The organism is Myxococcales bacterium (assembly GCA_016717005.1).
Lineage (GTDB): Bacteria > Myxococcota_A > Polyangia > Haliangiales > Haliangiaceae > UBA2376.
Genome location: JADJUF010000014.1, coordinates 230,188 through 285,000 on the forward strand (window position 1 = coordinate 230,188; position 54,813 = coordinate 285,000).

The following is a 54,813-nucleotide window of genomic DNA, read 5'->3' on the forward strand; positions in this document are numbered from 1 at the left end:
GGGCGCGATGGACCACCACGACCTCGGCCGCGCGCCGCCGGCGCCCGGTCCCGACGAGCGCTGGCCCGCGCGGGTGCCGCCGCCGCCCGCCGCCCTGGCGGCCCTGGGCCAGGGCCCGCGCGCGCCGCTGCCGTCGTCGTGGGGGCTCGATCGCGTCCGCGCCGCGACCACCGCGGTCGCGATCGACGGCGATCAGCTGTTCCTGCCCAGCCACGGCGAGGCGCTCGTGCGGGCGCTCGGGGCCCGCGGCACCGACGCCCGGCTCGAGGTGATCACCAGCCCGCACGGCCACGACGCGTTCCTGATCGAGTGGGGCCAGCTCGACGCGATCGTGCGGCGCGCGCTCGACGTGGCGCCGGCCCGGACCCGCTGGCAGCCCCGGCTCTTGCGGTTCCCGGGCGTGGTCGGCGCGGCGGACTGATCGCCCGGGCGCTGGCGGTTCCCGGGCGTGGTCGGCGCGGCGGACCTGCTCGCCCGGGCGCTGGCGGTTCCCGGGCGTGGTCGGCGCCTCCGGCTGATCGCCCGGGCGCCGAAATCGGCGGCGCCCCCCCGATCCCCGCGCTACCCTACGCCCATGGGCACCTTCATCCTCGCGCAGTCGGGCCGCCGCCGCGGGCCCACGTTCATCGCTGGCCTGGTCGCGACCGCGCTCGCCGCCGCGCTGGTGATCCCGCACCTCGGTCGCAGCGCGCCGGCGCCGGCCCCGGCCCGCGACCTGGGCACCCGCCACGCCTGCGGGCGGGTCGCGGTGAACCCGACGCCGCCGACCGACGACGAGGCCTGTCGCACCGCGCTCGCCGCGCGGGCGGCGTGGCGCCTGCGCCAGGTCGAGGCGCGGGCCCAGGGCTTCGCCGGCGAGCTCGAGCAGGCGCCCGACTGGGCGCCCGCGGTCAACCACTGCCTCGCGCAGCGCACGCGCTGAGCCAGGTCGCGCGCTCGACGGCGCGGGCCAATGTTACGCTCGCGCCATGATGGGACGAAGTGCGGCCGCGCTCTGCGTCGTGATCGCGTCGGTCGGCTGCGGCGGTGACGACGGGGTCCACGTCGACAACCCGCTGGCCAACCCGGCCGACGGCCCCCCGGCCGGCAACCCCGACGGCGCCTGCGCGATCCCGGCCGAGGCCGCGCCCGAGGACAGCTCGACCCCGACCACCGTGGTCGGCGACGGCACCGCCGCCAGCTGCACCAGCGCCGCGTTCATCGCCGCGGTCGCGGGCGGCGGCGTGATCACGTTCGCGTGCGGGCCCGACCCGGTGACGATCAAGCTCGACGCCACCGCCAAGATCTTCAACGACACCGGCCCGAAGATCGTGATCGACGGCGCCGGCAAGGTCGCGCTCGACGGCCAGGGCCAGCACCGCATCCTGTACATGAACACCTGCGACGAGGCCCAGCGCTGGACCACCTCGCACTGCCAGAACCAGGACCACCCGCAGCTCACGGTGCAGAACCTGACCTTCGTCAACGGCGACGCCACCGGGCTGGACCCCGACGGCGGCGGCGCCATCTTCGTGCGCGGCGGCCGCTTCAAGATCGTCAACAGCCGCTTCTTCGGCAACCACTGCGACCCCAGCGGCCCCGACGTCGGCGGCGCGTCGGTGCGCACGCTGTCGCAGTACCAGCCGGCCGGCGCCGACGAGCCGCTGCCGGTCTACGTCGTCAACACCACGTTCGGCGGCGACGCCACCCACGGCAACAGCTGCTCGAACGCCGGCGGCCTGTCGAGCATCGGGGTCTCGCACACGGTCATCAACAGCCTGTTCGCGTTCAACTCGGCGATCGGCGCCGGCGCCAACCCGCCGCAGGCCGGCACCAGCGGCGGCGGCAGCGGCGCCGGCATCTACAACGACGGCAACACGTTCACGCTGCGGCTGTGCGGGGTGGCGATGACCGACAACCACGCCAACGAGGGCGGCGGCGCGATCTTCTTCGTCTCGAACGACACCTCCGGCCACCTGATCATCGAGGACTCGGTCTTGCGCCGCAACCCGTCCGACGGCTTCGAGACCCAGGGCTTCCCCGGCATCTTCTACCTCGGCCGGGGCCCGATCCAGGTCAGCGGCTCGACGATCGAGTAGCGGCGCGGTCAGCGCGCGGCGTAGGCGCGATCGAGCTTGGCGGCGACGATGAAGTCGCGCTCGGACAGGCCGTCGACGTCGTGGGTCGACAGCCGCACGTCGATCCGGCCCCAGCCGATCGCGAGCTCGGGGTGGTGATCGTCGGCGTCGGCGATCGCGGCGATGGCCCCGGCGAACGCGGCCGCGTCGGCGAACCCAGCGAAGGCGTAGCGGCGGCGCAGCTCGTCGCCGACGACGGCCCAGGCCCCGCTCAGCTCGGCCGCGAGCGCGCGCAGCGGCGCGCCGATCAGCCGACCGGCGGAGGCGGGCACGTCACGGCCCGAGCGATCGAGGAGCGCGGTGGTCATGGCGCGACCGTAGCCCAGGTTGGCCGCGACGGCCCACCGGCACGGACCGGCACGCCGGTTCGCCGCGAGCGGCGCGCGCGCCCCGGACGCGATGGGCCGTGACGCCGGTTCGCCGCCGCCGCCGCGCGCGACGCACGACCGCGGTCGTCCCCGGCGGCGCCCGCGTATAGTACGCGCGATGTCGTCGCCCGATGGATACCAGCTCGTCGACGCCGCCGGTCAGCCGACCCGCGACGCGCCGTGGATCTTCCGCACCTACGCCGGCCACTCGAGCCCGGGGGCCTCGAACGCGCTGTACCGCGCCGGCCTCGAGCGCGGCCAGACCGGCCTGTCGATCGCGTTCGATCTGCCGACCCAGTGCGGCTACTCGTCGGACGCGCCGATCGCGCGGCCCGAGATCGGCAAGGTCGGCGTGCCGATCAACTCGCTCGACGACCTCCACCGGCTGTTCGACGGCATCCCGCTCGAGCGGATGAACACGTCGATGACGATCAACGGCACCGCGATGTGGCTCCTGGCCCTGTACGTGGCGCTGGCGCGCGAGCGCGGCGTGCCCGAGGCGTCGCTGCGCGGCACGATCCAGAACGACATCGTCAAGGAGTACCTGGCGCGCGGCACGTACATCTTCCCGCCCGAGCACTCGCTGCGCCTGATCGCCGAGACCTACGAGTACTGCGTCGACCGGCTGCCCGACTGGAACCCGTCGAACGTGTGCAGCTACCACCTGCAGGAGGCCGGGGCCACGCCGGTCCAGGAGGTCGGGTTCGCGCTCGCGACCGCGGTCGGCCTGCTCGATCGGATCAAGGCCCGGGGCCGCATCGACGCCGCGGCGTTCGCGCGCTGCGTCGGCCGGCTGTCGTTCTTCGTCAACAGCGGCATCCGGTTCGTCGAGGAGATGTGCAAGATGCGGGCGTTCGCCGAGCTCTGGGACGAGCTCGCGCGCGATCGCTACGGCGTCGACGATCCCAAGCTGCGGCTGTTCCGCTACGGCGTCCAGGTCAACTCGCTGGGGCTGACCGAGGCCCAGCCCGAGAACAACGCCTGGCGCATCCTGATCGAGGCGCTGGGCGTGACCCTGTCGCGCAAGGCCCGGTGCCGGGCGCTGCAGCTGCCGGCCTGGAACGAGGCGCTGTCGCTGCCGCGGCCGTGGGACCAGCAGTGGGCGCTGCGGCTGCAGCAGATCCTCGCCTACGAGACCGACCTGCTCGAGTACCCCGACCTGTTCGACGGCAACCCGGTGGTGGGCGGCAAGACCCAGGCGATCGTCGACGGCGCCCGGGCCGAGCTCGACCGCATCGTCGCGATGGGCGGGGTCCAGGCCGCGGTCGACTCGGGCTACATGAAGCAGGCGCTGGTGCGATCGATGACCGAGCGCATGGTCCGGATCGGCGGCGGCCAGCAGGTCGTGGTCGGGCTCAACCGCTGGACCGACGGCCTGCCGTCGCCGCTGACCACCGGCGAGGACGGCGGCATGTTCACGCTCGACGCCACCGCGGTCGACGACGCGCTCGGCGCGCTGGCCGCGACCCGGGCCCAGCGCGATCCGGCGCGGGCGACGGCGGCGCTGGCGGCGCTGACCGCGGCCGCGCGCGACGGCGCCAACCTGATGGAGCCGTCGATCGCGTGCGCGCTGGCGCGGGTCACCACCGGCGAGTGGGCCGACGCCCTGCGCGCGGTCTTCGGCGAGTACCGCGCGGTCACCGGCATCGACGGCCAGTCGCTCGACCTCGGCGGCGATCGCGCGGCCGCGCTGCGGGCCCGGGCCGACGGGTTCGTCGCCGCCCACGGCCGACGCCCGCGCCTGGTGGTCGGCAAGCCCGGCCTCGACGGCCACTCCAACGGCGCCGAGGTGATCGCGGTCGCGGCCCGCCACGCCGGGTGGGACGTGATCTACGCCGGCATCCGGCTGGCGCCCGATGACATCGCCGTGAGCGCGATCGAGGAGGACGCCGATCTGATCGGCGTGTCGATCCTCAGCGGCTCGCACCTCGAGCTGACGGCGCAGCTCATGGCCGGGCTCCGGGCCCGCGGCGGCGGCGACATCCCGGTCGTCGTCGGCGGCATCGTCCCCAAGCCCGACGTCGTCGTGCTGCTGTCGATGGGCGTGCACGCGGTGTTCACGCCGGCCGACTACGATCTCGGCCAGGTGATCGAGCGCATGTTCGACGTGGTCGAAGGCAAGGCGTGAGCGACGCCGCCGCGGTCACCGCCGCCCGCGCCGGCGACAAGCGCGCGATCGCGCGGCTGGTGACCGTGTTCGAGGACGCCCGCGTCGAGGCCGGGGCCCGCCGCGCGGCGGTGCTGGCGGCGCTCGCCGATCGACCGGTCGGGCGCGTGGTCGGCCTGACCGGCGCGCCCGGCGTCGGCAAGTCGACCCTGGTCGGCGCGCTGGCCACCGCGCTGGTCGCCGGCGGCGAGCCCCGGGTCGCGGTGGTCGCGGTCGATCCGTCGAGCCCGCTGACCGGCGGCGCGCTGCTCGGCGACCGCACCCGCGTCCGGTTCGCGCCCGACGACGAGCGCCTGTACTTCCGCAGCCAGGCCTCGGGCGCGATCGCCGGCGGCGTGGCCCGCGCCACCCACCAGGTGTGCCGGCTCCTGGCCCGGCTGTTCGCGACGGTGCTCGTCGAGACCGTCGGCGTCGGCCAGGGCGAGATCGAGATCGTCCGGATCGCGGACACCACCTGGCTGGTGCTCCAGCCCCACGGCGGCGACGGCGTCCAGTTCATGAAGGCCGGCCTGATGGAGGTGCCCGACGGCTTCGTCGTCAGCAAGGCCGACCTCGGCGTCGCCGCCGGCGCCACCGCCAGCGCGCTGACCTCGGCGCTGCGCCTGACCGCGCCCGGCGCCGGCCCGCGCCCGGTGATCGTGACCTCGGCGGTCACCGGCGCGGGGATCGCCGAGCTGGCCGCGGCCATCGCCGCCGGGCCCCGGGGCGGGCTCGCGGCCAAGGAGCCGTGGCTGTTCGAGCGCTGGGTCGTCGACGAGTACGGCCAGGCCGGGCTGCGGCGGCTGGCGACGCTGGCGCCGTCGACCGCGGCCTACCTCGCGGACCACGGCGGCCTCGATCGCGCGCAGGCCGCGTTCGCCGCCGGGTGAGCGGTCCTTGCGCGTCGGCGCAGGTCGTCCCACGGTGACCACATGACCACCGCCGTCCGCTCCGCCTCCGACGCCGACTTCGCCGACACCGTCCTGGCTCGCTCGCGCGCGGTGCCGGTGCTGGTCGACTTCTGGGCGCCGTGGTGCGGGCCGTGCCGCGTGCTCGGGCCGGTGCTCGAGGACCTGGCCGCGAGCGAGGTCGGCCGGTTCGAGGTGGTCAAGGTCGACACCGAGCAGAACCCCGAGGTGGCCGCGCGCTACCAGATCAGCAGCATCCCGGCGGTCAAGCTGTTCGTCGACGGCGAGGTCGCCGCCGAGTTCGTCGGCGCGCTGCCCGAGCCGCGCATCCGGGCCTTCCTCGACGAGCACCTGCCCAGCGCCGCCGCGGAGCACGCCCACGACGCCGCCCACGCCCTGGCCCTGGGCGATCTGACCGAGGCCCGGCGCCACGCCGAGGCCGCCCTGGCCGCCGCGCCGCCGGCCGCGGCCGCGGCGACCGCGCACGCGGTGCTGGCGCGCTGTGACCTCGCGGCCGGCGCGCTGGCCGAGGCGGCGGCCCACGGCGGGGCCGTGCCCCCGGCCGCGCCCGAGTGGGACGCGGCCCAGGCGGTGACCGAGCTGGTCGCGCTGGCCCAGGCCACCGCCGCCGAGCGCGCCGACCCGCCCGAGACCCCGACCGCCCGGTTCGCGCACGCGATCGCGGCGATCAGCGCGGGTGACGTCACCGACGGCCTCGACCAGCTGCTGGCGCTGGTCGGCGACGATCGGCGCTGGCGCGACGAGGCCGCGCGCAAGGCCATGCTGATCGTGTTCCGCGTGATCGGCATCCGCAGCGACACCGCCGACGCCTACCGTCGCCGCCTCAGCGTGCTGCTGTGATCGCGCCGGCGCGCCCCGCCGTCACGCCGCCGGCAGGCGCAGCACCAGCTCGGCGCCGGGGCTGACCGCGCGCGGCACCAGCTCGCCGGCCATCGCCACCGCCAGCGCGCGCGACAGCGCCAGGCCCAGCCCCAGCCCCGGCGGCGCGTCCTCGCCGACCGCGCGGGTGAACGCCTGGAACCGCCCGCGCCGAAGCGCCGCCGGCAGGCCGGGGCCGCGATCGCGCACGGCGATCTCGACCGTGTCGCCGGCGACCGCGACCGCCACGGTGATCGTGCGGTCGGCGGCGCCGCGGCTGTACTTCTCGGCGTTGTCGAGCAGGTTGCCGAGCACCCGCGCGACCGCGTCGCGATCGAGCCGCGCCGGGACCGACGCCGGCGCCACCAGCTCGACGGTCGCGCCGGCCCGGACCAGCCCCGGCTCGGCCCGCTCGATCACCTCGCGCACGACCTCGACCGCGTCGGCGGCCTCGGTCCGCACGGTCAGCGAGCCGCGCTCGAGCTGGGTCACGCCCATGACGTTGCCGACGACGCGCCCCAGGCGCGCGGCCTCGACCGAGATGCGGTGGGCGTAGTCCTTGTGCTTGGCCGGATCGCCGAGCTCGTCGGCCAGCATGTCGCCGTAGAGCTGGATGCCGGCCAGGGGCGTGCGCAGCTCGTGGGCCGCCGCCGCCGCGAACCGCACCCGCTGACGCGCGAGGCGCTCGCCGCGGGCGGTGACGCCGACCACCAGCAGGCCGCACACCAGCGCCAGCACGGCGACCGGCACGAACTTCACCAGGAACCCGTCGCGCAGCATCGCGGCCGAGCCCCGGACGTAGGCGAGGTCGTCGCGCGCGTCGATCCGGATCGCCCACGGGCTGCCGGCGATGCCCAGCGGCGCGCCGCCCTGGTCGACCAGCGCCGCCCCGGCGCCCCCGCGCTCCTCGAGCCACGCCGCCAGCGTGGCGCGGGTGACGGTCAGGCCCTGGGTGCGCGCGCCGTCGGGCGTGATCACCTGGCGCACCGCCACCAAGGTCGGCGCGCCGTCGATCGTCAGCGTGGTCCAGGTCAGCGGCGCCACCGTGATGATCACCGGCGCCGGCGGCGCGGCCGCCTTCCGGAGGCGCGGGGCCGGCGCGCGCGCCGGCGCGGGCGCTGGCTCGATCGGGTCCGCGGCCTGGTTCGGCAGCTGCACCCGCGGGCCGCCCCGGCGGTTCTGCGCGAAGATCTGGTTGGTGACCTGGTTCTGCTCGTAGGCCTCGGGTGGCAGCTCGATGGTCTGCACCGCCGGCTCGTTCGGGTCGCCGGCGTCGCCGTTGCCCAGCGCCTGCGCGCCGATCGCGGCCTGGCGCGCCCGCCGCGGCGCAATCGCCGCGACCTGCACCGGCGGCGCCGCCACCCGGACCGCGCCGTGCTCGGCCCAGCGCGCCAGCTCGTCGCGCACCGCGCCGACGCCGGCGAGCGCGGTGCGATCGGGCGCCTTGGCCTGGATCGTCTCGGGCACCTCGTCGTTGACGCTCGGCGACGACACCTGATCGCGCTCGTCGATCTGGAAGTGCAGCGCCACCAGCGGATCGGCCGGCCCGGTCGCCAGCGGCGACGGCGTCACCGACAGGCCCTCGCTGGCGCCGGCGGGGTCGTGGAACAGGTTCTGGTAGTGCAGGTACGGCCGCGCGCTCTCGCTCACGCGCAGCTCCTCGAGCCGCGCCGTCAGCGCGTCGGCCAGATCGGCCTCGCGATCCTGGGCCGCGCGCTCGACCGCGGCCACCGAGGCCGCGACCTGGCCGTCGACCTCGCGCACGCCGGCGCGGTACCAGCCGATCAGGACGATCGCGATCGCGCCGCTGATCAGCGCCGCCACCACGAACGTCCGGCCGCCGATCACGGCCCCTCCAGGCCCCAGGCGTAGCCGGCGCCCTTGACCGACACGACGATGCGCGGGTGGGCCGGGTCGCGCTCGATCTTCTTGCGCAGCACCACGATCGCCATGTCGACCGCGCGCGTGTGCAGGTCGCCGCGCTGGCCGAACACCTGCTCGAGGATCTCGGCTCGCGACACCGCGCGCCCGCGCTGCCGATGCAGCCACCGCACCAGCCCGGCCTCGCGCGGGGTCAGCGGCGCCACCGCGTCGCCGCGGCGCACGGTCAGGCGCCCGAGATCGAGGACGGCGCCGTCGACGTCGAGGTGCTCGACCACCTCGGCCGGGGCCCGCCGGCCCAGCGCCCGGACCCGGGCCAGGAGCTCGCGGGCCGAGAACGGCTTGGTGACGTAGTCGTCGGCGCCCTCGCCCAGCCCGCGGACCTTGTCGTCCTCGCTGCCGCGCGCGGTCAGCATCAAGATCGGCATGCCCGGCCGCGCCGCGCGCAGCCGCCGGCACACGTCCATGCCCGACAGCCGCGGCAGCATCAGATCGAGGACGATCAGGTCCCAGGCCTCGGCCAGCCCGCGCTCGACCGCGGCCAGGCCGTCGGCGACCGCCAGGGCGTCGTGGCCGTCCCCGCCGAGCAGGTCGAGCAAGCCCTCGCGGAGGCTGGCCTCGTCTTCGACCACCAGGATGCGCACGCCCCCAGTGTGCCATCCCCGCCGCCCCGGTAGGTCAGGCCCGTGTAAGGCCGCCGGCGATCGCCGCGCTCACCACGGCGTGTCGCGGTAGTCCTTGAGGAACCGGCCCCAGAGGTGGTGGCCGGTGGCGTGGCCGCTGAACACCGGATCGAGCACCCGGGCGGCACCGTCGACGATGTCGAGCGGCGGGTGGAAGCCGTGGACCTGGGTCTTCATCGCGGCGATCGTGACCGGGTCCTCGTCGGTGACCCAGCCGGTGTCGACCGCGTTCATGTGGATGCCGTCGCGCACGTAGTCCGCGGCCGAGGTCCGCGTCAGCATGTTGAGCGCGGCCTTGGCCATGTTGGTGTGCGGGTGCTTGTCGGTCTTGAACCGGCGGTAGAACTGCCCCTCCATCGCCGACACGTTGACGATGTGCTTGTCCTTGGTCGGCACCGCCATCATCAGCGGCTTGAGCCGCGCGTTGAGCACGAACGGCGCGATCGCGTTGACCAGCTGGACCTCGAGCAGCTCGGCGGTCGGCACGTCGGCCAGGGTCATGCGCCACGAGTTCGTGTCGCGCAGATCGACCTGCTGCAGATCGGCGTCGTAGTGCCCGGCCGGGAACAGGTGGCTGCCGCGCTCGAGGTCCTCGGCCAGGACCGGCACCTGCGACAGCACCGCCGCGCGCCACAGCCCGGCCGGCGCGCCGTCGCTGGTGGCCAGGGCCGCGCCCGACTCGAGCATCGGCGCGGCGGCGTGCTCGCCGACGCCCCACCACCGCGCCAGCATCGCGCGCTCGCGCGGGCCGACCTGATCGGGGCCGACCGCCTCGCCGGTCAGCAGGTGATCGTAGAAGCCGCTGGGCCGCCGCACGGTCTGGCAGGCGTTGTTGATCAGCACGTCGAGCCGCGACCACGTCGCCCGCACGTGCGCGCACAGCGCCTCGACCGAGGGCGTGTGGCGCAGATCGCAGCCGTACACGTGCGCGCGCGTGGCCAGGTCGGCGCCGTCGGGCTCGGCCGCGAGGCGTCGGGCGGCGTCGACCGGGAACCGCGTGACGATGATGGTCTCGGCCCCGGCCCGCAGCAGCTTCTTCGCGATCTCGGCGCCGATCTTGACCCGGGCGCCGGTCACCAGCGCGACCCGGCCGCGCAGGTCGACGGTCTGGTTGCGCTTGCGCCAGTTCTCGTCGGCGCAGGTCGGGCACATCGCGTCGTAGAACGGGTGCAGCTCGTGGAAGTCGACCTTGCAGACGTAGCAGTTGCGGGCCTCGTGGACCCGGCGCGGCGCGTCGTCGTCGCGGCGGGCCTCGGCCTCGGCCCAGGCGCCGGCGTCGGGCCCGTCGTCGGCGGCGTGGTCGGGATCGTCGATCAGCTCGCCCGGGGGCAGCTCGGGCACCTTGCCCAGCGACGTGAACAGCGGCAGCTTGCGCAGCGCGCGGATGCCGGCGCCGTCGAGGATCGCGCGGTCGGCCGACTTCACCGCCAGCTCGGCCTTGCGGGTCAGGCCCTTGCGCATGGCCTTGCGGGCGTAGCGATCGGGCCGCGACAGCCGCCCGGCCGCCACCATCAGGCGCCGGCGCAGCTCGTCGGACAGCTCGGCGACGCGGCGCGGATCGTCGGCGTAGCCCTCGAGGAGGGCCACCAGCCCGGCGAGGTCGGGCGGCGCGTCGGAGTCGGGCGGGTCGGATGACACGGCGGACGCTCTTAGCACCGCCGCCGCCCGGGCGGAACCCACACCGTATATATACGGTCCATGCGGATCCTGGCCTTGCTCGTGGCGGCGGCGGCGTGCTCGTCGTCGTCCCCGCCGCCCTCGTCGCCGGCGACGCCGCTGCCGACGCCGCCCTCACCGGCGACGCCGACGACCTACCACGCCACGATCCGCTGGACCGAGCACGGCGTGCCCCACATCGTCGCCGCCGACGTCGGCGGCCTCGGCTTCGGCCAGGGCTACGCCCAGGCGCGGGCGCACCTGTGCGAGCTCGCCGACGGGTTCGTGCGGGTGCGGGGCGAGCGCGCCCGCTACCTCGGCCGCGGCCCCGACGACGCCCACGTCCAGAGCGACGTGGTCCACCTGCAGCTCGGCTACCTCGCCCGCGCCCGCGCGCGCTTGCCGTCGACGTCGGCCGAGACCCGGGCGATGGTCGCGGGCTTCGCCGCCGGCTACAACCTGGCGCTGGCGCGCACGGCCCCGGCCGAGCAGCCGCGCGCGTGCCAGGGCGCCGCGTGGCTGACGCCGATCACCGACGTCGACGTCGCGGCCTACCTGCTGTCGCTCCAGGAGCTGGCGTCGACCCGGTTCCTGGCCGGCGCGATCGCCGGCGCCCAGCCCGGCGCGCCGACCGCCGCCGCGCCGCTGCCGTCGACGCCGGCCGGGGCCTCCAACGCCTGGGGCCTCGGGGCCGACCGCACCGCCAGCGGCGGCGGCGTGCTGATCGGCAACCCGCACTTCCCGTGGCAGGGCGATCTGCTGTTCCACGAGGCCCACCTGACGATCCCCGGCGACCTCGACGTCTACGGCGCGGCGCTGATCGGCACGCCCGGCATCCAGATCGGCACGACGCCGCACCACGCCTGGAGCCACACGTTCTCGGCCTCGACCCACATGGTCGTCTACCGGCTGGCGCTGACCGCGACCAGCGCGCTGCGCTACCGCCACGGCGACGCCACGGTGCCGATCACCGCGAGCCAGCTCGCGATCGCGGTGCGCGGCGACGACGGCGAGATCACCGTCGAGCGCCACACCGCGTACAACAGCGCGGTCGGCCCGATGCTCGACCTGCCCGGCGCCGGCTGGGACGGCCCCGGCGGCTTCGCGTTCACGCTGCGCGACGTCGCCGGCGGCGGCGCGCTCGCGCTCGATCAGTACCTGGCGATGGCGCGGGCGCAGACGCGGGCCGAGTTCGAGGCCGCGCTGGCGCTGCACGGCACGCCGTTCGTCAACACCGTCTACGTCGACGGCGCCGGCGACGCGCTCTACGTCGACGGCTCGCGCGTGCCCGACCTGACCTCGGACGCGCTCGCGCGCTGGAACCTGACCCGCAAGCTCGTGCCCGCGGTCGAGGCGGCCTGGGCCCAGGGGCTGGTCATCGTCGACGGCAGCGATCCGTTGAACGACCTGGCCCAGGACGATCCCCACGCCCCCGGCGCCATCCCGTTCGCGCAGGTGCCGCGGGTGCTGCGCCGCGACTACGTGATGAACGCCAACGACAGCGCCCAGTTCACCAACCTGGCCGCGCCCGAGGCGATCGCGCCCCGGTCGCCGCTGTGGGGCGACGATCAGCCGTCGCCGCGGACGCTGGCCAACCTGGCCGAGCTGACGCTGCAGACCGGGGCCGCCGGCGCCGACGATCGGTTCACGCTCGACGAGGCCATCGGCGCGATGCTGTCGAACCGCTCGTTCGTCGCCGGGCGCCTGCGCGACGAGGTCGCCGCCGCCTGCGCCGCCGGGCCGACCCCGAAGAAGCGCGCGGCGGTCGATCCGCTGGCGCGGCCGTGCGCGACCCTGGCCGCGTGGGACGGGCGCTTCGCCGTCGACAGCCAGGGCGCGCTGCTGTGGCGCGCGGTCGTCGACGCGCTGACCAGCGGCGGGCCGATCCCGTGGGCCCAGCGGTTCGATCGCCAGGCGCCGCGGCTCACGCCCGACGGGCTCACCACCTCGACCGCCGACGTGCGCGCCGCCATCGCCGCGGGCGCCGCGCGCCTGACCAAGGACGGCGTCGACCTCGTGGCGCCGCTGGCGGCGCAGCAGCAGGCCACGACGTCGGCGGGCGCGGCGCCCGTGCCCGGCGGCCTCGAGCGCGACGGCGTCGCCAACGTGGTGTCGTGGAACTCGTTCGACGCCACCGCGCTGCCCCGCTCGAAGCCGGCCGTGACCTATCCGGTCAACTTCGGCTCGAGCTTCATCCTCGCGGTCGAGCTGACCCCGACCGCGCGCACCGTCAAGGCGTTGCTGACCTACGGCAACTCGAGCGATCCGGCCTCGCCGTGGTATCGAGATCAGCTGGCCGCGTTCGGACGTGGCGAGCTGCGCGCCGTCCCGCTCACCGACGCCGCCATCGCCGCCGACCCCGCCTATCGTCTCGAGGAGCTCGACCAGCCATGACCCTCCGCTCACGCCTCCGCGGCGCCGCCATCTCCACCTTCCTCGGCGCCGACGCCGCCCGCCACGGCCTCGCCGATCTCAAGCGCCGCGTCACCGGCGGCGCGCGCGCGGTCGACTTCTACTTCGACCTCGCCGATCCCGCCAGCTACCTCGCGGCCCAGGCCGCCCAGCGCCTCGCGGCCGCGTACCCGATGCCAATCCGCTTTCACCTGGTGTCGGGCCCGGCCGCCGACGTCGACCCGGCGCCGGCGCTGCGCCTGGCCTACGCCGTCAAGGACGCCCACGAGCTGACCGCGCGCGTCGACCTCGACTTCCCCGGCAAGAAGCCGGCCGAGCCGGCCATCCTCAAGCGCGCCCACCAGATCCTGCTCCGGCCCCGCCCCGACGCCGAGCAGCTCGCGGTGGCGCTCGAGGTCGCCAAGGCGGTCTGGACCAGCGATCCCAAGGAGGTGACCGCGCTCATGGGCCGCCACGGCAACGACGACCAGATGTCGGTCGCGCCGTTCCTGGCGACCGCGTACGGCAAGCTCCGCGCCGCCGGGTTCTACCAGGGCGCGTCGTTCAGCTACGGCGGCGAGTGGTACCTCGGGGTCGAGCGCCTGCCCTACCTCGAGGCCCGGCTCGCCGCCGACACCGGCGTCACCGCGCCGCCGGTGCTGACGCCCCGGTCGCCGGGCCCGCCGCAGCGGCTGGCGGTCGGCGCCGGGCGGCTGGTGCTCGAGGTCTGGTACTCGTTCCGGTCGCCGTACTCGTACCTGGCGATCGCGCAGCTCGGCGCGCTGGCCGCCGACCTCGACGTCGACCTGCGCCTGCGCCCCCTGCTGCCGCTGGTCGAGCGGGGCGCGCAGATGCCGAGCATGAAGAAGATGTACATCGCGCGCGACGCCCACCGCGAGGCCGCGCGCCTGGGCATCCCGTTCGGGCACATCGCCGATCCGCTCGGCGCCGGCGCCCGCAACGCGATCGCGATCCAGCGCGTCGCCACCGCCGCCGGCCGCGGCCTGGCGTTCGCCGAGTCGGCGATGCGCGGCATCTGGGCCGAGGCCCTCGACGTCGCCAGCTACGTCGATCTGCGCACGGTGGTCGAGCGCGCCGGGCTGTCGTGGGACGACGCGCGCGCGGCCCTGGCCGACGAGGCCTGGCAGACCGAGGTCGCCGACGCGGCGGCCGATCTCAACGCCGCCGGGCTGTGGGGCGTGCCGAGCTTCAAGGTCGGCGACTACGCGACCTGGGGCAACGATCGCCTCCCGCACGTCGCCGAGCGCATCCGCGGCCATCGGCGCGCGCTGGCCGAGGCGCCGCCGCCGCCGGCGTGACTCAGGGACAGCCCGGCGCGGGGCGCCCGTGGCTGAGCTCGACCAGCGTGTGGTAGCGCTGGATCATCGAGTCGCGCATCTGACCGGTCGAGCCGCGCACCGCCGACAGGTGCTCGATGAACTCGAGCTCGGTGTGGCCCTCGGGCGCGGCCTTCAGCATGATCGAGCCCTCGATCAGCGAGATGAAGTCCGAGCCGAACACCTTCTGGTAGCGGATGATCGCCAGCTCCGGCGCCTCGGGGGTGCCGGTGATCGTCCCGAACCGCCACAGCTCGTCCCAGGCGACGGTGATGATCTCGTCGACCTCGTAGTGGTACTTCCAGCCGTACTCGTACTGCGGCTCGACGCCGACCATCGCGCTGTGGCGGGTGGTGGCGCAGCTCGCGAGGTGCTCCGGATCCTTGGTCGCGGCCCACACCACGCCCGGCGGCGCGAACACCAGCCCGCGGCCGTGCACGATCTTGGGATCGCTCTCGGCGGTGTTGGTCAGGAGCTCCTCGACGCCGGCGCCGGCCTGGGCCACGGGCGCGGTGTTGTCCTCGAGGGGCTCGAGGCCGTCCGGAAACACGGTCGTGATGTCGTCCTGGCAGGCGGCCAGGAGCACGAGCATCACGGCGAAGCGCCTCATGACACCACTATTGCGCCGAAGCCCGGCGGGTGCAAGATCGAGGTCGGACCACCTGCCGTGGCCTGCGGACCTACCGCCCGCCGAGGTGACCAGCGGACCTACCGCCCGCGCGCGTCCGGTGCGACACTACGCCTGGCATGCGCGAACCGCGCCGCGATGAACCGTCGGAGACCTTCGGTTCCTACGTGCTCTTCGAGTGCCTGGGACGAGGCGGCATGGCGACGGTCCATCGCGCCAAGCAGACCGGCATCGAGGGCTTCGAGCGCCCGGTCGCGCTCAAGCGCATGCTGCCGTGGCTGACGAGCGACCCCGAGTTCGTCAAGTCGTTCGTGCGCGAGGCCCGGCTGGCGGCGCAGCTCCGCCACACCAACATCGCCCAGACCTACGACCTCGGGAAGGTCGACGGCGTCTACTTCATCGCGATGGAGATGATCGCCGGGCGCGACCTGCGCGAGATCCTCCGCCAGGCCCACAACACCGTCGGGCCGGTGCCGGTGCCGATCGCGATCCACGTGCTGTTCCAGATGTGCGACGCGCTCGACTACGCGCACAACTTCCGCGACGAGCAGGGCCGGGCCCTGGGGCTGGTCCACCGCGACATCTCGCCCGCCAACGTGATCGTCGGCGAGGACGGCTGCGCCAAGCTGGTCGACTTCGGCGTCGCCAAGGGCTCGACCGCGACCCTGGCCACGATGAGCGGCATGCTCAAGGGCAAGTTCGCGTACATGGCGCCCGAGATGCTGCAGGGCCAGGTCGACGCCCGCTGCGATCTGTTCGCGGTCGGCGTGGTCGCGTGGGAGCTGCTCACGGCCAAGCCGCTGTTCGCGGGCGGCGACGACATGGAGATCCTCCAGCGCGTCACCACCTGGGATCCGCCGCCGCCGTCGTCGGTCAACCCGATGGTGCCGCGCGAGCTCGACGCCTGGGTCCAGATGGCGCTGGCCAAGAACGCCGGGCGCCGGTTCCAGTCGGCGGCGCAGATGCGCGCCGGCCTCGAGCTGGTCGCGCGGGTGCCGTCGATGCGCGCGACCGGGCCCGACATCGCGGCGTGGATCGCGTGGGCGTTCCAGCAGAAGAAGGGCAACGTCGCCCCGGCGCCGGTGCCGATGTCGGCGGGCGTGTCGCTCGCGCAAGCGCACGATCCGAGCGGCGACTCGGTGGTCGTGACCGTCGAGCGCCCGCTGAGCCCGGCCCGCGCCGCGGCCGACAGCCGCCCGCCGACGGTGCGCGCGTCGCCGCAGTCGGTCGGCCTGCCGACGACGCCCCCGGGCATGGGCGCGGCCCAGACGCTGCTCGTCGACGACGCCGCGGTGCTCGCGTCGACGCCAGCGCCCGGCGCCAACGATCGCAAGGCGACCGCGATGTTCGGCTCGGGCGTCCCGGTGCGGCAGTCGAACCCGTCGATCCCGGTGGCGACGCCGGCGCGCGCCAGCGGCCCGGTCGCGGTGCCGTACCAGGCCAGCGGCCCGGTCGCGGTGCCGATGCCGCCGCAGCCGAGCAGCGCGGTCGCGGTGCCGCAGAGCGCGTTCGAGCGCGGGCGCTCGGCTAGCCACCCGCCGCCGACCTCGGGCGCCCACGCGACGATGATCGGCGCGGTCGCGCCGATCCCGGTGTCGTCGCCGTCGGGGCGGTACGGCTCGGCGACCGCGCCGCCGCCGATGATCTCCCCCAGCACCGTGCCGCCGCCGATGACGACGCCCCGGGCGATGCCGGCGCAGCCGGTCTACACCCCGCCGAGCGTCCCGGCGCAGCCCGGCTACACCCCGCAGGCGTACCCGGTGCAGCACCCGGCGCAGGGGCTCGCGGCCCAGGCTGGCGCGACGCCTGGCGCGCGGACCGTGGCGCTCGACGACCCGGCGGCCAGCGGCACCCCGGCGTGGGCCACCGCGCCGCGCGGCGAGCACCCGCTGCGCACGCCCGAGTACATGAACGCCGCGGCCGCGTACAGCAACAGCGAGCTCCCCCGCGGCACCCCCGCGCCGGCGATGAGCGGCCCCGGCGCCGCCCCCGGCCTGCCAGGCCCGCCCCGCAAGTCCCAGGTCGGGCTGGTGCTGGTGGTGGTGCTCGGGCTCGGCGCGGCCGTCGGCGGCTTCTTCCTGGTCCAGCACTTCCTGTAACCTGCGCCGCATGACCGAGTCGCTCGCCGACACCGTCACTGAACTCGAGATCCGCCTGGCCTACCAGGATCGCCTCGTGGCCGCGCTCGACGAGGTCGTGCGCGCCCTCCACGATCGGGTCGCGAACCTCGAGAAGGAGCTGCGCGAGCTGCGCGAGAGCACCCTCGCCGGCCCGATGATCGGCCCCGCCAACGAGCCGCCGCCGCACTATTGAGCTTCAGAGCATGAAGAAACGCATCGCCCTCATCTCCACCGGCGGCACGATCGAGAAGACCTACGACGAGCTGTCGGGGGTGCTCGCCAACCGGATCTCGGTCCTCGACGTCATGCTGGCGTCGCTCGAGCTGCGCGGCGTCGAGGTCCGGCGGGTCCAGCTGATGAACAAGGACAGCCTCGAGATGGTCCCCGAGGACCACACGCTGATCGCCGAGACCGCCGAGAGCATGGCCCGGGCCACCGACGGCGTGATCGTGGTCCACGGCACCGACCGCCTGCAGCACTCGGGCGAGAAGCTGGTCGAGCTGTTCGGCACGCCCCGGTCCCCGGTGGTGTTCACCGGCGCGATGCGCCCGTACGCGCTGCGCTCGACCGACGCGCTCCAGAACCTGACCGAGGCGCTGCTCGCGGTGCAGCTCCTGCCGCCCGGGGTCTACGTCTCGATGCACAACCAGGTGCTGGCGTTCCCGGGCGTCGTCAAGGATCGCCAGGCCGGCACGTTCACCAAGCTCGCCCCCGGGCCGTAGACCCCATCGGGGTCGGGATCGGGGTCCGGGCCCGGGTCGGGATCGGGATCGGTACCCGGATCGGGATCGGGATCGGGTCGGGACCCGGATCGGGATCGGATCAGGATCGGGATCGGGTACCCGGGTCGGGATCGAGGTCGGGATCCAAATCGGAATCGGGATCGGAATCGGGAGCCGGGATCGGGGTCGGGACCAGAGCCAAGATCGGGATCGGGATCGGGATCGCGTGGCGGTCTGGCGCTCGTGACGGTGCACCGGCGCGCGTGATATTTCCCCGACCATGACCGCCACCTCGATCCCGATCGTCGACGTCCATGACTGGCAGGGCGACGACGCGGCCCGGGCCCGGTTCGTGCGCGGGGTCGGCGAGTCGCTGGCGGACATCGGCTTCTTCGCGCTGGCCAACCACGGCGTCCCCGCCGAGGACACCCAGCTCGCCTACGACACCGCGCGCGAGTTCTTCGCGCTGCCGCCGGCCACGAAGGCCGCGTACCACCGCGCCGGCGCCAAGGGCCAGCGCGGCTACACCGGGTTCGGCACCGAGCACGCCAAGGACGCCCAGGCCGCCGACCTCAAGGAGTTCTGGCAGGTCGGCCGGGTCGACGTCCCCGACACGCACGAGGTCCACCAGCCGTTCGGCCCCAACCTGTGGCCCGACGACGACGTCGCCGGGTTCCGCCCGGTCATGACCGCGCTCTACCGCGCGCTCGACCAGCTCGGGCGCATCTGCCTCGAGGCCGCGGCGCTGTACCTCGACGAGCCGGCCTCGACCTTCGCGGCGATGGCCGACGACAGCGACACGATCGTGCGGGTGATCTACTACCCGCCGACGATCGACGCGCCGGCCGGGGCCGTGCGCTCGGCCGCCCACGAGGACATCAACCTGATCACGCTGCTGTCGGGCGCGACGTCCGAGGGCCTCGAGCTCCTGCGCCGCGACGGCACCTGGATGCCGGTCCACGTGTCGTTCGATCACATCGTCGTCGACTCGGGCGACATGCTGCAGAACGTGACCAACGGGCTCTACAAGTCGACCACCCACCGCGTCGTCAACCCGCGCGACGCCGCGAGCGATCGCTACTCGATGCCGTGCTTCATCCACCCGCGCAAGTCGGTCGATCTGACGCCGATGGCGTCGGCCGTCGCCCGCACCGGCGGCGCGGCCCGCTACCCCAGCCTCGACGCCGGGGCCTACCTGATCCAGCGCCTCGCCGAGATCGGGCTCGGGTGACGGCCGCCGCGACGACGTCGGACCGCGCGCGGACCGCGCCGGTGCGCTACCGTCGGCCCATGCGCTGCGCCCTCGGGCTCCTGGCTGCGATCGCCGTCCTCGGCGCGCCCGCGGGCGCCGCCCACGCCAACGGCCGGTTCCCGCGCTCGATCAAGGTGGTGTTCCAGCCAGGCCACCCCGAGACCGCGGTGCTCGGCATGACCTTCGGCGCGCTGGTGACCCACGACGACGGCGCGTCGTGGCGCTGGGCGTGCGAGAGCGCGATCGGGTTCGAGGGCACGTACGACCCCGACTACGAGCTGTCGGCGTCGGGCGCGATCTTCGCGACGACCTACCGCGGCCTGCGCGTCAACCGCGACGGCTGCGTGTGGGCGCCGCCGGCCGGCGCCGTCGGCTCGACCCAGGTCTCGGCGATCGCGATCGACCGCGACGGCGCGATCTGGGCCGGGACCTCCGACGCCACCCTCGGCAGCGCGATCTACAAGAGCGTCGACGACGGCGTCACGTTCACGCCGACCACGCTGGTCGGCGCGGACGGCGACTGGTGGAGCACGATCGAGGCGGCGCCCGGCGACGCCCAGCGGCTGGCGGTGACCGGGTACCGCATGGCCGCGGGCCAGCCGCGCGAGCGCGTGATCTTCCGCTCGCGCGACGGCGGCGGGACCTGGGACGAGCTGCCGACCACCGCGTTCACCACCACCGACGCCTCCGACCTGCGGCTCGAGGCCATCGCCGGCGACGACCCCGACCTGGTGTTCGTGCGCGTCACCAGCGCGGCCGCGACCTTGACCGAGGCGCTCTACCGCACCGCCGACTTCGGCACGAGCGCCGTCGGCGGCCCGACCTGGACCAAGGTGCTCGAGGTCAACGACCGCATCACCGGCGTGGTCGTGCGCGCCGGCGGCGAGGTGGTCGCGGCGACGCCGTCGTCGGGCCTGTTCCGCTCGACCGACGCCGGCCAGACCTTCGCGCCGATCGCCGGCGTCATGTTCGACGCCTGGTGCCTCGGCGAGCGCCCGGGCGGCCAGCTGTGGCTGTGCACCAACAACCTGCCGCCCGACGGCGCGACCTTGCACGTGTCGACCGCCGACGCGGCCGGCCCGTGGGCCCCGGCCCTGACCTTCGCCGAGATCGCCGGGCCGCTGCGGTGCCCCGCCGGCACGACCCAGCGCGCCGACTGCGAGGACCTCCTGTGGTGCGGCCTCAAGGAGAACCTCGGCATCACCTCGACCGAGCTCGCGTGCGGCGCGGTCGACGCCGGCATCGACGCGGCGTCCGACGGCGGCGGCGGCAAGAGCTGCTGCTCGACCGGCCGGGGCCCCGGCGCCGAGATCGCGCTGGTCGCGCTCGGGCTGCTGCTGCGCCGGCGCCGCCCGGGTCAGCGCGGCCGCGTGTCGAGGTAGGCGCGGCCGCGCTCCATCAGCGCGCGGAAGCCGGCCTCGTCGCCGGCGCGCACCACCGAGCGCAGCCGCTCGATCGCGTACAGCAGCGCCGACAGCGACTCGGTGCCGTAGTCGTTGAGGTGCTGGATCTCGAAGTACAGATCGGGGTTCTCGGCCGCGACCGCGCCCGCGACCCGGAGCTGGGCGTCGAACGTCGTCGACGACAACGTCGCCAGCCGGGGCGCGGCCTCGCCGCTCTCGGCCAGCGCGGTGAAGAACGCGATGTTGAGCGCGTGCGACAGGCCGAGCACGTACGCGATCAGCCGGTCGTGGCTCTCGAGATCCATCTCGACGACCGTGGCCATCGTCGACGCGAACAGCTCGCGCGCGACCGCGGTCGCGGCCGGATCGCCGACGTCGATGAAGATCACGTGGCGGCCGCTGAGCAGCTCGGTGTCGGGGCCGAACATCGGGTGGACCGAGGTGACGCGCCCGCCGGCCGCGGCCAGCGCCTTGAGGCCGGCCCGCAGCGGGCTCTTGAGCGAGCCGACGTCGAACACCACCCCCGGCGGCGGCGCCGCCGCCAGCTCGTGCAGGATCGCCGCGGTCGCCGGCATCGGCGCCGCGACGATGATGACCTCGTGGTCGAGCGTCAGCGTGCGCCAGTCGGCGACGCACGGGAAGCCGTCGACGGCGCCGGCCGGATCGGCGATGTCGACCGCGTAGCCCTGGGCCGCGAGGAACCGCGCGAACCAGCGGCCGATCCGCCCGGCGCCGCCGATCACCAGCACCCGCCGCCCGCCGCCGGTGCCGGTCCCGGTCGAGGCCACGCGATCGCGCTCCTGGGCGGTCAGCGACGCGCGGATCAACGTCAGCATCAGCTCCTCGCCCAGGGCCGGCGCCAGCCCCAGGCCCGCGGCCGCGGCCCGGGCCCGCTCGAGCACGTCGCGCTCCTGCCGGAAGTCGCGCACCGGCACGCCGGCGGCCTGCTTGATGCGCCCGATCTGCTGGGCCAGCTCCTGCCGCCGCGCCACCGCGATCAGCAGGTCGCGATCGATCGCCGCCAGCTCGGCCCGCAGCTCGTCGAGGCTCGTGGTCATGGCCGGCAGTGTACCCGCGCCACCGACCGGCCCGGCGCTAGTGCTCCGACCGGATGATTCTGAACCCGCCACACCGCCGATCCATCCCCATGGGCTTCGTTCCAACTCCTCGAGTTACAGGCAGTAGCCCTTCGTCGTTGCGCCTCGCCCTTGGGGCGCCTCGACGCCGTGGACGGATCACAATCACCCGGTCGGAGCACTAGTACCGCGCCACAGGGGAGATGATTGGTTGCGGGCGCCGTGGCGCGCCGAGCGCAAGGCGCAACGACGACGGGCTCCTCGTTGGAACTCGAGGAGTTGCAACGCAGCGATCGGCGATGGATCGGCGTCCTCAACCGATCAGATTCCCTGTGGCGAGGTACTACGACCGCGCGAACACCGGCGCGGTCGACGCGCCCCCGAGGCCGGCGACGGCCGCCAGCGCCGTCCGCGCCCGCCTCAGATCGACAGCTCGTCGCCCAGCACGTCGAGCGGGACCACCGGCAGCCCGTCGGCCACGCTCTCGAGCAGCCGCCGCAGATCGGCCCCGCGCAGCGGCAGCTCGGCGATCTCCTCGAGGGTCAGCCACGCGGCCTTGAGCGACTCGTCGTCGGCCACCGACTTGGGCGGCGTGTCGTCGCACGGGCTGGCGGCGAAGATCACCCGCACCCGCGAGGTCGCGCCGTTGGCGGCGTGCTCGATCCGGTAGATCCCGTCGAGCCGCACCGGGACGTCGGTCTCCTCGACGCACTCGCGGACCGCGGCCGCCGTCATGGTCTCGCCCGGCTCGACCCGCCCGCCCGGGATCGACCAGCTCGCGCCGTACTTGCGCTCCTGGGTCAGCAGGAACCGATGCCCCAGGCGCACCACCGCCAGAGCGAAGTACCAGGTCGGCGTGGGCGTCCGCGCCATGGTCGATCCGTGTATCGCAACCGAGCCGGCTTGGCCAGGGGTCAGGCTTGCCCAGCGCACCGGGCTGTGCGTCAATCCCGCCCGGTCAGGGACCTCACCTACGCCGGCTGGGCCGGCCCGATCGGAGTGCCACATGGTTTCTCGTACGAATGCTCTCGTCCTGGTCTGCGCCGGCGCCCTCGCCGCCTGCGGTGGTGGCGGCGACGACCAGGTGGTCGTGGTCGACGCCGCGATCGACGCCCCGATCGACGCCGCGATCGACGCCGCGCCGCCGGTGTGCGCGCCGCCCAACATGATGTGCGGCACCGACTGCGTCAACGTCACCAGCAGCGAGGCGTTCTGCGGTGACTGCATGACCGCGTGCAGCGGCGGCCAGGTGTGCACGAACAGCGCGTGCGGCTGCGCGGCCGGGCTCACGATCCCGGCCAGCCCGACGTTCTTCATGCCCCAGATCAACGCCGGCCTGCTGCCGGGCGCGACGCTCGGGATCGGTCCGTACCTCGGCGCGACGATCGACCTGCTCGTGGTCGGCCGGGTCACCGCCGACGTCGCCGTGAACACGCCGAACACGCTCAGCGGGGCCAACCTCGGCACGCCGCCGTTCGCCGCGTTCGGCTACGACATCGACACTGCCTCGATGCTGCCGGCCGCGGCCTACTACGCGACCGCCGGCACGCTGACGTTCACCAAGATCTGCCTCGAGGACACCGCCACCGGCCAGCAGCCCGGGTTCTCCGGCACGCTCACCGCGGCCACGTTCAGCGCGGTCGACAGCATCACGAACCCGGTCCTGGTACCGGGCGGCTGCACCTTCAGCGTGCCCGGCACGGTCACGTTCACGTTCGGCGACGTCAGCTGCCAGTGACGTAGGCCGCGGCGCCCTCGCCGCCGGCGTCGGGCGCGCACCCCGCCCACCGTCCGCGTCGGGCGCGGCACCGGGGGGTACGTCGCCCAGCGCGAGCTCGGCGACGCGCGCCCGCCGTCGGGACCGGTCGCGCGGACTGCGTAGGCTCGCCCCGCGCCAGGTCGGCGCCCCGCCGTGGCGGTCGCGCTGACAGCCCAGGCGGGTCGCCCGCGCGAGGTCGGCGACGCGCGCCCGCCGTGGGCCGCGGTCGCGGCCGCACAGGGCGCCTCGCCCGGCGCGAGGTCGGCGGTGTGCGCGCGCCGCTCGGGCCTCGCCTGGTCCCCGTCCCGCCTCCGTCGTGCGATCGAGCGGCGCAGCGCGCCACCGTCGCGGATCACGTCGCGGATCAGTCGTCGAACGGAGAGATCATGACGGCCTTCTTCGCGCCCTTGGCGATGATGGCCTTGTCGTAGTACTCGCCGGCCGGGATGCCGCTGTTGGTCGCGGTCTTGAGCTCCTCGTCGACCAGGGCCTTGAACGAGGCCAGGTCGCCGGCCTTGGCCGGCTTGCCGTTGATGAAGAACGACGGCGTGCCGCCGACGCCGAACTGCTGCAGGGTGCGACCGCTCTGCTGCATCCAGGCCTGGCACTCGGGGCCGTTCATGTCGGTCTTGAACTGCTCGACGTTGAGGCCGAGCTCGGTCGCGTGCTGCGCGATCGCCTCGGGGGTGGCCTGGTCGCGGTTGGCGTTGCCCGGGCCCTGCGGCCAGATCTTGCCCCACAGCGCCTTCTGCATCTCGCCCTGCTTGCCCTGCTTGCCGGCCGCGCACATCGCGAGGCCCGCGGGCGCCGCCGGGGCGCCGTGGATGAGCATGTACTTCGAGACGATGCGCACGTCGTTCGGGTACGCCGCCAGGAGCTGCTCCATGGTCGGGGCGATCATCGCGCAGTACGGGCACAGGAACTCGTAGGCCTCGACGATCGTGACCTTCGCGTCCTTGGCGCCGATCACGGGATCGTTGGGCTCGATCGGCACCGCGTAGGTCTGGTTGGTGTCGAGCTCGGGCGGGACCGCCTGCTTGAGGAAGGCCGAGATCTTGTCGAGCTTCTTCTCCAGGCGCGCGATGCGGGCCTCGGCGTCGCCGCTGACCGGGCCGCTGACCGGGCCGCGGGCCGCGGCGCCTTGCGGCCGGGCACCGTTGTTCCAGGCCGGATCTTTCTTGTCTTGCTGGCAGCCGAGGAGCAGAGCCGCGGCGGTGATCGAGAGGAGGACCTTGCGCATGGCGGGCATACTACACTTGTCGTTTCGCTTGTCGAGCCGATCCGAACCCGGCCCGGGTGGTTAGTCGCTGTCAGGACCGCGACCAGGTCCCGGCAGAACAGGGGCGCCGCTCGTGCGTATTCCCGGCATGCCCTCGCGCCTGGTCCTCGCCGCCGCGGTCGCGGTCGCCGTCGTCGCCGCCGCCCTCGGCCTCGCCGCCGCGCGCCCCGGCGTGCCGCTGCCCCGCTCGCTCAAGGAGATCCGCTTCGTCGACGGCGAGGCCTGCTGGAAGGTGGCCGGCGACGCCGGGTGCAACGGTTTCGGTTGCTGGAAGAACGGCGGGGGCTGCAACACCTTCGGCTGCTGGAACGGCCCGCGCGGCAGCTGCAGCGTCCACGGCTGCACCGACGTCGGCGCGTGCTCGGTCCACGGCTGCCCGAGCGGCCGGGTCCGCGCCCGGACCGTGTGCGTCCCCGAGGACGAGCTGCCGGCCGTGCTCGGCTACGACCCCGACGGCCCCGGGGGCTGCAACGTCCACGGCTGCTGGGACGCGGGCGGCGGCTGCAACGTCCACGGCTGCTGGCGCCACCTCGGCGGCTGCAACGTCCACGGCTGCTGGGACAGCCCGGTCGGCGCCTGCAACGTCCACGGCTGCTCGGACCGCGGGGTGTGCTCGGTCCACGGCTGCCCGTGACCGCGCGCACGGCGCCGCGCGGCGATCGCGCCAGCGGGCCGGGGCGAGGAACCGATGATACGCTGCGCGCGTGGTCCGCATCGCGCTCGCTTGCTCTGTGATCTTCGCCGCCGCGTGCGGCTCGTCGTCAGCCCCGGTCGCGGCGCCGGATCCCGGCGGCGGCGGGAGCGGGACCGACTCCGGGCCGCTCGGCGCGGCCCCGCCCGAGGTGGTGGCCAACCCGGGCGAGCAGATGATCTACCGGATCAGCCTGCACGGCCTCGACGTGGCCGAGTTCACCGTGACCGTCGGCGCGATGGCGCAGCTCGACGGGCAGACCACCATCCCGGTCCAGACCCACGCGGTCAGCTCGCCGCTGCTCACGTTGTTCCACAAGGTCGACGACACCCTCGCGACCTGGATCGATCCCGCGACCGGCAAGCCGGTGGCGTTCCAGGCCAAGGAGATGGCCTCGGCCAAGAGCGACGCGGTCGAGGAGACCGACGTCCGCTACGCGCCCGGCAAGTTCCTGGTGAAGGTGCTGCGCGACGGCCAGCCGGTCGACGCCGAGCAGGTGGTCCTGCACGAGGTCTACGACGTGCCGTCGATGCTGGTGTTCGTGCGCGGCTGGGACGCCGACATCGGCACCCGCACCACCGTCGACGTGATGCGCAGCCGCACGGCCTGGCGGGTCGACTTCGTCATCGCCGCCCACGAGGGCGTCACCACCTCGATCGGCGACCTGCAGGCGGTCCGCTACGACGGCGAGGGCGTCCGGATCCTGCGCGACGGCAGCGTCGACCCGGCCTCGGATCGGCGCCGGTTCTCGATGTGGATCTCCGACGACGCCGACCGGGTGCCGGTGCGCCTGGTCGCGCACACCGACTACGGCGACATCCGCATGGAGCTGGTCGACTATCGCGCGGAGTAACGCCACGGCTGACCTGGGCCGAAAAGATGCGCGGGCGGCCCCGGCGTGGCACCACCCGACCATGGGCCGCGCGCGCACCTCGTTCGCCACCTCGCTCGTCGTCGCCGCCGCCTGCGGCAGCCACGGCGCGACGCCGCCGCCGACGCCGACCGAGCCGCGGGCGCTCCACCCGGCCGCGGGCGGGGCCGCGACGACCGACGCGCCCGACGCGCCGGCCGCGCCCGCACCGCCGCCGCGCCTGGCGGCCGCGCCGCGCCTGGATCTCGATGCCAACCGCCCGCGCTGGCACGTCTACCAGCGCGGCCTGGTGATCCCGATCGCTGGCGAGGGCCTGCGCAAGTACGACCTCACGTACCGATCCCCGTGGAGCGCGGCCCGCGGCGCCGGCGACGACGCGTACCGGACCGCCCGCGGCAAGGCCGCGCTGACGTTCCCGTGGACCGAGCCCACCGCCGCCGGCGAGGTGATCGTCCGCGGCCGCGGGCTGACCAAGGCCCGGCTCGCGCTCGACGGCCGCCGCCTCACGCCGACCTCCGCCGCCGACACCGGCGCCGTGTTCGCGCTGCCCGCCGCCGGGCTCGGCCCCGGGGAGCACGTCGTCACCGTCGAGGGCAGCGGCGCCCGCTGGCACAGCCTCGAGATCGCGCCGGCCGACACGACGCCGTGCCCCGCGCCCGACACCTGGCGCCGGATCGCGCTCTACACCGAGCTGCCGCGCGGCGCGCACCTGGCGGGCGCGACGACCGACGCCGGGCCGATCCAGGTCACCGTCACCGACGAGGCCGGCGCGACCACCGAGGTCTACGCCGGCCCCGCCGCCGGCCTGGCGACGCCGGTCGCGCTGCCCGCGGCGCCCGATCGCGTGGTCCGGCTCGACCTCACCGCCGACGTCGGCTGCGCCCGCTGGGACGGCCTGGCGATCGGCGTGGTCGCGCCGCCCGCGCCGCCGGCGCCGCCGCCGCCCGTCGACAACGTCGTGCTGGTCGTCGTCGACACCCTGCGCGCCGATCGCCTGACCGCCTACGGCGCCACCCGGGTCGAGACCCCGCGCCTGACCGAGGCCGCCGAGCGCGGCGCGGTGTTCCTGCGCAACCAATCGATGGCGCCGTCGTCGCCCCCGTCCCACGCCACGATCCACACCGGCCAGATCCCGCGGGTCCACGGCATCGCCGGCGACGACGGCACGCTCGCCGCCGACGCGCCGTTCCTGGCGGCGATCCTGACCGCGGCCGGGTTCTCGACCCACTACGTCGGCAACAACGACTTCGCGATGAGCCGGTTCAAGCAGGTCGGCCGCTGGGCCAGCTTCGAGACGCCGTACTACGCCCACGGCAAGGACTGCGCGCCGATCGTCGCCCAGGCGCTCGCCCACGCCACCGCCGCCCACGCCGCCGGCCGCCGGTTCTTCGTGTCGCTCTTGCCGATCGAGCCTCACGTCGCCTACCGCTTCCACGAGGGCGTGACCGAGCGCTACTGGCCCGGGCCGTGGCCGCGCCCGTTCGCGAAGCGGGTGACCGGCGCCCACCTCGGGCGCATCAAGTCGATGCGGCTGACCGCCGACGACTGGCAGCGCCTGCGCGCGCTCTACGACGGCGAGGTCACGCACTTCGATCAGTGCTTCGGCGCGCTCGAGGACGGCCTGCGCACCGCCGGCCTGCTCGAGCGCACCGCGGTCATCGTCGCGTCGGATCACGGCGAGGGCCAGGGCGAGCGCGGCGGCCGCGCCGGCCACGCCTACAGCCTCAACCGCGAGCTCGTGGCGACGCCGCTGATCGTGATCGGCGGGGTCGCGCCCGGCCGGGTCGCCACGCCGACGTCGAACCTCGATCTGGCCCCGACCGTGCTCGCGCTCCTGGGCCTGCCGGCCGATCCGCGCATGCAGGGCCAGAGCCTGGTGCCGCTCACCGGCGGCGCCACCGCGCTGCCGACGATCGTCGCGAGCGAGTACGGCCGGAGCTACGCGCTGCGGGCCGGGCGCTGGCACCTCGTCGTCGACTACGACGGCACGCAGCACCTCTACGACGTCGCGGCCGACGCCGACGAGGACCACGACCGCGCCGCCGACGCCCCGCTCGCGCTGCGCTACCTGCGCGACGCCGCGGGGCTGTACCTGGCCCACCGCGCCGCCTGGCACGCCGTCACCTGGGGCACGCTGGCGGCCCTGGCCCCGGGCAACCCGCTGGCCGCGGCCGCGCTACCATCGGCGCGATGACCGATCCGGCCGACGACGCGGCCGCGCGCAAGCGCGATCGCCGCCTGGCGCTGGCCCGCGCCTTCGCGGACAACGTCCCCCACAACCACGCGCTCGGCATCGTGATCGAGGCCATGGGCGATCGCACCGCGCGCTTCCGCCTGCCGTACCGGGCCGACCTCGTCGGCAACCCGGTGACCGGCGTCCTCCACGGCGGCGCGATCACCGCGCTGGTCGACGCGTGCAGCGGCGCGGCGGTGTTCGCGTCGCTGGCGCAGCTGCAGCCGATCGCCACGCTCGACCTGCGCATCGACTACCTGCGCCCGGCCGAGCCCGGGCGCGACGTCCTGGCCGAGGCCACCTGCCACCACATGAGCAAGAACGTCGCGTTCGTGCGGGCGCTGGCGTTCCACGCCGAGGGCGAGACGCCGATCGCGACCGGCGCCGGCACCTTCATGATCGCGACCAAGCTCGGGACCGTGGCGCCGCGCGGCGGTGGCGCGTGACCACGCTGGCGTTCATCGAGGCCGCGCGCGCCGCCGGCGATCCCGCGCCGCTCCTGGCCGCGATCCCGTACGCGCAGTTCCTGGGCCTGACCGCGCGGCTCGACGGCGACGAGCTGATCACGACGATGCGCTACGCGCCGCACCTGATCGGCAACCCGGCGCTGCCGGCGCTGCACGGCGGCACCCTCGGGGCGCTGCTCGAGTCGGCGGCGGTGTTCTCGCTCCTGTGGGCGGCCGAGACCGCGCTCCTGCCCAAGACGATCACGATCACCGTCGACTACCTGCGCTCGGCGGGCCCCCGCGACACCAGCGCCCGCGGCATCGTCACCCGCCTGGGCCGGCGCGTGGCCGCGGTCCGGGTCGAGGCCTGGCAGGACGATCGCGCGCAGCTGGTGGCGACCGCCACCGCGCACTTCCTGATCAAGCGCGAGGCGTGACGGCCGCCGCGCGCGGGCGGCCGACCGACCCCCCGCGACGCGCCCCCGGGCACAACCCGCTGGAGCTCAGCCGACCTTGTGCTCGATCTCGGGCGCGGTCGCGAAGAACTTGTTGCGCGCGGGGTCGTTCCAGGGCTTGTAGTCGATCTCCCAGGGCACCACGCGCGCGGTGCCGGCCCCGACGTGGATCGTCGCCGCCATCGGCGTGACCGAGCGGTAGCTCGAGGTGTCGGGCAGATCGTCGTTGTCGGCGCCGCCGGCCGAGAACAGGTTGAGCAGCGTGATCGGGTTGCCGGGGTAGACCTCGCGGAAGCCCTCGTCGATCTTCTCGTGGCCGCGCACCAGCATCGTGCAGCCGAGCCGGCGCATGAACTTCTCGAACTGCAGCCGGCCGAACGGGAACCGCGCGTTCGCGGCCTGGAGATCGTCGGGGATGTAGTCGGTCGACGACGGGTCGCTCCAGAGCATCTGGAACCGCAGCTCGGGGTCGTTGAGCGACGCCAGATCCGAGAAGCGATCGTCGATCGCCTGATCGCGCGGGATGCCGGCGTGGACGAACATCGTGCGGTCGAAGAGCAGCACGTTGGGCAGCTCATCGAAGAAGTGCATGTAGGCCTCGAACATCTCGCCGGGCATGTGGCCGACGAGCGTGTTGATCGCCTCGGCCGGCTTGACCCCGCCGTAGATGCGGCCCTTGTACTCGATGTAGTACTCGTGGTTGCCGCGCAGCATGTAGACGTGGTCGGGCGCGGCCAGGAACATCTGCATGACCGTGCGCAGGATCCCATTGTACGAGAACCGGCCGCGATCGATGTAGTCGCCGAGCAGGACCAGCTTGGGGTTGGGCCGGGTCGGGTCCTTCTTCCAGGCGTCGACCTTGGCGAAGAAGTCGGCCTGCATCAGCGCGCCCTTGAGGCACGAGTAGCAGCCGTGGAGATCGCCGAGCACCGTCAGCTCGAACCGCTCGCCGTCGCCGACCGGGTGCACGTAGGTGTGGCCGTCGAGGAACGGCGCCTGCCCGGCCAGGTCCGCGACCGACTGGGCGTGGATCAGCTTGCCGGCGCCGGCGGCCCGCTGCTCGGCCAGCTTGGCGGTGACGTTGCGCATGAGCCGGAGGTCGGCGTCGGACTGGCGCCGCAGCGTCTCGGGATCGGCCGAGTAGTGCTGCTCGAACTTCTGGAAGAACGGGTGGTCCTCGAGCCGGGACGCGATCGCCAGCGGCAGATCGATCTCGACCAGCGGCGCGAGCTCGGTCGGCTCGTCGTCGGTCTCCACCGAGGGCCGGGCCGGGGCGTGGACCCGCACCGGCGCGTGCAACAGCGCCTCGAGCTCGTCGCGGAACTTGGCCTCGGCCGGGTGGACGCTGCCGTCGGCGTAGATCAGGTCGTCGATCGTCGACAGCAGCTCGGCCCGGTTGGCGGGCTCGAACGTGTGGAAGATCTCGTAGCAGCGCAGCTTGAGCTTGGCGTAGACGAACTCTTCGGGCCGCTCGGCGTCGGCGACCGCCTCCTCGAACAGCGCCCGCACCTGGGCGTCGATCTGCTCGAACACCTCGTGGAAGTGCGCGACGAAGCGGTTCGTGACCTCGGTCCGCTCGGCGGCGGTCGCGGTCGGCATCGACGCCTTGGCGCGCGCCGCGACCAGCTGGCGGATGTAGATCTTGACGAACGTCTTCTCGGTCTGATCGAAGTCGCCGTCGATGTACCCGAACGCCGTCAGGTAGAAGATGATGGCGTTCATCTGCTGCTCGGCGACGTCGGGATCGGTGCTGAACTGGAGCATCACTGGGTCCGCCCCGCGGAGCTTGCCGCTGCGGCTGGCGCGATGCAACCCCCGGCGCCGGACCGCGCAGGCGCCCGCCGCCTGCGATATGCTCTGGGCCCGTGCCCCGCGCCCGATCCGCCGCCCCACCCCTCGCGGCCCTTGCCTTGCTCGCCGCCCCCGCCGCCGCCGACCCGCCCCGGCGGATCGAGGTCGGGGGGTTCCTCGGCCTCGACTACTTCGGCGACGACATCGAGCTCGGCAACTCCTGGGCGTCCGAGCAGGTGCCCGGCACCGCGATCCTCCTCGGCGGACGGGTCGGGTTCATCGCGTTGCCCGATCTGTTGCCGAGCTCCAGCTACGATCCCCAGCTCGGGGTCGAGGCCGAGGGCAAGCTGGCGCTGGCCTCGACCGGCGCGTCGGACGAGGGCGGCCGCGACAGCTACGCGGCCCCGGTGCTCGGCTGGCGCGTCCACGCGATCGCCCGGCTGCGCACCGGCCACCTGCTGGTCCCCCACCTCGTCGTCGGCTTCGGTGGCGAGAGCGTCCTGACCGGCTCGCCGTTCATGGCCGACGACACCGACGCCGCGTTCTACTGGGGCCCGGGCGTGTCGTGGCGCCTGACCGACCAGCTCGACGGCCGCGTCGATCTGCGCCACGGCCTGACCGCCGGCCGCGTCGATGACGTGGTCTCGACCTTCGAGATCCACTTCGGCGTGACGACCGGGTGGGACCTCGCGCCCGGCAAGGCCGGCCCCCGCCGCCCGCCGCCCGACACCGACGGCGACGGCATCCTCGACCCCGACGACGACTGCCCGACCGAGCCCGAGACGGTCAACGGCTTCCGCGACCGCGACGGCTGCCCCGACGTGGCCGACCGCGACGGCGACGGCATCCTCGACCCCGACGATCAGTGCGTCGACGATCCAGAGAACATGAACGGGGTCGATGACGACGACGGCTGCCCCGAGATCGACGACGACGGCGACGGCCTGGTCGGGTCCCAGGACGCCTGCCCGCAGGCGGCCGAGGACTTCGATCGGTTCCAGGACGCCGACGGCTGCCCCGATCTCGACAACGACGGCGACGGCAAGCCCGACGCCTCGGACGTGTGCCCGGACGAGCCCGAGACCTACAACGGCTTCGACGACGACGACGGCTGCCCCGACGAGGTGCCCAAGGTCGTCAAGCAGTACACCGGCGTCATCGCCGGCATCACGTTCGACTTCGCGAAGGCGCGCATCCGGCCGACGTCGAAGAAGACGCTCAACGCCGCCGCCAAGATCCTGCGCGAGTACGCCGCGATCCGGATCCGGGTCGAGGGCCACACCGACGACAAGGGGCGCGCGCGACCGCAACCTGGCCCTGTCGCAGAAGCGCGCCGACGCGGTGAAGTGGTACCTGGTCGATCAGGGCATCGCCGCCGATCGCATCGAGACGGTGGGCCACGGCCCCGACGTCCCGCGGGCGTCGAACAAGACCAACAAGGGCCGCGCCGAGAACCGCCGGATCGAGTTCCACATCCTGATCCAGGACCAGAGCGGGACGGTGACGTCGCCGACACCTGGGTCTCAGCCCAGCGCACCCGCACCGTCGACCCAGCCCTCGACCCAGCCGCCCGCGACCCAGCCCGCGACCCAGCCGCCCGCGACCCAGCCGGCCGCCCCGTCGACCCAGCCGGCAGCGGTGGCCGGCCGCCCCGTCGACCCAGCCGGCCGCCCCGTCGACCCAGCCGGCCGCCCCGTCGACCCAGCCGGCCGCCCCGTCGACCCAGCCGGCCGCCCCGTCGACCCAGCCGGCCGCCCCGTCGACCCAGCCGGCCGCGCCCGCGACCGACCTGCCCTGACCCGGGTCAGCGGCGACGCGCCCGCGGATCAGGCAGCAGCGCCAGCACCCAGGCGGCGTACTCGCGCGCGGCCCACCGCAGCGCGCGCCCGGGATCGCTGGCCTCGAGCCCCGCCGCCGGGTACGCCGCGCGCACGTCGAAGCCATGCGCACGGAACAGCCGCGTCGCGCGCCGGGTGTGGAACCGCTGGGTCGCCAGCCAGATCGTGCGGACCTCGGGCGCCAGCGCGCGGACCAGCCGGGCGTTGTCGGCGGTGGAGCGCGCGCGACCCTCGATCGCGATCGCAGCGGCGTCGACCTTGGCCCCGCGCAGCGCGCTCGCCATCGCGTCGGCCTCGGCCCGGGCGCCGCCGCGGGTCGCGCCGCCGGTGACCACGATCAGCCCGGCGGCGCCGCCGCGCCACAGCGTCAGGGCCACCGCCAGGCGCTCGGCCAGGACCGCGCTCGGGCGCTGATCGGGCGTGAGCGGCGCGCCGAGGACGACGATCGCGTCGCGGCGCTCGAACGGGCCGGCGCCGATCGCCTCGCCCAGCGCCAGCGGCCGGGTCAGCGCCTGCGCCAGCGCCCGCCGGATCACGGCGCCGGGGTCGGCGGCGGCGCCGGCACCAGCGCCGGGTCGACGTCGGCGAGCACGTAGGCCAGGACCGCGATCGCGGCGACGCCGTCGGCGAGCGCCTGCGGATCGACCTTGTCGAGCGTGTCGGCCCAGGTGTGGTGGATGTCGAAGTAGGTGCGGCCGTCGACCGCCAGGCCCAGGCCGAGCACGCCGGCGTCGACCAGCGGCGACACGTCGGCCTCGGCCCCGTCGTCCTCGACCGCGGTCGCGCCGAGCGGCGCCAGCAGGCCGACCGCCTCGGCCAGCCGGGCCCGCAGCGCCAGATCGTCGTGGGCGTCGACGCGGAAGCCGCGCGGCGCGAACCCGCCGCTGTCGCTCTCGAGCGCGGCGACGTGGTGATCGGCGGCGTGGGCCTGGGCGTAGCCGCGGCCGCCGCGCAGGCCGTTCTCCTCGTTGGTGAACAGCACCACGCGCACGGTCCGGCGCGGCGTCAGGCCCAGCGCGCGCAGCGTGGTCAGCGCCTGCATGACGTGCACGACCCCCGCGCCGTCGTCGTGGGCGCCCTGCCCGACGTCCCACGAGTCGAGGTGGGCGCCGATCAGCACGATCTCGTCGGGGCGCTCGCGCCCGCGCAGCTCGCCGATCACGTTGGCCGAGGGCGCGTCGGGGAGGAGCTGGGCGCCCATCGTCAACGTCACCCGCACCGGCCCGGTCGCGGCGAGCCGGGCGATCAGATCGGCGTCCTCGGTGGTGACCGCCGCCGCCGGGATCCGCGCGACACCGTCGGCGTAGCGCATCGCGCCGGTGTGGGGGCTGCGCAGGCTGTGCGCCGTCACGCTCCGCATCAACACCGCGACCGCGCCCAGCCGGGCGGCCGCGCTGGCGCCGGCGCCCCGGAACGGCACGACGTCGCCGTAGCCGGAGCCGGTGGCCGCGGTCCAGGTCGGCATCGCGACGTCGTACAGGACGATCGCGCCCTTCACCTCGGCGGCGCGGGCGCCCAGCTCGTCCCAACCATGCACGACCACCACCGGCGCGGAGATCCCGCCGCGCGGGGTCCCGACCGATCCGCCCAGGCCCAGCACCACCAGATCGCGCGCGATCGGCGCGACGATCCGCGCGGCCTCGGCGCCGCGCCGCCAGTTCGGGACCATCACCGGCTCGGTCGTCGCGGTGTGGCCGTCGGCGCGCAGCGCGTCGGCCGCCCACGCGATCGCCTGGTCGAGCGCCTTCGAGCCCGCCAGCCGGTGACCGATCCGATCGGTCAGGTGCGCGAGCTTGGCGTAGGCGCCGCGATCCGCCCGGGCGTGCGCGATGATCTGCTCGGCCACCGCGCGGTAGGCGTCGGCGATCGGCGTCGGCGCGGGCGTCGGCGCGGGCGTCGGCGCCGGCGCGGGCGCGACCACCGGCGCAGCGTCGGGCGCGACCGATGGCGCGACCACCGGCGCCACGTGCGGACCGCCGCACGCCACCAGCCCGAGCAGCGCGATCCACCGCCGCGCGCTCACGACGCCGCGTCCGGCTCGGCGTCCGGCTCGGCGTCCGCGTCGGCCAGCACGGTCGGCTCGGCGCCGGCCCCGAGCCGCGCCGCCATCCCGGCGCACAGCTCGATGCGCGCCAGCAGCGGCCCGCTCGCCGTCGGCGCCAGCGCCGCGCGGCCGGCCAGCTCCGACAGCGGCAGCAGCAGATCGAGCGGCGCGCCGTGGCCCGGGTGGACGCGGTGCCGGACCCCCGCACCGGGCCACCCGGCCAGCCAGCCATCGAACCCGGCGCCCAGCGCGGTCTGCGCGTCGGCGTCGAGCGCCACCAGCAGCTCGTCGCGGTGGCCGCGGCACCGGAACGCCGCGTCGAAGGACGGCAGGTCGAGCGTGAACGTCGCCCCCGCGGCGGGCGGCTCGGGGTGCTGGCCGTGCGGGCGCGCCAGCGCGGTCCAGCGGGGCGCGCTGGTGACCTCGCGACCGCACACCAGGTCGACGGTCACCACACAGCCGTCGACCCGCGTGATCGACAGGCGCACCGGCACGGCGTGGCGCTCGGCCAGGACCACCGTGGCGATCCGACCGTGGTCGCCGCGCACCGACACCGCGCTGGCGTCACCGCCGTCGGCGCGCAGCGCGTTGACGAGCTGCCCGACGAAGGCCTGCCAGCGCTCGTCGTCGACCACGGGCGTCGCCGGGCGGAACACCCGCTGCTCCTCGCGCTCGGCGTCCGTCGACGCGTCGGCCATCGCCAGGAGGCCGACCGCCGCGACCGCGAAGTTCATCGGCCACGGGAAGCCGAGGCCGGCGAGCACGACCAGCGCCATGCCGACGCCGAGCCGACGCCGCGCGGGCGTGGGCGCGGTCAGGCACGCGACCGCGGTCCAGACGATCGTCGTGAACGCGAGCAGGTAGAACGCGATCCACTCGCTCACCGCGCGCGGGTCGAGCGCGAGCCCGAGCCCTCGGTTGATCGCGCCGATCGCCGCCAGGTAGTCGACCTTCAGCATGATGGCCCCGGCGGTCGCGACCACCACCGCCGCGATCACCGGCGGCACCTGCACCAGCGAGCGGGTGAACGGCCGCGGCGCCAGCAAGTACGGCGAGGCCACGGCCGCGATCGTGAGCGCCAGCCGCGTCATCGAGCCGAAGCCGGCCTTGGCCTCGCCGACGAAGATCTCGTTCTCGGTCCACAGGTGCTGGGTCAGCAGCGCGAAGCCCGCGTAGACCAGCACCGGCGCGGCGATCATCGTGACGCCCGCGGCGACCGACAGCCCCGGGCGCTGCAGCCAGGTCCACATCATCGCGGTCAACGCCACCCCCGCCAGCGCGCCGACCACCAGCCAGGGCGGACCGCCATGGTTGGTCGCCCCGCCCGCCACCGCCGCCGCGAGCGCCAGCGTGAACACGCCCATGATCGTCACCATGGCCCGCTCGACGTTGCTCGCGCGGCTCCACCGGGCCCGGGCCTCGAGCCGTCCGACGACCAGCGTCAGCACCCCGACGACCGTCACGAAGTAGAGGAGGAACAGCGCGAGGTAGTCGAGCGCGACGTACCAGCCCGGCGGCACCACCTTCTCGGGCACGCCCTTGATGATCTGGGGCTTCTTCTCCAGCCCCTTCACGATCACCCGGCCGACGAGCGCCTCGACCGACACAGCGAGGAGCAGGGTCCGCTCCATCGCCCGGCGTGTCTGGCTGAGCGCATCCATCAGGGGAAAAAACCGTAGCGTCTTGGCGTATTTGCGTCAAGCCGTCGGAGGTTTCTGGCGTCGACTACATCGGATACCATATCCTACATTTCATGCAGGTCCACCGCGCGCTCCTGGTAGCCCTGACGATCGCGGTGTCCGCGACCGCGGCCGGCGCCGACGCCGCGGCGACGCCTCCGCACGCGCGACCGCTGGTCGTGCTCGACGCCGGCCACGGCGGCTCCAACCCCGGCGCCGCCGGCGCGGTCACCGGCCTGTTCGAGAAGCAGCTCACGCTGAGCGTCGCCCGCCAGGTCCGCGACCGGCTCGCCGCCGCCGGCATCGACGTGCTGCTGACGCGCGATCGCGACGCGACGCTGACGCTGCGCCAGCGGGTCGCGCTCGCCAACCAGCGGGCCGCCGACGTGTTCGTGTCGATCCACGCCAACGCCTCCCCCGAGCGGGTGCAGCGCGGCTACGAGACCTTCGTGCTCACCGCCGCCGGCGTCGACGTCGACGGCCGCGCCCTGCGCAGCGAGAGCGGCACGCCGCGGACGGTCGACGCGGCCACCGCGCTGGTCCTCGACGACGTCGAGCGCGGCGCCGCGCAGTGGGAGGCGGCCGACCTCGCGGCGGCGGTCCAGCGCGAGCTGCGCGCGGTGCGCGGCGCCGACGGCGATCGCGGCGTGCGGCAGGACGCGCACCACGTGCTGCTCGGCGCGACCATGCCGGCGGTGCTGGTCGAGATCGGCTTCATCGACCACCCGATCGAGGGCCACGAGCTGGCCGAGCCCGCGACCCAGGCCGCGATCGCCGACGCCCTCGCGCGTGCGATCGCGGCCGCGTGCCTGCCGTCGGCGATTTCGCGGTAGGGTCCGGGCCATGCGCCCCGACGGCCGACGCCACGATCAACTCCGCTCGCTCGAGATCATCACCGGCTACCAGAAGCACGCCGAGGGCTCGGCCCTGGTCAAGCTCGGCGACACCTGGGTGCTGTGCGCCGCCTCGGTCGAGAAGGGCGTGCCGCCGTTCCTCGCCGGCAAGGGCACCGGCTGGCTCACCGCCGAGTACGCGATGCTGCCGCGCTCGACCCACACCCGGACCAAGCGCGATCCCGGCGGCCGCGGCAAGGAGATCCAGCGGCTGATCGGGCGGGCGCTGCGGGCCGCGGTCGATCTCGACAAGCTGGGCGAGCGCACGCTCGCGGTCGACTGCGACGTGCTGTGCGCCGACGGCGGCACCCGCGTCACCTCGATCACCGGCGCCTGGGTCGCGGTCGCGCTGGCGCTGCGCACGCTGGTCGCGCGCGGGGTCCTGGCCGATCTGTCGGCGCTGCGCCCGCCGGTGGCCGCGGTCTCGGTCGGGATCGTCGATGGCGCGGTCGTGCTCGACCTGCCCTACGTCGAGGACTCCCGCGCCGACGTCGACATGAACGTGGTCATGACCGAGGACGGCAAGCTGATCGAGGTCCAGGGCACCGCCGAGGGCGCCGCGTTCACGCGCGCCCAGCTGACGGCCATGCTCGACGTGGCCGAGGTCGGCATCCGGACGCTGACCGCGGCCCAGCGCGCGGCGGTGGGCTGATGCGCCCGCTGGTGGTCGCCACCCGCAACCGCGGCAAGCTCTACGAGCTGCGGGCCATGTTCGACGGCCTCGGCGTCGAGGTCATCGATCTGGCCGAGGCCGCGACCCGGCTCGGCTACGAGCTGCCGGACACGATCGAGGACGCGCCGACGTTCGTCGGCAACGCCGAGAAGAAGGCGCGCGAGGTCGCGGCCGCGACCGGCTGGCCGGCGCTGGCCGACGACAGCGGCCTCGAGGTCGACGCGCTCGGCGGCGCGCCCGGCGTGTACTCGGCCCGCTACGCCGGCGGCCACGGCGACGACGACGCCAACAACGCCAAGCTCCTGGCCGCGCTGGCCGGCGTGCCGCCCGAGCGCCGCACCGCGCAGTTCCGGTGCGCGCTGGTGGTCGCCGATCCGGCCGGCGTGCTCGCCGACGGCGTCATGACCGCCGAGGGCACCGTCCGCGGCGTCATCCTCGACGCGCCCCGCGGCGCCGGCGGTTTCGGCTACGATCCGCTGTTCTTCTGCCCCGAGCTCGACCAGACCTTCGCCGAGGCCGGGGTCGGCCCCAAGGGCCACGTCTCGCACCGCGCCCGCGCGCTGGCGACGCTCCTGCCCAGCCTGCGCGCCTACCTCGCGCTCCGGCGCTGACCCGTCGTCACCGCGACAGGCCTTGCGCGCCGGTCCGGTAGCGGGTACTCCTTCGATCGTTCGCGACAGCGATCCGGGGTGTAGCGCAGCCTGGTAGCGCACCTGTTTTGGGAGCAGGGAGCCGGAGGTTCAAATCCTCTCACCCCGACGAGACTCTGCAACGCGCCCATAGCTCAGCTGGATAGAGCATCGGCCTTCTAAGCCGAGGGTCAGAGGTTCGAGTCCTCTTGGGCGCGCCGCGCGCGTCGGCTCAGGCGCGTCGGCTCAGCCGCTGATCGTGACCTTGCGGCCCCCGCGCCGGCTCAGCACCGCCGCCCGAGCCCGCAGGCGGCGTCCGCGCGGGCGCGCCGCGCGCGTCGTCGGCTCAGCCGCTGATCGTGACCTTGCGGCCCCCGCGCCGGCTCAGCACCGCCGCCCGAGCCCGCAGGCGGCGTCCGCGCGGGCGCGCCGCGCGCGTCGTCGGCTCAGCCGCTGATCGTGACCTTGCGGACCCCGCGGCGGATCAGCACCGCCTCGAGCCGGCTGCGCAGGTCGCCCTGCAGCACGATCGCGTCGCCCTCGACCACGCCGCCGCAGCCGAGCGCGCTCTTGAGCTCCTTGCACCACCGCGCCAGCTCGTCCGGGGCCAGCCCGAGCTTCTCGACGATGGTGGCCTCCTTGCCGCCACGGCCCTTGCGCTCGAGCCGGACCACCGCGCGGGCCGGGCCCTTGGCGACGGCGGCGGGCGCGGTCGGCGCGGCGGGCGCCGCGGGCGCCGACGGGAGGAGGTCACGCAGCCCGGCCAGGGCGCCGAACCCGGGGTCGTTCTTGCCCGACATGATGACCATCATCGTAGCATCGGTCGATCGACCGAAAACGCCGACGGCGCCTTGCGGCGCCGTGCGGCGTGCCCCGAGGGGCTAGCGGGGGTGGATGATGGGGATCGAACCCACGACACCCAGAACCACAATCTGGTGCTCTACCGATTGAGCTACATCCACCACGTGGTCGGCTTTCTAGCCGAAAATCTGGGCGACGTCTATGCCCAAACCCCAGGGTTCGCCTGGGTTGATCCCTGGGATCGAGCCCGGCGTCGAGCCGCCGAGCCGGTCGCTCACTCCGCCGACGGCGCCTCGCCCCAGTAGCTGCGCAGCACCGTGGTCTCGTAGTTGAGGTCGCCCAGGGTGGTCTTGCCCTCGCCCGCGGCGATCGCCTCGTCGAGCTTGGCGCCGCAGTCCTTGCAGTCCTTGCCGGCGATCTTGGGCAGGGCCAGCTGCACGCTCTGGCGGATGATGCGGTCGGTGCTCTTGGCCGCCTCGAGCAGCTTGTCGGTCTGGCTCGCCGCCGCCGGCCCCATCTTGCCCAGCTCGAGCATCGCGCGCTCGATCTGCGCCGCCAGGATCTCGTCCTTCTCGTCCTGCTTGAACTGCGCGAGGCCGCTGATGTACGGGTCCAGCTTCGGCTTCACGTCCTCCCACTTGGCGTCGAGCGTCGCGCCGTAGCACTCGACCTTGTCGCCGCAGCGCATCGCGATCTCGACCCGGGCGATGTGGGTCTCGAACACCCGCTGCGACGCGAGGTAGTTCTTGGCCTTGCTGTCGGCCTCCATGAAGTCGGCCTTGGCCTCGTCGTAGGCCGGCTCGACCTTGTCGAGCGCGTTGGTCGCGGCGGTCAGGCGGGTGAGGATCTCGACCGGCGCGTTGCCCTTCTTGATCGCCTCCTCGAGCTTCTTCTCGCCGCCGGCCCGCGCCACGGCGTCCTTGGCGGCCTTGAGCTCGGCCCGCGCGGCGTCGTAGGGCGCCTGCGCGGCCGCGAGCGCGGCCTTGGGTGCGCCGTCGGCCGCCGCCCGCGCCTTCTGTGCGCCCTCGGTGAACTGCTTGACCTGCTCCTTGAGGATCCCCAGGCGGTCGGCGGTCCGGGCCAGGCGCGCGTACGAGGTCGCGGCCTCCAGGCGCGTGGTGAAGTCGCCCGGGTTCTTGACGATCGCGCCCAGCGCGTCGAGGCCGGTGGTGGTGCCGGTCTTCTCGCTGCCGTCCTTGGACACGAACGAGTACACGCCCAGCGCCATCGGCTTGAGGTTCGCGTCCTTGGTCGTCATCGCCAGGTCGAGCACCGGCTGCGCCGCGGCCGACGACCCGATCTTGCGGAGCGCGTCGAGCACCCCGTTCTGGGCCGGCGGCCCCGGGTTCTTCTGGACCAGGTAGGCCGGCTTGGGCTCGCGGGCCAGGGCCTTGAGCAGCGACGGGACCAGCGTCGGGTCGTAGAGGTCACCGGCGATGATCGCCGCGTAGTAGTCCATCGCCGAGACCGGCACGCACTGCGAGAGCGGCAGCTGCTCCTGGCCGACGTCGCCACAGTACATGTCGAGCTTCTTGTCCTTGAACAGCGTGTTGAGGTCGCTGTCGGTGCCCTCGAGGGCGGCCTTGATGCGCTCCGGCACCGCGGGGCCCGACGCGACCAGCGAGCGCCGCACCTGCTTGAAGAAGAACGGCAGCCGGTACATCACCTCGATCAGCACCGGCACCGCCAGCGGGCTCTTGATCTTGCCGAGCGCGATGATGGCCGCGCCGTGCATCGCCGGGTTCTGCGGATCGAACTCCTCGCGCAGGATGTTGGCCAGGGTCGGCACCGCGCCGTCCTTGCCGAGCACGCCGAGCGACAGGATGGCCTGGCCGCGCACGGCCTTGGCCTCGCTCGACGTCGCGGCCTTGATCAGCGAGTCGAGCGCCTCGTCGAGCTTGGCCTCGCCGAGGGCCTCGGCCGCGAGGCGCGCGCTCTCGACCGAGCGCGGGTTGGCGGCGTCGACGTCGTCGATCGCCTTGACCAGGATCGGCAACGACTTGTCCCAGCTCGCCGGCCGGGCCTTGCTGTTGTACTTGTACTGGGCCTTGGCCTCGGCCTCGGTCAGCGGCTTCGACAGGTCGATGATGACCTGCAGGATGCGCTCGGGCCGCCCCTGCTTCTCCCAGGCCTTGCCGAGCGCCGGGATCGCGCTGGGCTCGCCGAGCCGCTCGAGCTCGGTCACCGCGCGCTCGACCTCCTTCGGGTCACCGAGCTTCTTGGTCCAGGTCTTGGGGTTGAACGGGTCGTCGGGGCACCCGGTCAGCGTCGCCGTGACCAGCACCGCCAGCATCAGGACGGCGCACCGAGAGAGCTTCAGGTGTCGGATCCACAGGGTCATCGGACGGTCCTTTCGAGGGCGTCGGCACTATAACGAAACGGCCGAACGGAGCGGCGGGGGGACGGGGCCTTTTGGCAGAAAGCCCGCTGCCGGAGGACATCCGACGAACGGGCTTTCGATCGATCACGAACCCGGCGGAGCCGGGCGCTCGTTCACTTCACCTTGACGGCGAACAGCACGTTGTCGAAGTTCGCGTACTTCGCGGTGGTCACGACCATCGTGATCACGCGCGCGTCGGTGTCCTCGTCGGCCTGCAGGATCACCAGGCCCTCGGGGCACAGGTAGTCGTTGCTGACGATGCCAGCCTTGGCGTCGTCGCAGGCCTTCTTGGCGCGCTTGTCGGCGCCCTTGCCGCCGAGCGCCAGGTTCTCCTTGGTCTTCTTGCTGTGGGCGTCCAGCTTGAGGAACAAGGCCTCGATCTTCATCTGCGGGTTCTCGTCCTTCAGCAGGCTGTCGAGGGACGCGACCTGGAAGCCCTGGAACGAGAGATCGGTCTTGGTGATCGTGATGATCGGCGCCTCTTGCAGCTGCTGCTTGGTGTCGGCCTTCGGGAGCTCGAGCCCCTTCTGGGCCTTGATCAGCTCGCCGTTGGTCGAGAACACGATCAGGAGGAAGGTGACCAAGATGGTCATCATGTCGACGAACGGCGTCAGGTTGAGGCGCACGTTCGACGACCGGGAGCTGCCCCCGGCTGCGCCCTTGGCCAGGTGCTTGAACGGCACCGAGCGATAGAGGCGAGATCCTGCTTTGTGGACGGGCATCGCGGGTTCCCTCTCGGTGACTAAAGGCTCGGGCGCCAGGACAGGCTGGAGGGCTCGGACAGGCCGACCCCCTCGAATCCGTTCTTGGCGGCGAGGTCCATCGCGTGGATGATGTCCTTGTAGAACACCGGGTGCTGGGTGGTGCTCTCGGCGGCGATCTCGATGTCTTTCTTGCCGTCGAAGATCGGCTCCTTGCGCAGGGCGACGATCGCGCCCTCGATCTTGCCCCACTCGTACTCGCCGTTCTCCTTCTTGGCCACGACCGGATCGATCGGGGCCGAGCTGACCCCGATGTAGATCGTGTCGGGCTGCAGCAAGATGGAGATCTTGGGCTCGATGACGTCCGGCGGCGGCTCGTTCGAGCGGGCCTTGCCCTTGGGCTGGATCGTGATGCGCGCGATCTCGCTCCACACCGCGGTCACCAGCAAGAAGGCGGTGAGGCAGCTCATCAGGTCGATGAAGGGAACAATGTTCAACTCGACGTTGAACGACTTGCTGTTCCCGGTATCAATGGCTCCGCCCATCGGGGTCCTCCAGAGGTAGTTGGCAGGTCAGATCGACAGGTCAGCCCACGAGCCCGATCGAGCCGAAGCTCGGCGGGAGGGTCACGCGACCGCTCGTGGGCCTGGGGATCAGCCCTGCGGCGACTGCATCTGGGCGCGGTGGTTGACGACCAGGTTCACGACCTGGACGGTCACCTCGTTGATGTCGTCGGTGACCTTGGTGGTCTTGCCCTGCAGCAGCGAGAAGCCGAGCAGACCGACCAGCGAGGTGCCGATGCCGAAGGCGGTGCAGTTGAGGGCCTCGGAGATGGCGCCGGCGAGGTCCTGCGCCTTGTTTCCGCCCTGGTCGTCGCCGACCGACTTGAAGGCCTTGATCATGCCGGTGATGGTGCCGATGAGGCCGGCCATGACGGCGAAGTTCGAGAGCATCGCCAGGTACGGCGTGCGCGCGTTGATCTTGGGGAGCTCGCGGAGCGCGGACTCGTCCATGGCCGCCTGGACCTCGTCGTCGCTCTTGTTGAACTTCATGAGGCCCGCCTGGACGATGCGGGTCATCGGGGTCGGGTTGCCCGAGCACACCTTGATGGCGCCCTGGACGTTGCCGGCCATGACCTGGCTCTTGAGCAGGGCCAGGAGCTTGTCCTTGTCGACGGAGGCCTTGAACAGGTAGACCGAGCGCTCGACGATGATGCCGATGATGAGGATCGAGGTGATGAGGATGAGCCACATGCCCCATCCGCCCTCATGAAACGCTGCCGAAATCGTCTGCAACATGGTCGACTTCCTCCGAGTACCGGGCGCCGTGCGCGGGTTGAGAAGTTGAAAAGAAACCGAGGTTTCACTGTGCAAGGACAGATCCATGCACTTAACCCGCTGAGATCGCGGGAACTCCCGCCGCTGGCCCCCGGGGCGAGCCGGGGCGCGACGCAACGGCCCGAGGCGAAATGCCCCGATCTGCGGGTCGGTGGGAACCGACGGCCCGGCGCTGGTGTCAGAGGCGTTCGGTGAAGCTCCGCCATCTCTCGCTCGCCGACGTCGTCGTGGTCATCGTGGTCGCGGTCGCGTTGTTCCTGCCGGCCCGCCGGCTGTCCGCGACGCCGGTCGGCAAGGTCGACGATCACGGCCGGCGCGCCCTGGCGTTCGCCGAGGCCCGGGTCGAGGCGCGGCCCGGCGACGGCCCAGCGGTCTACGAGCTGGTGCGCCTGCTCGGCGACGCCAAGCTGTCGGACTGGGCGGTCCAGGCCGCGGCGGTGGCGGCCGGCCGCGCGACCGAGTCGCCGACGCACTGGCGCGCGCTCCTGGCGGTGTCGGTGGCCCACGTCGATCGCTACGAGGCCAAGGAGGCGCTCGACTACGCGACCCAGGCGCTGGCGGCGTGCGCGCGGGCCGCGGCGACCACCTGCCCCAGCTGGGAGCAGGTCCGCGTCGAGCTGTACCAGCGCCACCTCGACGCCGGCGTCCGCTCGGGCATCAACCCGCGGCAGAACCCGATCGCGTTCCGCCAGGCCGGCGAGGCCGCGCTCCGGCAGGTGCGCACGATGGGCACCGGCATCGCGCCGCAGCCGCAGCCGCAGCCGCCGGCGCCGTAGGTCGCGCCGGCCCGTCGCGCGGCGCCCCCGCGCACGGCCGCGCCAAGCTCCGCGACCGACCGGACGGCTCACCCCAGGACGACGTCGGCGATCAGCGGCCGGTGGTCGCTGGCCTGCTTGGCCAGCTCGGTCTCGCCGCGCATCAGGGCGTCGAACCGGACCGCGCCGCGGACGTAGATCCCGTCGAGCGCGCGCAGCGGCGCCCAGGCCGGGAACGTGCGCGGCCGGCGGCCGACGCCGGCGAAGCCGTGGGGCACGAGCCAGCCGCTCAGCGAGCCCCAGACGTCGTTGAGGTCGCCGCCGATGACGACCGGGGTCTGCTGGTGCAGGCCGTGGAGCGGGTGGCACTCGACGAAGTTCTCGACCTGGATGCGCCGCTCGTACTGGGCCAGGCCGAGGTGCAGGTTGAACACGTGCAGCGTGCGGGTCAGCTGCTCGTCGCGGATCCGGCAGGCGACGTGGAGCGCGCTGCGCCGCTTCTTGGGGGCGACGGTCAGATCGATGTTGCGCATCTCGTCGAGCGGGAACCGCGACAGCACCGCGTTGCCGTAGGTGCCGCCGCCGCGGACGGTGACGTTGGGGAACCACGCGTGGTGGGCGAGGCCGAGGCCGTCGGCCAGGAGGCTGGCCTGGTGGTCGCCGTTGGAGCGGCGGGCGCCGGCGTCGACCTCCTGCAGCAAGACGATGTCGGGCTGGTAATACGCCAGGCACGCGACCGTCCGCGCGGGATCGTAGCGGCGGTCGAGCCCGCCGATGCACTTGTGGATGTTGTAGCTGGCGATCCGGACCTTCACGCGCGCGCGCCTCCGTCGATGCGAGCGACCACGAGGGTCATGTCGTCGTCGATCGGCAACCCGCCGAGGTGCGCGGCCAGCTCGCCGGCCAGGCGCCGCTGGACCGCGACCGGGTCGAGCTCGTCCTCGCCGAGGCGGCGGAGCACGCGCTGCAGGCGGCGGTCGCCGAACTGCTTCCCGTCGGCGCCGTGGCACTCGATCAAGCCATCGGTGTACCAGATGACTACGTCGCCCGCCGCGATCGGCCGGGTCGCGAGCTTCGCCACCGTCTGCGCGCCCGCGCCCAGCGGGTTGCCCCGCGCCACCAGCGCCGACAGCTCGACCGTGTCGCCGTTGGCCCCCACGGTCGCGCGCGGACGGCACACGTACGGCGCGACGTGGCCGGCGTTGGCGAAGTGGATCTCGCCCGCGACCGGATCGAGCACCGCGGCGAAGCAGGTCAGGTGGAAGCGGCCGGCGCCGACCTGGCGGACCGCGTGGTCGAGCTGGTGCAAGAGGGTCAGCACGTCGAGGTCCTCGGGCCGGGCCAGCACCGCGGCGTCGCACGCGCCGCGGGCGGCCGCGGTCACCATCGCCGCCGCCACGCCCGAGCCGGTCACGTCGCCGATCACGATCAGCGTGCGCCCGCCGGACAGCGCGTAGCGCGACCACCAGTCGCCGCCGCACTCGCTCGCGGGCTGCCACGAGCCGACCACGGTCACGCCGTGGTGGCGGCTCGGCTCGGGACCGGGCACGAACCCGGCCTGCACCGCCGCCGCCAGCTCGACGTCGCGGACCAGCTCGGCCCGGTCGGCGGCCTCGTCGGCGATGCGCACGTAGTCGAGCGCGGCGCCGGCGCGATCGGCGATCGACCCCAGGAACCGGAGCTCGAGCGGCCGCCGGGCCGCGCCGCGGCCGCGCTGCCGCAGCACCAGCAGGCCCACCAGCTCGTCGCGCACGATCAACGGCACCAGCGCGGCCGCGCCGTGGGCGGCCATCAGCCGCTCGATCGACGGCCGGAGGTCGGCCAGATCGGCGCCCTCGATCTCGCCCAGGAACAGCGGCCGCCGACGCTCCGCCAGCCACGGCCCCAGCAGCGGATCGGGCACGTGATCGCCCTCGATCGCGGTCCCGTCGGCGCGCCGCCACGACCAGTCGTCGCGGGCCGGCGTGATCACCTCGACCTCGTTGCCGACGCCGATCTCGCACACCTCGCGGGTGAGCGCGGCGACCTCGTCGACCCGGGTCAGCTGGCGCACCCGGGTCGCGTACTGCGTGACCAGGCGATCGAGCGGGCCCTCGCCCGGCGCGCGGATCGACCACAGCCGCGCGAGCAGCGCCACCGTCAGCCGCGCCCCGAGCGCGCCCAGCATCAGCGCCCCCGCGGCCACCCACGCCGGCCAGTCGGTGATCGCGTACCGGGCCACCCCCCAGGCCGCAGCGCCGCTCAGCGACAGGGCCAAGAACGCCACCGGCGCCCGGCTGTCGAGGGACTGCGCCCGCAAGAGGTCGTCCTGCAAGATCGAGCGCAGCGCCAGCAGCGACCCGATCGTCACGAACAGCCAGCTCAGCGGCACGTAGCCGACGCCGTACGCGAGCAGCACGTCGCTCATGCCCATGAACGACACCGCCAGCGCCACGAGCCCGCCCCACAGCTGCCGCCGTCGCAGCGGCGAGGTCGCCCGCCGCGCGGCCCGGAGCGCCTCGACGAACGCGGTCACCGACACCACCGAGATCGTCAGCGTCGCGGGCAGCACCATCGGGCCCGCGGCGAAGAACCGCAGCCCCGACGGGGTGCGGATCACCCGCGCGACCGCGAGGTCGGTCGTCAGCCCGAGCGCGAGGAACACCAGCGCGACCGCCGCGGCCAGGATCACCGGTGCGCGGTAGGCGCGCAGCCGCCCTGCCAGCGCCAGCTCGAACACCATCGCCCCGGTCGCGGCCAGCGGCACGAACGCGATGCCGAAGCGGAAGAACGCGTGCGCGGCGACGTCGTCGGGCGCCGCGACCGCCAGCCCGAAGCCGACCACGAACGGCAAGAGCCCGCTCGAGAACAGGATGATCGGCGCCCGCAGGTGCGGCGCCCCGCGCATGAACAGCGCGTACAGCAGCACCGCGGCGAGCGCGCTGGCGGCCACCACGAACGGCAGGCCGACCAGGCCGAGCGCGTAGCTGTCGGCGTCGAGCAGGGGCGTCATCTAGCGCCCGGCTGAGAATAGCGGTCCCGCGACCGCGCGGGTGTACAATACGTGGCTGATCGCCGACGATCGCGATCGGTCTGTGCCGCTCTCTCGCCTGGACGCCCACCCGCACCTCACCCGCGCCTGTCCGCCGTCCGCGCGCGGGTGCGCGGAGCCTCGCCGTGGCTGACGACCGGCGCAGCCGCGGACCGCGCTCGGGCGTCAACCTGCCCCTGCCGCCGCCCGAGGCCGACGGCGACGAGGCGGTCAGCCGCGTGCGCATGAGCGGGCTGGTCGCCGACCACACCGCGCGGGCGGTCCCGGCGCTGCCGTTCGGGCCAGGCTGGGAGCTCGACGACACCACCGACGACGATCGCGCGCTCGAGAGCGTCACCTCGGCGGTGCGGGTCAAGGACGAGCCCGAGATGCTCGCGGCCGCGCGCCGCGCCGACCGCCAGACGATCGCCGGCGTGAAGCACGCGCGGCGCCTGCCGCTCAACGCCGACGAGAGCGCCCCGGTGCCGAGGCTGCCCGAGCTCGACGAGGCCCCCCGCCTGCCGGCGCCGCCGACGTCGGCGCCGCCGCGCCTGCCCGAGCCCCCCCGCGGCCCTGACGCCGCGCGCCTGCCGCTGCGGGCCGCGCCCAACACGCCCCCGAGCGGCCACGCGCTACCGCGGCTGGGCCGGACCGGCCCCGCGATCGCGCTGCCCATCGTCCCGGCGCCCGCCGGGCCGCCGCCGCTGCCCAGCCTGCCCGCGCGCCCCGACGGCGTGTCCGCCCGCGGCGACGGCCCGCCCGCGCGGCCGCCGAGCCCGCCCCCGCGCCCGCCGACCCCTGACAACAAGCCCGGGCCCCGGGCGCGCCCCGACGCCAAGCCGGTCATCGCGCGCACGATCGCGGCCGAGGCCAAGGTGGCGGTCGCCGCCGCGCCGCTGGCGGTGCCGCCGCGCGCGCCCGGCGGGGATCGGGCGCCGGCCGCGCCCGGCCGCGTGATCGCCGGTCGCTACAAGATCCTCGACCGCATCGGCGTCGGCGGCATGGGCAAGGTCTACAAGGTCAGCCACACCCAGCTGTCGAAGACGTTCGCGCTCAAGGTCATCGGCGAGAACCTGGCCGACACCGACGAGGCCCGCGAGCTGTTCTACCGGGAGGCGCAGCTGGCCAGCGCGGTCAACCACCCGAACATCACCTCGGTGGTCGACTTCGGCGAGGATCCCGACGTCGGCGCGTTCATGGTGATGGAGTTCGTCGAGGGCGAGCCGGTCCACCGGGTGCTGCGCCGCGAGACGCGCCTCGGCGTGCGGGTCGCGTGCGAGATCATCCTGCAGGTCGCCGACGCCCTCCACTACGTGCACAGCCAGGGCATCGTCCACTGCGACATCAAGACCGAGAACATCCTCCTCGCCGAGCAGCCCGGCACCAAGCGCCGGCAGCTCGTCGTCAAGCTGCTCGACTTCGGCCTGGCCCGGTCGCTGACCGGCGGGCGCAGCTCGGGCCCGCTGTCGGGCACGCCCCACTACGTCGCGCCCGAGCGCATCCGCGGGGACGCCGCGACGCCGTCGTCGGATCTGTACGCGCTCGGGATCCTGTTCTACGAGCTGATCACCGGCCACGTGCCCTGGGACGGCGCGGTGTCGAACATCCTGTCGGGCCACCTCGAGCAACAGCCGACGCCGCCGTCGCAGCTGGTCGCCGGCCTCGAGCCCGCGCTCGAGACGTTGATCCTGCGCGCGCTCGCCAAGACCCCGGCCGAGCGCCACAAGGACATGGCCGCGTTCATCTACGAGCTGCGCACGGTCATGGACATGCTCGGGTTCGGCCACCGGCGCCGCGGCGGTGGCAAGCGGGTCGTGATCGAGCGCAGCAAGAACGAGCGTGACGCGCTGGCCGCGCGCATCGTCGACGGATGTCGCCTGCCGCTGGCGCTGCTCTCGCGCGACAGCACGATCCTGGTCGCCAACCCGGCGTGCGCCCGGTTCGTCATGGGCATGGTGGTCGAGATCGAGGGCATCCCGCTGACCTCGACGCCGCTGGCCGGCGCCTGGCGCACGCTCGAGGCCGACCTGGCCCGCGCGGTGGCGGCGACGCCGATCCGCCGCATCCTCGAGATCGACGTCCCGACCGGCCCGCCCCAGCGCCTGCTGGTCTGGCTCGATCCGTGCGGCGACACCGTGCTGTTCGGCGTCCAGCCGCTCGAGACCTGATCGGCGGCGTCAGGGGCGGCGGGGTCGGGAGGCCGCGCCCAAGGTCGCGGCGAGGTCAGCCCGCGCGCCGACCGCCGCTCCGTCTGCGGGACGTGGTCCCGCGCGCCGACCGCCTCACGTCTGCGAGGTGGCGCCGGGTCGCCCGCCGCCCTCCCCAGTTGTGGAGGCGGCGGTCCCGCGCGGCGAGCCGCGCGACGCCCGCGCCTCAATACGAGTAGGTGGTCTTGCCGGTCAGCGTCCCGGTGGTCGGCATGCCGTTCGCCGTCCCGCTGATCGGGCCGCTCATCGACATCTCGATCGGGTTCGTGCTCGGCAGCTCCAGCCGGGCGGTGCCCTTCATGTCGAACTGCAGCTGCTCCGTGCCCTTGGCCTGGACCATCGACATGGTGAGCTCGAAGACCGCGACGGTCGCGTCGAACGACCGCAACGTGAACGAGATCGCCGACGGCACCGGCTTGCCCGGGTTGGCGCGCGCCTTGAGCTTGGCGAGATCGTCAGCGGTGAACACGTACGGCTCGCCGATGGTCCAGGTGCGGTTGGCGAGGATCTGCTGCATCACGTCCGGCTTGCCCAGCTCGTCGTTCTCGTCGGCCAGCTCGGCCAGCTCCTCGGCCGACACCGCCGCGCCGTCGGCGGTCGTCGCCTTGATCTCGCCGGCCTCCGACCACACCACGTAGGCCTTGCCGGCCAGCACGTTGGGCTTGGCCTGGACCTTGCCCGCGATGGTCTGGGTGTTGCTGATCGACGGGTAGCTGGCCTTGACCTTCATCATGACGTCGCCGGCGAGCTCGAGGAGCTCGAGCTGCTCCTCCTTGTGGCCGACGACCTGCACGTCGACCTTCTTGCCCTTCGCGTCCATCTGCAGAGCGATCTCGTTGTCTTCGATCTTGGTGCGCTTGTCGCCGACCTTGGGCGGCACCTCGGTGAGCTTGAGCGTGGTCCCGGCGGCGGGCGCGGCCGCCGGCGCGGCGGGCTCAGCGGCGGGCGCGGCGGTCCCAGCGGCGGTGCCCGCGGCCGGCGCGGCGGTGCCCGCGGCCGGCGCGGCGGTGCCCGCGGCCGGCGCGGCGGTGCCGGCGGCCGGCGCGGGCTTGTCGGACTTCTTGCAGGCGGACGCGACCAGCGCGCTGGTGAGCGCGGCGGCGAGGACGATCGAGGAGGTGCGCATGCCGTGGGGTATCACGACCGCGACCACGGCGGGGCCGCGCCGCTACGCCGCCAGCGCCCGCCGCAGCACCCGCTCACGATCCGTGACGTGGTCGGCGTCGATCGGGAACACCGTGACCTCGAGGTGGCCGTCGTCGGTGGCTCGAGGACCGGTCGGTGCCCGACGCCAAGGCCACACCGGTGCGCGCGCGGCCGCGCGCGGCCGCGCAGCGTGATGGTCGTGCGCGAGTCGCTCCCTCGGGTCACAGGCGCTCGGCGCGGCGGCGCGTCGGTCGGCGCAGGCTCGTCGGGCGTGACCGTCAACGCGGGCCCGACCTCTACGCATGGTCGCGCGCGCAGCACTGAACGTGCCGCACCGGCGCCCTTGCGGAGCACCGGCCGGCTCGACTACCGTGATTCGGTTGTACATTCGTGTGGGGACATGGATTGGCGTGGCGTTCGGTGCGACCGGGTGCTCGCTCGGCGTCCATTCGCTCCTGGCCCGCAACCCGGACCAGAACCTGACCCTCACCCCCGACATCCGGAGCGGTTCGCTGACCGGCACCGTCGACGAATCGGTGGGGGCGACCGAGCTCTCGGTGGGGGGCATGATCGGGCGCGACGCGGTCGTGGTCGAGCTCGGCGCGAGCTTCGGCGTGCGCCAGGTCGGCTTCGAGTCGCCGACCGACGGGCTGACGATGGTCAAGCCGCCGGCTCGGCCTGATGGCCTCGAGGGCCGCGGCTTCTACGACGCGTACTTCGCCGGCGTGATGGTGCCGGTGACCACCGTCGACCGGCTGGGGATCGGCGGCTACGCTCGCGCTCAGGTCACCGGCCTGTCTCGGCTGTTTCCGTCGAGCAGCGCGAGCTACGACCTCGAGGCTGGGGTCGAGCTCGACCTGCCGATGGCGACCGGTCCGAACCGGATCTTCGTCCGGATCGGCGGCGTCCTCGAGGGCGCGAACTACGAGCTCGACATGGCCGACGACATCGGCAACGCGACGGGCTCGACCTCGTTCTTCGGTTTGACCACGACCATCGGAGTCCGGGTATGGGAGCGATGAGCCGCGCCGTCCGGATGGCCACGGCCGCCGCGCTCGCGCTCGCGAGCGGCTGTCTCGCCGGCGACATCGGCCATCCGCAGGCGGCCTTCAGGCTCGGTCACGGCAACGCGATCGCCGCCGCCGGGACGTCGCGCGGCACCAGCGCGTCGATCGTGTACGCCGACCACGGCGGCCCCTTGACCCGGACCGCGCTGTTCATCCCGCGCCTCCTGAACGCGCCCGCGAGCCCCGTGCAGGGCAAGTGCTCGGACAACGTGCTCGGCACCGTGACCACCTGCGTGTACTGGGTGACGCAGGCGGGGCTCGACGAGTACAAGGTCAAGGTCGCGGCCTGGCAACAGAACCTGATGACCGGCAAGTCGTCGGCCGAGACCAGCCTCGAGGTGGCGAGCACCGCGCTCGGCGGCGACACCTCGGGCTTCCGGTTCACGCTCGACTACCCGCTGTTCGGCGAGGGGCGGGTGTTGGTCAAGGCCGGGGTCGGGTTCGGCATGTTCACGATGCATGGTCGGTCGACGCGGACGCTGACCGCGACGCCGACCAGCGTCCAGGTCGTCGAGGCGACCGCGGACGTCAAGAGCAGCCACCTCGCGCTGCCGTTGACGGTGCTGGTGGCGCTGCCCCAGAGCGTCCTCGCCTCGTACCGCCTCGAGTGGAACCTGCTCCGCTACCAGGGCCTCGGCGACGGCCCGAATGAGACCTACCACCCGCAGGTGTCGCGGTTCGGGCTCGAGCGGATGCTCGCGCCCTACGTGCGCCTCGGGGTCGAGCTGCAGATCGACGGCGTGCGCGCCCGTTCGTCCACCGTCAGCGCGGAGCTGGGCGTTGCGTTCTAGCGCGCTCCCCTCGCTGGCGGTCGCGGTCCTCGTCCTCGGGCGGGGCGCGCCGGCGGCCGCGCAGGGCGCGCCGCCCGACGACCTCGAGCCCGCGGGCCCCGCCGATGACGACGAGCCCGACGACGCGGCGACACCTGCCGACGACGACGCCGCCGCCACCGACACCCCCGACGCCCCCGCCGCTCCCGACGCCCCCGACGCCCCCGACGCCCCCGACGCTGCCCCCGACCGCCGCGCGGACCGTCCGTCGATCGTCGTTGGACTCGAGCTCGGCGTCGGCGGGGTGATCGGCGGAGGCAGCGAGGTCCACGGGGCCGGGTTCGGCCGCGGCTTCTCGATCGGCGTCCGCTGGCGCCAGACCTCGCTCGAGTGGCACTTCGCCGAGCTCTACGACGCGCCGGTCGACGCGGGGCTGGTCGCCTCCAACGCCGCCGGCCAGCTCAGCATGTCGAGCCTCGGCCTGCGGCTAGCGCCCACGCCGACGCTGTCGGTGTACGGCGGGATCGCCTATGCGGACGTGCCGCTCCTGGTCCGCGACTCTGACACCGTCGTCCGTGGCAGCTCGATCGAGGGGATCGGACCGATCGCCGGAGTGGCCGTCGGCTGGTCGGCCGGGCCCATGGCCTTCGGGCTCGAGCTGCGCCTCGCCCGGCTGCTGATCACCGACGCCGTCCCGCCGCACCTCACCGTCACCGGCCCCGCCGACGCATCCGGGACGATCCCCGTGACGACCGATCACGCCAGCCTCCACCCCACGATCGCAACGCTGACCGTCACCGTCCGCCTCGCCGACTGACCGCGCCGTCCCTTTCCTGCCGCGGTGCGGTCGAATTCGTTAGCGATCCCGGCCACCTGCGACCCAGGAGCCTGTCTCCTTTCCCGCCGCGGTGCGGCCGAATTCGTTAGCGATCCTGGCCACCTGCGACCCAGGAGCCTGTCCCCTTCCCGCCGCGGTGCGGCCGAATTTCGTTAGCGATCCTGGCCACCTGCGACCCAGGAGCCTGTCCCCTTTCCTGCCGCGGTACGGTCGAATTCGTTAGCGATCCTGGCCACCTGCGACCCAGGAGCCTGTCCCCAACTGGCCAGCGCGTGTCACCGCGCTCGGCGAGCGCCGCCCCGAGGCGCCAGGTGGCGCACCCATGGGCCGCGCGCAGTTCCGCAGCGCTCACGAGCTCACCACGAGCAACGCCGACGATCGCTCGAGCACTCGGTCGGGGATCTCGTCAGCGCGAGGCATGTTTGAGCACGGCCCATGGGGTGCGCCACCGCCTGCGCCTCGGCGACACCCGCCCGCGCTAGCCATGGACGCCAGGCAAGGCGGGCGCGGCTCACCGACCGCGCCCGCAGCTCGGCCGGCGATTCCCCGAGGCGCCAGGTCGCGCACCCATGGGCCGCGCGCAGTTCCGCAGCGCCCACGAGCTCACCTCGAGCAACGCCGACGATCGCGAAAGCACACCGTCCGGGATCTCGTCAGCGCGAGGCATGTTTGAGCACGGCCCATGGGGTGCGCCACCGCCTGCGCCTCGGCCACACCCTCGCCCTGCGACCATCTCCACCAGGCCGAAGGCAGATCCGGATCCGGAAGCAAATCCGGCAGCGCTGGAGCCCGACGAGCCCCAGCCCAGCCCGAGCGCCGCCCAATCCAACCGAAATAGAAAACAGCCCGCATCGTTAGATGCGGGCTGTGACCAGCCCAGGACATGTCCTGAGACCAGCGCAAAAAGACCCCGGCAGCGACCTACTCTCCCACAGAGTTGCCCCTGCAGTACC

47 protein-coding genes, 3 tRNA genes, 1 rRNA gene and 1 pseudogene (2 of these 52 cut by a window edge) are annotated in these 54,813 nt (G+C 73.9%); 30 read left to right on the forward strand and 22 right to left on the reverse strand.

What is annotated here, in order from left to right; all coding sequences use genetic code 11:
* The 3 genes from IPL61_15010 to IPL61_15020 form a co-directional block, all read left to right on the forward strand.
* Nucleotides 1–421: the 3' portion of an alpha/beta fold hydrolase gene (locus tag IPL61_15010; GenBank protein MBK9032597.1), read on the forward strand. Its footprint begins 965 nt before the window's first position; the window shows 421 of its 1,386 coding nt (coding positions 966–1,386); its start codon lies off the left edge, out of view; its stop codon occupies nt 419–421.
* Between the two features lie 153 nt (nt 422–574).
* Nucleotides 575–922: a hypothetical protein gene (locus tag IPL61_15015; GenBank protein ID MBK9032598.1), complete on the forward strand. Its 348-nt coding sequence runs from the start codon at nt 575–577 to the stop codon at nt 920–922.
* A 49-nt stretch (nt 923–971) separates the two neighbouring features.
* Nucleotides 972–2,078, forward strand: coding sequence for a hypothetical protein (locus IPL61_15020; GenBank protein ID MBK9032599.1), 1,107 nt, complete (start codon nt 972–974; stop codon nt 2,076–2,078).
* 8 nt (nt 2,079–2,086) lie between these two features.
* On the opposite strand, the gene IPL61_15025 is transcribed toward IPL61_15020, so the two are convergent.
* Nucleotides 2,087–2,425 (reverse strand): 4a-hydroxytetrahydrobiopterin dehydratase, encoded by a 339-nt coding sequence (locus IPL61_15025; GenBank protein ID MBK9032600.1) that lies wholly within the window; start codon nt 2,423–2,425, stop codon nt 2,087–2,089.
* 178 nt (nt 2,426–2,603) lie between these two features.
* Here IPL61_15025 and IPL61_15030 point away from each other — a divergent pair, with 178 nt between their 5' ends.
* From IPL61_15030 to trxA, 3 genes are read left to right on the forward strand one after another with little or no spacing between them, the layout of a single operon-like run.
* Entirely contained in the window at nt 2,604–4,613 is a 2,010-nt protein-coding gene (locus IPL61_15030; protein ID MBK9032601.1) for a protein meaA, read from the forward strand.
* Nucleotides 4,610–5,521, forward strand: coding sequence for a hypothetical protein (locus tag IPL61_15035; GenBank protein MBK9032602.1), 912 nt, complete (start codon nt 4,610–4,612; stop codon nt 5,519–5,521). The genes IPL61_15030 and IPL61_15035 overlap by 4 nt, the downstream gene beginning before the upstream one ends.
* Nucleotides 5,522–5,563: 42 nt before the next feature.
* Nucleotides 5,564–6,400, forward strand: coding sequence for a thioredoxin (gene trxA / locus IPL61_15040; protein ID MBK9032603.1), 837 nt, complete (start codon nt 5,564–5,566; stop codon nt 6,398–6,400).
* 21 nt (nt 6,401–6,421) lie between these two features.
* Here the strand turns inward: trxA and IPL61_15045 are convergent, their stop codons facing one another.
* From IPL61_15045 to IPL61_15055, 3 genes are all read right to left on the reverse strand, one after another.
* The gene (locus IPL61_15045) at nt 6,422–8,266 is read right to left on the reverse strand and encodes a HAMP domain-containing histidine kinase (GenBank protein ID MBK9032604.1); all 1,845 of its coding nucleotides are present in this window, start codon (nt 8,264–8,266) and stop codon (nt 6,422–6,424) included.
* Complete coding sequence (locus tag IPL61_15050) at nt 8,263–8,943, reverse strand: response regulator transcription factor (protein MBK9032605.1); 681 nt, start codon at nt 8,941–8,943, stop codon at nt 8,263–8,265. The genes IPL61_15045 and IPL61_15050 overlap by 4 nt, the downstream gene beginning before the upstream one ends.
* A 69-nt stretch (nt 8,944–9,012) precedes the next feature.
* A complete protein-coding gene (locus IPL61_15055; GenBank protein MBK9032606.1) occupies nt 9,013–10,494 on the reverse strand; it encodes an SDR family oxidoreductase in 1,482 nt (493 codons plus the stop codon).
* Nucleotides 10,495–10,680: 186 nt separating this feature from the next.
* On the opposite strand from IPL61_15055, the gene IPL61_15060 reads away from it, so the two are divergent.
* Nucleotides 10,681–13,032, forward strand: coding sequence for a penicillin acylase family protein (locus IPL61_15060; protein MBK9032607.1), 2,352 nt, complete (start codon nt 10,681–10,683; stop codon nt 13,030–13,032).
* Nucleotides 13,029–14,348: a DsbA family protein gene (locus IPL61_15065; GenBank protein ID MBK9032608.1), complete on the forward strand. Its 1,320-nt coding sequence runs from the start codon at nt 13,029–13,031 to the stop codon at nt 14,346–14,348. The genes IPL61_15060 and IPL61_15065 overlap by 4 nt, the downstream gene beginning before the upstream one ends.
* Nucleotide 14,349: 1 nt before the next feature.
* On the opposite strand, the gene IPL61_15070 is transcribed toward IPL61_15065, so the two are convergent.
* On the reverse strand, nt 14,350–14,976 hold the full coding sequence (locus IPL61_15070; protein MBK9032609.1) for a hypothetical protein: 627 nt from the start codon (nt 14,974–14,976) through the stop codon (nt 14,350–14,352).
* Nucleotides 14,977–15,113: 137 nt separating this feature from the next.
* On the opposite strand from IPL61_15070, the gene IPL61_15075 reads away from it, so the two are divergent.
* From IPL61_15075 to IPL61_15095, 5 genes are all read left to right on the forward strand, one after another.
* Nucleotides 15,114–17,093, forward strand: coding sequence for a protein kinase (locus IPL61_15075; GenBank protein MBK9032610.1), 1,980 nt, complete (start codon nt 15,114–15,116; stop codon nt 17,091–17,093).
* A 10-nt stretch (nt 17,094–17,103) separates the two neighbouring features.
* A complete protein-coding gene (locus tag IPL61_15080) occupies nt 17,104–17,307 on the forward strand; it encodes a SlyX family protein (GenBank protein MBK9032611.1) in 204 nt (67 codons plus the stop codon).
* A gap of 10 nt (nt 17,308–17,317) precedes the next feature.
* A complete protein-coding gene (locus IPL61_15085) occupies nt 17,318–17,836 on the forward strand; it encodes an asparaginase (GenBank protein ID MBK9032612.1) in 519 nt (172 codons plus the stop codon).
* Between the two features lie 280 nt (nt 17,837–18,116).
* Nucleotides 18,117–19,067, forward strand: a complete 951-nt coding sequence (locus IPL61_15090; protein ID MBK9032613.1) for an isopenicillin N synthase family oxygenase — start codon at nt 18,117–18,119, stop codon at nt 19,065–19,067.
* Between the two features lie 59 nt (nt 19,068–19,126).
* Nucleotides 19,127–20,470: a hypothetical protein gene (locus IPL61_15095; GenBank protein ID MBK9032614.1), complete on the forward strand. Its 1,344-nt coding sequence runs from the start codon at nt 19,127–19,129 to the stop codon at nt 20,468–20,470.
* On the opposite strand, the gene IPL61_15100 is transcribed toward IPL61_15095, so the two are convergent.
* Nucleotides 20,446–21,549, reverse strand: a complete 1,104-nt coding sequence (locus IPL61_15100) for a prephenate dehydrogenase/arogenate dehydrogenase family protein (protein ID MBK9032615.1) — start codon at nt 21,547–21,549, stop codon at nt 20,446–20,448. The genes IPL61_15095 and IPL61_15100 overlap by 25 nt on opposite strands.
* A gap of 438 nt (nt 21,550–21,987) precedes the next feature.
* Nucleotides 21,988–22,440: an NUDIX hydrolase gene (locus IPL61_15105; protein MBK9032616.1), complete on the reverse strand. Its 453-nt coding sequence runs from the start codon at nt 22,438–22,440 to the stop codon at nt 21,988–21,990.
* 133 nt (nt 22,441–22,573) lie between these two features.
* On the opposite strand from IPL61_15105, the gene IPL61_15110 reads away from it, so the two are divergent.
* The gene (locus IPL61_15110; GenBank protein ID MBK9032617.1) at nt 22,574–23,305 is read left to right on the forward strand and encodes a hypothetical protein; all 732 of its coding nucleotides are present in this window, start codon (nt 22,574–22,576) and stop codon (nt 23,303–23,305) included.
* A gap of 385 nt (nt 23,306–23,690) precedes the next feature.
* Here the strand turns inward: IPL61_15110 and IPL61_15115 are convergent, their stop codons facing one another.
* Nucleotides 23,691–24,566, reverse strand: a complete 876-nt coding sequence (locus tag IPL61_15115) for a thioredoxin domain-containing protein (protein ID MBK9032618.1) — start codon at nt 24,564–24,566, stop codon at nt 23,691–23,693.
* Nucleotides 24,567–24,693: 127 nt separating this feature from the next.
* Between IPL61_15115 and IPL61_15120 the strand changes: the two genes are divergently transcribed.
* The 5 genes from IPL61_15120 to IPL61_15140 all read left to right on the forward strand — a co-directional run bounded on the left by IPL61_15120 (nt 24,694) and on the right by IPL61_15140 (nt 29,283).
* A complete protein-coding gene (locus IPL61_15120) occupies nt 24,694–25,239 on the forward strand; it encodes a hypothetical protein (protein MBK9032619.1) in 546 nt (181 codons plus the stop codon).
* Nucleotides 25,240–25,309: 70 nt separating this feature from the next.
* The gene (locus IPL61_15125) at nt 25,310–26,149 is read left to right on the forward strand and encodes a DUF3108 domain-containing protein (GenBank protein ID MBK9032620.1); all 840 of its coding nucleotides are present in this window, start codon (nt 25,310–25,312) and stop codon (nt 26,147–26,149) included.
* Nucleotides 26,150–26,210: 61 nt separating this feature from the next.
* Nucleotides 26,211–28,361 (forward strand): sulfatase-like hydrolase/transferase, encoded by a 2,151-nt coding sequence (locus IPL61_15130; protein MBK9032621.1) that lies wholly within the window; start codon nt 26,211–26,213, stop codon nt 28,359–28,361.
* The gene (locus tag IPL61_15135) at nt 28,358–28,846 is read left to right on the forward strand and encodes a PaaI family thioesterase (protein MBK9032622.1); all 489 of its coding nucleotides are present in this window, start codon (nt 28,358–28,360) and stop codon (nt 28,844–28,846) included. Before IPL61_15130 ends, IPL61_15135 begins: the two co-directional genes overlap by 4 nt.
* Nucleotides 28,847–28,971: 125 nt before the next feature.
* Nucleotides 28,972–29,283 carry a PaaI family thioesterase gene (locus IPL61_15140; protein MBK9032623.1) on the forward strand — a complete coding sequence of 104 codons (312 nt, stop codon included), beginning with the start codon at nt 28,972–28,974 and terminating at the stop codon, nt 29,281–29,283.
* Between the two features lie 66 nt (nt 29,284–29,349).
* Here the strand turns inward: IPL61_15140 and IPL61_15145 are convergent, their stop codons facing one another.
* On the reverse strand, nt 29,350–31,065 hold the full coding sequence (locus IPL61_15145; protein MBK9032624.1) for a metallophosphoesterase: 1,716 nt from the start codon (nt 31,063–31,065) through the stop codon (nt 29,350–29,352).
* A 927-nt stretch (nt 31,066–31,992) separates the two neighbouring features.
* Here IPL61_15145 and IPL61_15150 point away from each other — a divergent pair.
* Nucleotides 31,993–32,550 (forward strand): annotated as a pseudogene (locus tag IPL61_15150) (OmpA family protein).
* Nucleotides 32,551–32,896: 346 nt separating this feature from the next.
* Here the strand turns inward: IPL61_15150 and IPL61_15155 are convergent.
* The 3 genes from IPL61_15155 to IPL61_15165 form a co-directional block, all read right to left on the reverse strand.
* Entirely contained in the window at nt 32,897–33,466 is a 570-nt protein-coding gene (locus tag IPL61_15155) for a YdcF family protein (GenBank protein MBK9032625.1), read from the reverse strand.
* Nucleotides 33,463–34,851, reverse strand: a complete 1,389-nt coding sequence (locus tag IPL61_15160; GenBank protein ID MBK9032626.1) for a M20/M25/M40 family metallo-hydrolase — start codon at nt 34,849–34,851, stop codon at nt 33,463–33,465. Before IPL61_15160 ends, IPL61_15155 begins: the two co-directional genes overlap by 4 nt.
* Nucleotides 34,852–34,949: 98 nt before the next feature.
* Nucleotides 34,950–36,635, reverse strand: coding sequence for a hypothetical protein (locus IPL61_15165; protein ID MBK9032627.1), 1,686 nt, complete (start codon nt 36,633–36,635; stop codon nt 34,950–34,952).
* A 92-nt stretch (nt 36,636–36,727) separates the two neighbouring features.
* Between IPL61_15165 and IPL61_15170 the strand changes: the two genes are divergently transcribed.
* The 5 genes from IPL61_15170 to IPL61_15190 all read left to right on the forward strand — a co-directional run bounded on the left by IPL61_15170 (nt 36,728) and on the right by IPL61_15190 (nt 39,066).
* Complete coding sequence (locus IPL61_15170; GenBank protein ID MBK9032628.1) at nt 36,728–37,486, forward strand: N-acetylmuramoyl-L-alanine amidase; 759 nt, start codon at nt 36,728–36,730, stop codon at nt 37,484–37,486.
* Between the two features lie 10 nt (nt 37,487–37,496).
* A complete protein-coding gene (rph, locus tag IPL61_15175) occupies nt 37,497–38,198 on the forward strand; it encodes a ribonuclease PH (protein ID MBK9032629.1) in 702 nt (233 codons plus the stop codon).
* Nucleotides 38,198–38,830 (forward strand): RdgB/HAM1 family non-canonical purine NTP pyrophosphatase, encoded by a 633-nt coding sequence (gene rdgB / locus IPL61_15180; protein ID MBK9032630.1) that lies wholly within the window; start codon nt 38,198–38,200, stop codon nt 38,828–38,830. The genes rph and rdgB overlap by 1 nt, the downstream gene beginning before the upstream one ends.
* A 74-nt stretch (nt 38,831–38,904) precedes the next feature.
* A tRNA-Pro gene (locus IPL61_15185) sits at nt 38,905–38,978 on the forward strand.
* 14 nt (nt 38,979–38,992) lie between these two features.
* Nucleotides 38,993–39,066, forward strand: a tRNA-Arg gene (locus tag IPL61_15190).
* A gap of 228 nt (nt 39,067–39,294) precedes the next feature.
* Here the strand turns inward: IPL61_15190 and IPL61_15195 are convergent.
* From IPL61_15195 to IPL61_15220, 6 genes are all read right to left on the reverse strand, one after another.
* Nucleotides 39,295–39,660, reverse strand: a complete 366-nt coding sequence (locus IPL61_15195) for a translation initiation factor (protein ID MBK9032631.1) — start codon at nt 39,658–39,660, stop codon at nt 39,295–39,297.
* Between the two features lie 77 nt (nt 39,661–39,737).
* Nucleotides 39,738–39,810 (reverse strand) — tRNA-His (locus IPL61_15200).
* Nucleotides 39,811–39,923: 113 nt separating this feature from the next.
* Nucleotides 39,924–41,990, reverse strand: coding sequence for a HEAT repeat domain-containing protein (locus IPL61_15205; GenBank protein MBK9032632.1), 2,067 nt, complete (start codon nt 41,988–41,990; stop codon nt 39,924–39,926).
* A 152-nt stretch (nt 41,991–42,142) separates the two neighbouring features.
* Nucleotides 42,143–42,751, reverse strand: coding sequence for a biopolymer transporter ExbD (locus IPL61_15210; protein ID MBK9032633.1), 609 nt, complete (start codon nt 42,749–42,751; stop codon nt 42,143–42,145).
* A 20-nt stretch (nt 42,752–42,771) separates the two neighbouring features.
* Complete coding sequence (locus IPL61_15215; protein MBK9032634.1) at nt 42,772–43,227, reverse strand: biopolymer transporter ExbD; 456 nt, start codon at nt 43,225–43,227, stop codon at nt 42,772–42,774.
* Between the two features lie 156 nt (nt 43,228–43,383).
* Entirely contained in the window at nt 43,384–44,028 is a 645-nt protein-coding gene (locus IPL61_15220) for a MotA/TolQ/ExbB proton channel family protein (protein ID MBK9032635.1), read from the reverse strand.
* Between the two features lie 230 nt (nt 44,029–44,258).
* On the opposite strand from IPL61_15220, the gene IPL61_15225 reads away from it, so the two are divergent.
* The gene (locus IPL61_15225; protein MBK9032636.1) at nt 44,259–44,843 is read left to right on the forward strand and encodes a hypothetical protein; all 585 of its coding nucleotides are present in this window, start codon (nt 44,259–44,261) and stop codon (nt 44,841–44,843) included.
* Between the two features lie 68 nt (nt 44,844–44,911).
* Here the strand turns inward: IPL61_15225 and IPL61_15230 are convergent, their stop codons facing one another.
* Both IPL61_15230 and IPL61_15235 read right to left on the reverse strand, forming a co-directional pair.
* Nucleotides 44,912–45,637, reverse strand: a complete 726-nt coding sequence (locus IPL61_15230; protein ID MBK9032637.1) for an endonuclease/exonuclease/phosphatase family protein — start codon at nt 45,635–45,637, stop codon at nt 44,912–44,914.
* Nucleotides 45,634–47,814, reverse strand: a complete 2,181-nt coding sequence (locus tag IPL61_15235; protein ID MBK9032638.1) for a SpoIIE family protein phosphatase — start codon at nt 47,812–47,814, stop codon at nt 45,634–45,636. The genes IPL61_15230 and IPL61_15235 overlap by 4 nt, the downstream gene beginning before the upstream one ends.
* 164 nt (nt 47,815–47,978) lie before the next feature.
* Between IPL61_15235 and IPL61_15240 the strand changes: the two genes are divergently transcribed.
* Entirely contained in the window at nt 47,979–50,000 is a 2,022-nt protein-coding gene (locus IPL61_15240; GenBank protein MBK9032639.1) for a protein kinase, read from the forward strand.
* A gap of 205 nt (nt 50,001–50,205) precedes the next feature.
* Here IPL61_15240 and IPL61_15245 read toward each other — a convergent pair whose 3' ends face one another.
* Nucleotides 50,206–51,165, reverse strand: a complete 960-nt coding sequence (locus IPL61_15245) for a hypothetical protein (GenBank protein ID MBK9032640.1) — start codon at nt 51,163–51,165, stop codon at nt 50,206–50,208.
* Between the two features lie 322 nt (nt 51,166–51,487).
* On the opposite strand from IPL61_15245, the gene IPL61_15250 reads away from it, so the two are divergent.
* Genes IPL61_15250 through IPL61_15260 form a run of 3 tightly spaced genes read left to right on the forward strand, consistent with a single transcriptional unit; the run spans nt 51,488 to nt 53,839 of the window.
* The gene (locus tag IPL61_15250; GenBank protein MBK9032641.1) at nt 51,488–52,207 is read left to right on the forward strand and encodes a hypothetical protein; all 720 of its coding nucleotides are present in this window, start codon (nt 51,488–51,490) and stop codon (nt 52,205–52,207) included.
* Nucleotides 52,204–53,043, forward strand: a complete 840-nt coding sequence (locus tag IPL61_15255) for a hypothetical protein (GenBank protein MBK9032642.1) — start codon at nt 52,204–52,206, stop codon at nt 53,041–53,043. The genes IPL61_15250 and IPL61_15255 overlap by 4 nt, the downstream gene beginning before the upstream one ends.
* Complete coding sequence (locus tag IPL61_15260) at nt 53,033–53,839, forward strand: hypothetical protein (GenBank protein MBK9032643.1); 807 nt, start codon at nt 53,033–53,035, stop codon at nt 53,837–53,839. The genes IPL61_15255 and IPL61_15260 overlap by 11 nt, the downstream gene beginning before the upstream one ends.
* A 929-nt stretch (nt 53,840–54,768) precedes the next feature.
* Here IPL61_15260 and rrf read toward each other — a convergent pair.
* Nucleotides 54,769–54,813, reverse strand: a 5S ribosomal RNA gene (gene rrf / locus IPL61_15265); it runs 72 nt beyond the window's last position.

Excerpts from the sequence above, each read along its gene's own strand:
- IPL61_15015 (MBK9032598.1), top strand. The coding sequence starts at position 575 with ATGGGCACCTTCATCCTCGCGCAGTCGGGCCGCCGCCGCGGGCCCACG.
- IPL61_15020 (MBK9032599.1), top strand. The coding sequence starts at position 972 with ATGGGACGAAGTGCGGCCGCGCTCTGCGTCGTGATCGCGTCGGTCGGC.
- IPL61_15025 (MBK9032600.1), bottom strand. The coding sequence starts at position 2,425 with ATGACCACCGCGCTCCTCGATCGCTCGGGCCGTGACGTGCCCGCCTCC.
- IPL61_15030 (MBK9032601.1), top strand. The coding sequence starts at position 2,604 with ATGTCGTCGCCCGATGGATACCAGCTCGTCGACGCCGCCGGTCAGCCG.
- trxA (MBK9032603.1), top strand. The coding sequence starts at position 5,564 with ATGACCACCGCCGTCCGCTCCGCCTCCGACGCCGACTTCGCCGACACC.
- IPL61_15055 (MBK9032606.1), bottom strand. The coding sequence starts at position 10,494 with ATGGTGGCGGCCGGGCGGCTGTCGCGGCCCGATCGCTACGCCCGCAAG.
- IPL61_15060 (MBK9032607.1), top strand. The coding sequence starts at position 10,681 with ATGCGGATCCTGGCCTTGCTCGTGGCGGCGGCGGCGTGCTCGTCGTCG.
- IPL61_15065 (MBK9032608.1), top strand. The coding sequence starts at position 13,029 with ATGACCCTCCGCTCACGCCTCCGCGGCGCCGCCATCTCCACCTTCCTC.
- IPL61_15070 (MBK9032609.1), bottom strand. The coding sequence starts at position 14,976 with ATGAGGCGCTTCGCCGTGATGCTCGTGCTCCTGGCCGCCTGCCAGGAC.
- IPL61_15075 (MBK9032610.1), top strand. The coding sequence starts at position 15,114 with ATGCGCGAACCGCGCCGCGATGAACCGTCGGAGACCTTCGGTTCCTAC.
- IPL61_15080 (MBK9032611.1), top strand. The coding sequence starts at position 17,104 with ATGACCGAGTCGCTCGCCGACACCGTCACTGAACTCGAGATCCGCCTG.
- IPL61_15085 (MBK9032612.1), top strand. The coding sequence starts at position 17,318 with ATGAAGAAACGCATCGCCCTCATCTCCACCGGCGGCACGATCGAGAAG.
- IPL61_15090 (MBK9032613.1), top strand. The coding sequence starts at position 18,117 with ATGACCGCCACCTCGATCCCGATCGTCGACGTCCATGACTGGCAGGGC.
- IPL61_15095 (MBK9032614.1), top strand. The coding sequence starts at position 19,127 with ATGCGCTGCGCCCTCGGGCTCCTGGCTGCGATCGCCGTCCTCGGCGCG.
- IPL61_15100 (MBK9032615.1), bottom strand. The coding sequence starts at position 21,549 with ATGACCACGAGCCTCGACGAGCTGCGGGCCGAGCTGGCGGCGATCGAT.
- IPL61_15105 (MBK9032616.1), bottom strand. The coding sequence starts at position 22,440 with ATGGCGCGGACGCCCACGCCGACCTGGTACTTCGCTCTGGCGGTGGTG.
- IPL61_15110 (MBK9032617.1), top strand. The coding sequence starts at position 22,574 with ATGGTTTCTCGTACGAATGCTCTCGTCCTGGTCTGCGCCGGCGCCCTC.
- IPL61_15115 (MBK9032618.1), bottom strand. The coding sequence starts at position 24,566 with ATGCGCAAGGTCCTCCTCTCGATCACCGCCGCGGCTCTGCTCCTCGGC.
- IPL61_15120 (MBK9032619.1), top strand. The coding sequence starts at position 24,694 with ATGCCCTCGCGCCTGGTCCTCGCCGCCGCGGTCGCGGTCGCCGTCGTC.
- IPL61_15130 (MBK9032621.1), top strand. The coding sequence starts at position 26,211 with ATGGGCCGCGCGCGCACCTCGTTCGCCACCTCGCTCGTCGTCGCCGCC.
- IPL61_15135 (MBK9032622.1), top strand. The coding sequence starts at position 28,358 with ATGACCGATCCGGCCGACGACGCGGCCGCGCGCAAGCGCGATCGCCGC.
- IPL61_15140 (MBK9032623.1), top strand. The coding sequence starts at position 28,972 with ATGCGCTACGCGCCGCACCTGATCGGCAACCCGGCGCTGCCGGCGCTG.
- IPL61_15145 (MBK9032624.1), bottom strand. The coding sequence starts at position 31,065 with ATGCTCCAGTTCAGCACCGATCCCGACGTCGCCGAGCAGCAGATGAAC.
- IPL61_15165 (MBK9032627.1), bottom strand. The coding sequence starts at position 36,635 with ATGGATGCGCTCAGCCAGACACGCCGGGCGATGGAGCGGACCCTGCTC.
- IPL61_15170 (MBK9032628.1), top strand. The coding sequence starts at position 36,728 with ATGCAGGTCCACCGCGCGCTCCTGGTAGCCCTGACGATCGCGGTGTCC.
- rph (MBK9032629.1), top strand. The coding sequence starts at position 37,497 with ATGCGCCCCGACGGCCGACGCCACGATCAACTCCGCTCGCTCGAGATC.
- rdgB (MBK9032630.1), top strand. The coding sequence starts at position 38,198 with ATGCGCCCGCTGGTGGTCGCCACCCGCAACCGCGGCAAGCTCTACGAG.
- IPL61_15195 (MBK9032631.1), bottom strand. The coding sequence starts at position 39,660 with ATGATGGTCATCATGTCGGGCAAGAACGACCCCGGGTTCGGCGCCCTG.
- IPL61_15205 (MBK9032632.1), bottom strand. The coding sequence starts at position 41,990 with ATGACCCTGTGGATCCGACACCTGAAGCTCTCTCGGTGCGCCGTCCTG.
- IPL61_15210 (MBK9032633.1), bottom strand. The coding sequence starts at position 42,751 with ATGCCCGTCCACAAAGCAGGATCTCGCCTCTATCGCTCGGTGCCGTTC.
- IPL61_15220 (MBK9032635.1), bottom strand. The coding sequence starts at position 44,028 with ATGTTGCAGACGATTTCGGCAGCGTTTCATGAGGGCGGATGGGGCATG.
- IPL61_15235 (MBK9032638.1), bottom strand. The coding sequence starts at position 47,814 with ATGACGCCCCTGCTCGACGCCGACAGCTACGCGCTCGGCCTGGTCGGC.
- IPL61_15245 (MBK9032640.1), bottom strand. The coding sequence starts at position 51,165 with ATGCGCACCTCCTCGATCGTCCTCGCCGCCGCGCTCACCAGCGCGCTG.
- IPL61_15250 (MBK9032641.1), top strand. The coding sequence starts at position 51,488 with ATGGTCGCGCGCGCAGCACTGAACGTGCCGCACCGGCGCCCTTGCGGA.
- IPL61_15255 (MBK9032642.1), top strand. The coding sequence starts at position 52,204 with ATGAGCCGCGCCGTCCGGATGGCCACGGCCGCCGCGCTCGCGCTCGCG.